The following is a 57,671-nucleotide window of genomic DNA, read 5'->3' as shown; positions in this document are numbered from 1 at the left end:
GTAGTACGTTACGAGTTAAATCAGGGCTTGGGACATATGCACCGTTTAACCGAGCACTGGAATAACGCTCACCTAAACCACGCACATAAATAAACTTACCATCTACGAGTGTTAGGCCAGTAACACGACGAAGTGCTGATGCGGCATCACTATCGCCCGTTCTTGAAAGTTGTTCAGCACCGAGTATATCCGCAACAAAAGCTTGATTTTTTCGTTCTTCAACGACCGCAGCAGCACTACCTTGAAGGCGTGTACCCACAGCAACAACTTCTTCAATTTCGTTATTTTCGAGTTGTTCTTCAGCTGCACTTACATAACTAGTGTGGACAAACAATCCCAGGCCAATTGCGAGTGAAAGTTTACTCAGCCTATGTTGTTTTGACATGATTTACATCCTAATCAGTTTGATAAAAAACAGGCGCCAGTTGCTTTGAAATAAGCATTATGGCGCCTACATTTCATAACTCTAAATGAGCAGGTATTAGTCTTGAGCGGCAGCTGCTAGTGCAGTTTCTACCCATTTGTACCAGCTTGAGCTAGTATCTTGATCAGATACTGCACCGATGTAATCAACCGTTTCGAAAAAGCTATCGTTAAGCATAGATAAGTCATTCGCAGAGATGGTTACATCTGTAGAGGCTGTATTAGTCGCAAACTCATTATCTGCAAATACTGCAACATCATCGGTTAAAATTTCATTGCTAGCACCGTTTTCAAACCATGATGCTTTTGTTTGACCTGCTAAAGGGCCGCCTGCAAATGTGTCTGTATCTGCGAAGTTAGATGAACACGCCATAACTGAACTATTAAATGCAATTTTATCAGCTTGCTTTTCACCATCAGAAGAAAATTCGATACAGCTTGAATCCACTGCATTTTTCTTAAATATCAATGCATTGTATATATTAGCATTAAATTCATCATCAAATTTAAAGGCTTGTGAAGGGTCATCATCACGTACTGATTTTCCATCAGTCGTAATAACCGTGATGTTCGCTAGCGTAGGGTTACTTGGTGCTACTTCAGCAGAAGACTCACCTTTAACACCATCTGACTCAAACCCATTGTTACCCATGTTTGCAACTGTGCCATCAGCAAGCGTTACAGTGCCATGTTTGATAAAGAGGAATTGACCCTTACCTTGCCAACCTGCATCAAAGTCAAATGAATCATCTTGTGTATCAGTCACAACAATATGTTTAATTGTCGCAGCACCACCGAAGAACTCGATACCATCATCAAAGCCTTGGTGAATATGTAAATAATCAAACGCAGAACCTGAACCTACCGCGTTAAGAGTTAGTGAGTTAAGGTCGTCACCTTCACCACCTACTTTAGGGCCTGAACCTGCGTACCAAATTTTAGCCCACTTGATGCTACCACTTGAATCTGCGTTATCATTACCACCAAAGTAACTTGTGATACCCTCAGAAGGTACATTACAGGTGCTTGCAGCGCGCTCTGCATCAGTACATTGGTCAGTAATACCATTACCGTTGATGATGATACCGCCCCAATCAGCGTAACGCGGGCCATTGCCTGTGCTATCGAAACGATCAAACGCATTGGCAGATGTGAAAGTAATAGGTTTAGATTCAGTACCGTTCGCTTGAATTTTAGCGCCACGGGCGATTCGGATTATTGCTTCTCCAGACTGAAAAGCAAGTGTGGCACCTGGCTCTACTGTTAAAGTAGGTCCATTTTGAGGCACTTCAAAACCACTTGTTGTGTCGCCATCTTGACCAATTAATAAAGCATCAGCAAATAAATGAACACCGCCATCAGGGATTTCTTGGAATGTGATATTACTTGTAATTTCTATTGATTTACTTGCGAAAGAATCATTGTAAGTACAATCTTTACCATCGAAAACACCTTGAACAGTACCAGCATCTGACTCATAGCTAGCACATTCAAAATCATCGTTTGAACCATTATCAGTATTGTTGTTTGAGTTATTAGTACTATTATCAGTGTTAGTGCTGTTGTCATTTACCGTTGGTGTGATTTCGATATCGCCGCCACACGCTGTCAGTGTTACTGCAGAAGCAAGCAGGCTGACCTTAAATAAGTCAGATAGTTTCATTATTGTACTCCGTTGAATTTCGATTATTGTTAAGCTTTAAAAAACTAAGACTTAAGATACTGACAGTTTGTGACAGGCGAGTTACATTTTCATAAACATAAAATGACAATGTAATTAACTTTAAAATTAGAGGGTTAAGTAAAATTGAGGAACCGAAAAAAGCCGCCCGAAGGCAGCTTTGGTGTTGCGATTATAAATGAGTTCTTTTGTACGCTTACCTGTTGAATTCGATTTAGAGTAAAGCGGTACGTAGTGTCTCGGCGTGCACTTTTTCACGCTTCACATACTTGATCCATTGCTCAGCTAAACGCTGTGATTTTTTGTGTTTTTCCGCTTGCTCGAACGCTAAAATCGAGGCATCAAAGTTTTGTAAGTTATATTGCGCCATACCTAGAGCTACATACACATTGGATTCAAACTCTAAGCCGCCTTTATCAAGTGCTTTACGCGCTGCATCCGCTGCTTCTTCGTATTTTTCAAGGTTAATGCTCACCTCTGCGATACGTTGTTCGTACTGACCATGCGTTACTAAATCAGCAGCCTTAGCAAAATAAGTAAGCGACTTTTCAGCCTCTTTTGCTTGTACCATAGCCTCGGCTACGAATGCGTAGTTTTTAGCTGACTGCTCGGCAATACCATCTTGCATCGCTTTGCTCATTACACTCGCCGCTTTATAAGCAAGGCCATTGTATAAATACACTTGCGATAATTGGCGTAAATCAGATTTAGATGTTAAAAAGCCTTGCTGATATGCCGCTTCTAAAACCGCTAACTGCTCTTTTTCTGCGCCTGTTTCACCGTACATACCACCTAATTGAACCCAATACTCTGGCTTGTTGTAAAGCTTCACTAAACGCTCAAGTACCTCGACCACTTTGTCAGATTGATTAAGTGAGTAGTACATAGCACGTTGTAAAATTAGCCAGTTTTCTTTTGGCATTTCTCCTTTGCTGTCAGCTTCTGCGATAGCAAGATTAATGTTTTCAATGCCTTTTTGGTAATCTTTAAGCTGATAATAGGCTTGTGATTTTAATACGTAATAAGCATCTGTTTTAGGCTTGTCGTTAATCACATCCCACTGCGCTAAATATTTGATTACCTTTTCGTAATCGCTATTAGCCATTGCAAGTTGCGCTAAGCTAAAGGTGGTGCTTACACGTAATGTTTCTGGAATTGCATCTTCGTTTACTACTTTTTCAAACGAGGCAATTGCTTTATCAAGGTCGTTTTCGTTGTAGTAAATAAAACCGTAGAAATTATGCATCATGGCAATTTCATACGAGTTCATGCTTGAAGAGCGCTCTTGAATACTATCAAGGGCTGCTAACCCTGCTTTTGCATCACCATCATCAGCTAGCTTTTGTGCACGCGCTAATTGGCTATACACTTTTTCGCGCAGTGCAGGTACGCGTTTGGTTTTTTGGTCCTCAGCGTAAGCTGTTGCCAGTGTAACACCGGGTAATAGGCTAACAACGCTTGGCACTACCAAGCTGCTTGTGAAAGCAGCCGCGCAAATCACGGCAACTTTTAAAGGTTTCATAATCGCATTCCTCTTTTTCTAACCGTTAATTTGGAAAGAAATTTTGTTCTGTACGCCCGCTACTTCAACAGCTTCACCGTTAACAACGCGCGGTTTATATTTAAATTTAAGTGCTGCATCCATCGCAGCGCGGTCAAACAGTGACTCAGGTTCAGCTTTCACTACTTTCGGGTCACGCACTGTGCCTTGTTTAGTTACTGTAAACTCAACAATCACATAGCCTTCGATACCACGCGATAAAGCTCGGCGCGGATAAACAGGCGCTACTTTTACAATCGGTAGGTATTCACCGTCACTTGATTCAAGGGCTAAGCCACCGGCTAAGTTTACGTCGGCTTCAACACTGGCACCAAAGTCAAAGTTGGCATTGCTCGCGTTAGGATCACTGTTTTGCATTTGCGGTGATTCCATTGGCGGAGGTGGCTCTTTTGGCGTTGGTGGCTTTTGCGGTTTACGTTCTTTCTTTTGCACCGTCTCTTCTTTTTTCAGACGAACAAAATCAAGTACGTTTCCTTTTACAGGCTCAGACATGGCCCCTTCACCACCGGTGATCAGTGCCTGCATGCCTAAAAACAGCATGACAGTCACGATACCAGCGATGATTAATGCAACTATATAACGCATCGCTCACATTCCTTATGATGCTTCTTGCGCAGCAATCGACACATCAAATGCGCCTGCAGCTCGCGATGCATCCATAACTTTGATAAGTACATCGGTTGTGGCTTTCTTATCTGCTTGAATAACCACGCTACCTTGTGGATTTTCAGCTTTTAAGCGCTCGATATTTGCTTGAACTGCACGAACATCGACTTGGCGCTTGTTAATCCAAATTTCACCCTTGTCAGAAATAGCAACTAAGATGTTGGCACGCTCTTTTTTAACTGCTGTTGCCGCTTCAGGACGGTTTACATCAATACCGGCTTCTTTGACGAATGATGCTGTTACGATAAAGAAGATAAGCATGATGAAAACAACGTCTAGCATTGGCGTCATGTTGATTTCTTCTGCGTCGTCTTCTTGAAATAAGTTACCTAGTGGCGCTCTCATTGTTAGTCTCCTAGTGGGTGATGCTCACATCACCCTAAAATTCGTTTAGTGGTCTAAAACCATGTTGTCTTCAAGTAATTGCACTTCGCGTTTTGCACGACGTTGTAAGAACGTTGATGCGAAAACCCCTGAAAGTGCACCCACCATACCGGCCATTGTTGGGATAGTGGCTTTAGACACCCCTGATGCCATCGAACGTGCACTGCCCGTGCCTGTGATTGCCATTACATCAAATACTTCGATCATGCCGGTTACGGTACCTAACAGACCTAAAAGTGGACATAACGCAACCATTACGTTGATAAGCGCAAGGTTATTATTTAATTGCATGCCAGCGCGTGAAATCATCGCTTGGCGAATTTGCTCTGCGTTCCAGCTGTTACGCTCTGCTCTATTGCTCCAAGTGCTTTTTACGTCTTTCTTGTAGCGTTTAAAGCCACCAAAAAAGTACATAAAACGCTCAAGTATCAATAACCACATCGCGAAGATGAGGACCCCGATGACCAAGAGAACTTGGCCACCTGTGTCGAGGAAATCACGTAGAGCATTGATTGCATCAATCAATAGCACCATGATTTATGCTCCTTTCTCGCTTCGCTCTGCGATGATACCTGCGCTTTGCTCTTGTAAAATCAACAGCATGTTTTTAGAACGCGTGTTAAGAAGTGTGTATAAGAATACTGTTGGGATAGCCACAACCAGACCAAGTACCGTTGTTACAAGTGCCTGAGATATACCACCCGCCATTAGTTTAGGGTCACCTGTACCGAACAAGGTAATTGCTTGGAAGGTGTTAATCATACCGGTTACCGTACCTAGTAGACCAAGTAATGGTGCTACCACAGAGATAATCTTAATTAGCGTCAGGTTACGAGTAATTTTTGGCATTTCACGAATAATTGCTTCGCTTAATTTAAGCTCAAGCGTGTCGTACGCGACATCTGGGTACTGGTCTTTCACTTTCATTACACGACCAAGCGGGTTGTCATCACGTGCCACTGTGTCTTTAAGCTGACGACGGATTTTGCTACCCATAATCATCAGAGATACAAAACGCTCAAGTGCAATTAGTAAAGCGATTAAGCCAACACCTAAGATGATATAACCTACAGTACCACCTTGGTGAACTTGCTCTTCAGTGTCAGGTGCTTGTACTAAAAGACCTAAGATTGAACCGCCAGTTGGGTCAAGTGCGAACGGTACAACACCCGAATTTGCATGTTGAAGATCCGATGCCGTTGCTGTGTAACGGCTGCTTGGCTGACGTGTAAGCTGGCTGATTGTATTTGTAGCAGGTGTGTACTCTAGGTATTTACCATCAGCGATTAAGTTAAATGCACCAACACGCACCACTTCTTTTTGTGCTTTGCTGCCACCTTCAACGATAACATCAGTTGTAAAGCGAGATACTTTACCTTGTTCAGTCATTTCGCGTTGTAATTCAAACCATACTTTTTCGATATCATCAATAGAAGCAAGCTTTGACGTTGAGCCCATTTTTTGTGCCAGCTCATCCATGAAGTTACTGCGACCAGGAAGCTCTGCAGAAACAACAGAGGTCATGAATTTGTTGCTAGAATCGCCCGCGACTTGTTGTAACACACCGAATAGCTCTTTAAGTGAGCCCATGCGGTTTGAAAGTGTTTCGGTTAAGTTAGCTAGTTTTACTTCGTTTTCTTCAAACTGCGTTTCTAAACGCTCCGACTCGTTAAGCATTGCAGTACGTTTTGCTTGTGTGTCTTTAAGCATTTGTACTTGTTCGTTTTGACGCGCCATGAACGCTTGTTCACGTTGTTTATTTTCAGCGCTTTGCTGTGCTTTACCCTGCTCTAATGTTTTTAGTAATGAATCTAAATCCATTGGCTCAGCCGCTAGGCTGCTACCAGCAAAACCAAGGCCAGCTGCAAACACGGCCATTTTTGTCATTTTCGTTAATAATTTCATCTCAAACCTCTTATTCAGCAGCGTGGACTGGCAGTGTTAACATATCTGGGGCAAGTTGCTTACGTGCAATGCGTAAACCTTTATTGATTTGGCTGATTGCAGAATCTGGTAATTCAACAAATGATTTAGTTTGTGTATCCCAGCTGCCTGCTTTTTTGCCGTCGCGTGTTAAATAAATAAGTTCTAAACGACCGATGCGTAAGAAATCTACTTCGCGCTCTTGGCCATCTACATTAAGTAATGATGTGTACGCTTCGATAGTGCGACCGTAATCGACTTCTACTTGATAAGCTTCAAGTAAGCGGCGGAATTTTTCACTTGAGGTGATGTCTGCGCGGTCCATCATTTCTTTTAATGATGCAATACGCTTGCTACGCTCTTCAGTTAAGAAAGGCACGTCGAGAGCAACAAATTGCTCAAGACCTGTGATCATGCGCATCATTAACGGCGTAATTTGACGCTCAATAACCGACACCTGATCCATTGACTCGTTTAACGAGTCCATTTCAGCAATTTGGTTATTTAATTGCTTAGTTAGCTGCGCGTTATAAACAGTTAAGCCATCAATTTCTTTATTAAGGGCTTTAAATTGTTGTAAACGACCTTGCATTGAATCTGCAATCTTGTCGATTTTAGTTTGTGATTGCGCTGCAGAGTTGTTTATTTCGCTGCTTTTATCAATTACTTTATCTAGATCGTTTGCATGTACTGTTGCAGATGCCGCTACAATACCTGCTAAAATCAGTGGTTTAACGCCTTTCATCGCATACACCTTTACTCGTTAAGTTAGCTTAATTTGCTAGTGGGTTTGTTTTAATGTGCGAAAGGATAACGATGAAAAATGACAAGCATGTTGCGCAAAAAATACAAAAATATGACAGCTGTAACAATTAGTTTATATTAGGCTGAAAAGAAAGCGATATTGGTATGAAGTTTAAGAGTTATTCTGTTTAGACTTTACCCCACTCTGAAAAGAAGTAGTGATCTTCAGCTATTAACTTTTATTGAAAAACCTCTTGGTAACTATGTTAAAGCCATTTTTACTACTAAAAAACAATGCTCAACTTCAAATTGAATGATAAGAAAACACAAGCTGAATTAATTTATCTAAGAAGGATTGCTTATGATCCCCAAAAAACTAGCTTATTATCTATCGAAAATTACCTTACTCGATGAGGTTTTAGGATTTATATACTGGGCCTTTGCTATTTACGGTATTTTTCTTATTGCTGGGTACATCAAAAACCAAATAGCTACGATATACGTTATTTTAATTTATATCGTGACAGTAACATTTTTTTATATTTTCTTTTTAAAAAGGTTAAAAAAATATTTTAGGAGGACGTCAGAATGAATATAACTAACTGCTACTTCTAGAAGAACGACCCCTGTGGTTCTTGTTGGCATAAAATACCCACTAAATCTTATTTACAATAGTCCAGCACCGTTTCTGCCTAATCAAGCTGAAGCATTTCTATCCTAAGCAGCTTACCGAAAATGCACTAGAAGTCTGCGAGGAAGATACACTAGGTTTTGCTTTCGAAGATAAACGCGTAATAGTCTTTGAACAATAGCGCCAACTTAAGGTGCAAGCAACACCAAAACCTTGCTTAGACTTCTAGCGTGTAGACGCACATTATTTGCTCTTTATTGGGCACATTCAGCGTGTTTCTAACTCTTCGATTCAACGTTGCCCCTGCACGTTTTACCACCTTTAAACTAGCGGAGTTACTTTCTAAACAATGGAATTCGATGATTTTAACCCCTTGTTCATATGAAAGAGATGGTACAACAATATCCAGTATTTGCCCAATAACACGTTTACCTCTGGCATTGTCAGCAAGCCAATAACCTAATTCACACACTTTAGATTCACGTTCAATTGACTTTACACCAAATACTCCAGAAAATTGACTTTTGAAACATACAGCAAACCATTCTGAACCCTCGATACCACTATTCAACCGGCTTTCAATATAAGAATGAGCACCATCAAGATCTACTACTGTTTTTTCCCAGGGCATGTATTTTGATAGGTTCACTCTGCTTAGCTCAACTGCATTGAGAAGTGCTGAAGCATCTGTAACTTCTAATTTCTTGAGAGTTATATCCGAAGATATGATTCGTTCCATAAATCCTCACTTTGATTTCAGGCATAACACCTTAATAGAGAAAAATTGTTAGCTATAATTTGTAAGGCACACGAACAAGGCTAACTATTTTATCCGCCCATTTAATTTGCCTATTATGTTTCAGTTTTTTGATGAGAAATTAGTATTTTTTCTATATCCTCAATAGCTTTATACTGCTTATCTAGAGCTCCATTAAGAGCGTTTCCCATACCAACTCTGGATAGGTTTTCTATCTCAATAGTACCATCACTTAAAGCTACTCTAATTGATTCAGCTTCAGATTTATATTCGGAAACTAGAACAGCAAGAGCAGACAACTTTGAATTTGTTTTTTCTAACGCTAATTGTTTTTCCGATAACTTGCGAGTTCGAACTATTGCTATAAAAGAAATACATATAGCAATTAGCGCAATAAAAGTATTTACTATTTCATAGTTACTCATAAAACTCCTCCTTGAAACATAACATGCTTATAGCGAGAAAACCTGTCGTTTATCTACTACATTTGAACTCGATTATCACAAAGATATATTAGTAACAAAGTTATTAATCAATTACTACGTATACTAAACACTGACAGAACCCCTTCTTCCTTCAGAAAAATACGCAATAGGGTTGTTTTCTTGACTATTCGAAAGCTTGAACAAAAACATTAATAAAAGCCGTGCTTTAGTATTGTTCAAGTGAAGAATTCAGAAAGTTTTTGAAACATATAATCTAGCAGCTCATGAAAAGTAATTTCGCTGATAGACTAAATTAACGAAAGGACTTTCTGGTAAGTGCTTTGCCAGTCTTGATAATTAACAGGCACTGCATGGTAAGCTCCTTTATCTTCAATAACTAAAGAAGGAAAACCTTGGATAGGCAAACTTCTAACCTCGTTTATTTCATTCACTAGTAAAGAATTTATTTTTTCACTTTGAATTTCTGTAATAAAAGTGTTTTTTGCTAAACCAATTTGCTCGGCAAGGTTGGCAAGCGTGCTTATATCAGATGGGTTTTGTGCATTTAGGTAATAGGCTTTTTGAATTGCATAGAGCATCTCAAGCTCTTTGTTGTATTGCCTTGCAACAAGCACAGCACGGCATGCAGGGTAAGTTGAGCGACGTGGTTGAGTATTCAACCAAAAATCATGATTAAACTTAGTGCCAAGCTGCTGTTCTATACGTTGCCATGTTTGCTGTAAAAATTGCTGCATACCTTCAGGCATTGGTTCATCAGAATCAGGCGCAAGGCCACCCACTTTATATTCAATAGCGAGTTTATCGCCAAGGGCTTCTCTAAGTTTTAACCAGCTTTCTCTATAACCCCAGCACCAACTGCACATAGGGTCATATACATAAATCAGCTTTGCCATTTAGCTCACCTCATGAAAATCAGACACGACCACATTACGCCCTTTTGCTTTGGCTCTATACAAATTATCATCAGCTTGCTTTATGGCTTTACTAAATTGATTACCATGTTCAAGGCTTGCAATACCAATACTGCAAGTAATAGAAATAGACTGGCCAACATCATAAGCTATTTGCTTATTCGATACGTATGCACGTAGCTTTTCAGCAACACCATGGGCTGTTTTCAAACTTGCTTTTGGTAATAGAATCATAAATTCTTCACCGCCATAGCGTGCTTTTATATCTGTGCCACGTAATTTATCGTGAAGCATGGAAGTAAAGGCAATTAAAACCTGGTCGCCAAAGTCATGACCATAGGTGTCATTGAGCACTTTAAAGTTGTCTAAGTCGATTAATAACACAGACATAGGTAAATAACTGTTAGCTTCTGTATCAAGCCTTGGCTGAATGTGTTCATAAATATAACGTCGATTGGCAAGGCCTGTAAGTGGGTCTGTTAATGCATCTCGCTTCTCTATCAATGTAATGTCTGCAATTTTTTGATGGCTCTTTTTTCTAAAGTATTCACTTATCGCAGAAAATAAAATAACCAGTGTAAATGAGGCCAAAAAACGAGAAACTTCAACATCGCCATACTGCACTTGCCCAAAGTTGGGGCCAAATAACATCAGTAAAGTACTGATATACATCACCGCCAATAATGCACTGCCAAACATCAGCCCCAATGTGACATAAGAAACCACAGGGTAAAACATAACCCAATAAAGGGCTGTATTCTCTTTACCTCCAGTGTAGATAAGAGAAATACACAAAAGTAAAACGATCGACATAATAATACTGGCAATTGTCATTAAGTTGCCTGTTTTAAAATAATACAGCAAACACAGTACGATTGTTATATCACTAACAATTAACATCACAGTTAGTGGCATTTCATAAATATGGAAATTAGAAATGACTAATGATGTAATCAATACAAGTGCAAAAAATGCCATTGTAAACAAGGTAAAGGCACGGCGTTGCTTATCCGCCGTGTCAACGGTTTTTGTGGTTACAGCTGCAAGCCAATTTTGATCCAATACAGTATAATTCCGTTGTTAATTAAACTTTAAAGGTTAAAACGAGCTTTTCTAGCTCATAAAACTGTGCTTTAAGTTTCGTGCACTCATTCAAGGTGTTATTTAAGTTATTTTCACCTTGGTTAGACAACTCACTAATTGAGTGAATATCGCTATCGAGGGTTTGTATAACATGATTTTGTTCAGTCGTAGCGTTAGCAACACTGTGATTTACTTCATCTATTGACTCTATAGCATGGGTGACTTCAGACATTTTTTCGCCCGCAACATTGGCTTGTGCCACACTTTTTTCACTGTCTTTTATACTCGCAGTCATTACTTCTACTGCCGAGGCTGAACCCTGCTGAAGCTGCGAAATCATCTCTTCAATTTCTTGCGTCGATTGTTGCGTACGATGTGCTAACTGACGCACTTCATCTGCTACAACGGCAAAGCCTCGCCCTGCTTCACCGGCTCTGGCAGCTTCAATCGCAGCATTAAGTGCCAGTAAATTAGTTTGCTCACTCACCCCTTTAATCACTTCAAGGATCTGACCAATACTTACGGTATGCGCATCTAGGCTGTTGATTGTTTTTTGTGCTTGTTCCATATTGCGTGAAAGTGCATTTATCGCAGCAAGGTTATCTGCCAGTGCAGCCTGACTTTGAAGCGATTGGTTATTAGCACGTGTAGCAAGTGCTGATGCATGACTTGCACTGTTGGATATTTCCACCGCACTTGAAGTAAGCTCGTTAATTGCGGTTGCCACGTTATCAGTACGTTTAGTTTGGTCTGCGTACATAGCTAATGTGCCTTGAGTCTGGTTAACCAAGCTTTCTACTAGGCGCTCTAACTCTACCGTGGTGTTTTTAACTTGCTCGATAGAGCCATGAATTTTTTCAATAAAAGCATTAAAGTAGTGACTTAGTTCACCAAACTCATCGTTGTTTTCAACTTCGAGGCGGCGGGTCAAGTCCCCTTCACCTTGAGCAATATCTTTAATGGCATCGTTTAAACGCTGCATTGGGCGCATTAAATAACGAAGTAAGAACTGCATCATTAGCACAATGGCGGCGATACCGATTAACATATAAATGGCCGCCATGTTTCTAAATGAGGCCACCGATGAGTAAGCAATTTCTTCGTTGATCACCACGCCTAAATACCAGTCAACGTTTTGAATTCCTTTAATTTTAGTGAACGACACGAGTTTTTCTAAACCACCAACTTGCACTTCAACAAACTCAGATTGTAAAGACAGACTTTTACCAAATAAATCGCGCATGTTCTTATCGTTAAATTTTGTGTCTGGGTGGCTTAATATGCGCCCTTCACTGTCGAGTAAAAATCCATAACCAAACCCTAAAAAGTCAATTTCGTTAACGATCTTTGTAATAGTTTTCATATCGATATCGGCACCTGCAACCCCACTAAAAACACCATTGGCTTGCATAGGGGCAACAGCAGAAATAGTTAGCTCGTTAGTGGTTACATCAATATAAGGGGCAGTAAACGCGGTGTTTGTTTTGTTTTCAACAAGCTTGTACCACGGACGAGTCGTAGCATCGTAATCAGGTGGTAATACAACTGATTGGTCATTCAAAACAAAGGTACCATCGGTAATACCAATGTAGGTGTTTTTAAAATCGCCTGCTTTATCCGCTGTGTTTAGCTGTGTCAGTGTTAGGCTTTTACTATCTCCTAACTGATAAGTTTCGGCAACAGATGAAACAATAGCCAGCTTCGCGTTTAGCCAATTTGCTATATTTTGCGATACCGATTGAGAAATCTCTTGAAGAACGAGCGAAAGCTGCTCCTGCGTTTGGCTACGCATAGAGATGAAATTGTTAATGGTAAATAAACCGAGCACTATCACTAAAACCAGTGATGCAGCCACAGTTACCTTGGTGGTAAATTTAAGAGTGCTTTGCATGACAAACCTGTTTGTTATTTTTTTCGTTGTTAGCTATTTATTTTTAACAAATTAAAACCACTTTGTCTTATAAATTTAGGCTAAAACAGTAAAAACGTCCCAATTTAAAGTAAACGCTTTCTATATAAATCAATTACTTTGTTAACGGCAGGCAGCTTTGCTACTAAAGTTAATAAATGAAATATGTTCAAATTAACAGTTGGAACGTTCCTACTGGCAACGCAACATTTGCATCTTGAATACGTATTCATTAAGCAGTTGTATCATGTAAATTTACTTATTAAGTATTCATTAGGCACAAAAAACCCCGCAACATTGCGCGGGGTATTCCATCATTAAAAGTGATTATGCAATACGCTTTTTCCAGCTATCAGCTAAGCGAACCACGTTTAGTCCATACCAAGCAATAAATGCGTAGCAGACTACAGGAACGAAGAAGCTCTGTTGAATACTCACAGTGTCGGCAACAACACCCTGTACTAATGGTACAAGTGCACCACCAACGATGGCTAAACATAACCAGCCCGAGCCTTTACTCGTCAGTGAACCCAAGCTTTCGATTGCAACTGAGAAGATTGTTGGGAACATAATTGAGTTAAATAAACCAATTGCCAGTACAGAATAAAGCGCCACATTACCTTCAGTGAAAATAGTCACGAGCAATAATACAATTACCATCATTGCATTAAAAAATAATGCTTTTGAAGGGGCCACTTTTTGTAGTGCCGCAGAGCCAATAAAGCGACCTACCATTGCACCGCCCCAGTAGTAAGCAATCAAGCTTGCCGCTGCATGCTCTTCAAGGCCTGCAATGTGTGCTTCACCAAAATAGTTAACTAAGAAGCTACCAATTGATACCTCAGCACCCACATAACAAAAAATCCCCACAACACCCATTATTAAATGTGGCGCTTCTTTAAGGCTGTGATTTTTTGCTTTGCAGTCTTGCTCTTCTGAATGCTCAGAAATCACTGGTAATTTAAAAAATGCAAATACTACTGCAATTGTTAAAAGCGCTGCAGCTAACATCAGATATGGGACTTTTACAGACTCAGCTGTTGCAGCATTCGCAGCTAATGTGCCCGCTGTACCGAAGAATAAAATCCCCCCTACATAAGGGCCAACAGTGGTACCTAATGAGTTAAGCGCTTGCGCTAAGTTTAGACGTGATGACGCGGTTTTTTCTGGACCTAGCGCAACAACATAAGGGTTAGCTGATACTTGTAATACCGTAATACCCGAGGCTAACACAAATAATGCACCTAAAAATAACCAGTACTCATGCACAACGACTGCTGGGTAAAATAACATACAGCCAATTGAGGCCACTACAAGGCCTGTTAGTACGCCATTTTTATAACCAAGCTTTTTCACCAACATACCCGCAGGTAATGACACAATAAAATAAGCACCAAAAAAGCAAAACTGAACCAGCATCGCTTCTGTATAAGTTAAGTCGAACACCCCTTTTAAGCGTGGGATCAACACATCATTTAGAACTGTGATAAAGCCCCATAAAAAGAACAGGGTTGTCATTGCCGTCAGTGGTAGCAGATAGTTTTTATTTTGCTGCGAGCCATCGGCGACAAACGATTGGTTTGTATTAATTTCACTCACGTGGTTTTCACTCCGTTAACAAGTTGCGTTCGATTCTACACATTGATGTAAAAATAGCACAAGGATTTAATAGGAACGTTCCAATTATTAAATTTCCTGCTATGATTGTATTATCTTAAATATTTAGCTGGAGAAGATGTGCAAACCGTCAACTTCAAATCGCTGCCTTTTTTACAACAGCACATAAAAGATACGCTTGCTTTTTATCATCCTCATTGTGTTGATCACGCTTCAAACGGTGCGGGTGGCTTTTACCAGTATTTTAAAAATGATGGTGAGGTTTATAACAAACACACTCGCCATTTAGTATCTAGTACTCGCTTTGTGTTCAACTATGCAATGGCTTATATCGAGTTTAAAAACCCAGACTACCTAACACTGACAAAACATGGTCTAGATCATCTTGAAAATGTTCATAAACAACTCTCGGGTGGCTACGCATGGCTGTTAGAACAAGACGATGCCGGTTGCATCACTATTTTAGATGATACTAACCACTGTTATGGACTTGCATTTGTGTTACTTGCTAATGCAGTTGCTCTAAAGGCAGGAATATCTGAATGTGAGCAAACAATATCGCGAGTTTGGGATTTACTCGAAAAACATTACTTTGAACAACATCACAACGCGTATTTAGACGAGCGAACAGGTGACTTGAGTCAAGCAGATAGCTACCGTGGTCAAAACGCCAATATGCATTTATGCGAAGCTTTTTTGATGTGTTTTGAAGCAACGAATAACGCCCGCTATTTAGCACGAGCCAAGCTACTTGCAGAAACCTTTACAGTTAAACTGGCTGGAAATAGCCGACAATTTATTTGGGAGCATTATTCTCACGACTGGCAACTCGATCTTGATTATAACAAGAATGATCCTAAACACTTATTTAGGCCGTGGGGATTTCAGCCAGGTCATCAAACTGAATGGGCTAAACTGTTACTGATTTTAAATCGCCACATTGATGAGCCTTGGCTCGTTGAACGTGCCAAAAGTTTGTTTGATAAAACACTTACTGTTGCATGGGATAATCAGTATGGTGGTATATTTTATGGTTTTTCTCCAGATAAACAAATATGTGATAGCGATAAATATTTTTGGGTTCAAGCCGAGTCGTTAGCCGCAGCAGCCCTACTCGCTGATGCCACAAATGATGAAACCTATTGGCAATGGTACGAAAAGATTTGGCAGTACAGCTGGCAACATATGGTCGACCATAAGTACGGTGCTTGGTATCGAATTTTATCTGTCGATAACCGACCTTATAGCGATGAAAAATCCCCCGCAGGTAAAACCGACTATCATACAATGGGTGCCTGTTACGAAGTTTTAAGAACGATTAGATTGAGGAATGCAAAATGAGTTTAGTGTGTTTTGGCGAAGCATTAATTGACTTTCTATCAGATGGCAAACAGCCTGAGTCATTTACCAAATACGCCGGTGGTGCCCCTGCAAACGTGTCGGTGGCTGCTGCTAAACTCGGTTTAAAAACAAGCTTTTGTGGTATGTTAGGCGATGACATGTTCGGCCATTTTATAAAAGATGAACTGACCCAACATGGCGTAAATACCCAGTATTGCCAATTTACCGATGCAGCAAAAACAGCCCTTGCATTTGTTTCATTAGATGAAAGCGGTGAACGCTCGTTTAGTTTCTACAGGCCCCCTGCCGCAGACTTGCTCTATCGGGTTGATGATTTTGAACATAGCATGTTTTCTGAACACGCCATCATGCATGTATGCAGCAATAGCTTAACGGAACATAACATCTATCAAACAACTATTTATGGCCTAACACAAGCCAAAAAAGCGGGTGCTATTTGTAGCTTTGATATGAACCTACGTGAGAATTTATGGCCAAGCATGCGTCATACACTTGATCGTATTTGGCATGTCATATCGCTCTCAGATATTGTGAAACTTTCACATGAAGAACTGGAATTTTTAAATAACCGCAGTCACAAAGACCAACCATTCGAGCACACTATTAAAACCATTTTAAAAGCTGGGGTTAGCTGTTTGTTGGTGACCAATGGTGGCGAAGCTATTCGATATTACCATGCTGATTTTACAGGTGAAGTCACTCCACCAGCCACCAAGGTTGTTGATACCACAGCCGCAGGCGATGCATTTATTGGTGGTATGCTGGCTAAAATTGGCCAGTATTGCCCCAATAAACAGAGTTTTAAAGAATACTGCCAAACCCAAAGCAATATCGAAGAGACGATTGCTTACGCAGCTAAAGCAGGTGCTTTTGCAGTCAGTCGCTATGGCGCATTTGCGTCATTGCCAAGTGCAAATGACTTATAATTATGAACACGGCTTTTAAAGCCGTGTTCTTTATCGCATCACTGCTCTTTTTTACATTTATCAATGATAGGTAGATAACGCAGTACTTTCATGTTTGGGTCAATAACGACATGATCAGCTTCTTTTAATGTGATACGCAGCTCTCCTTTATCCATTTGGTATATTTTCTCTATGCCATTTATCGAAATAGGAACTGGCATTGGGAAACGTTCAGCTGCAATTTGTGGATGTTGCCAGCTCAATATTAACGTATCGCCGTTATATGTTTCTTTTAATACAGGTAATTCAGCCTGCTTAAGATACATATTAAAAAACCATTGATAGTCTTTTTTGGTTAAACGATTAATTATGGCAATAAACTCGTTTGTATTACGATAACGAGGTGCAATTGGGTATGTTAATGACGCTGTGTTATTCACACCATAAAGAAGCTCTCGTGTTGCTTGCCAAAATACGTCTTCACCCACAAGCCAGCGAAGAGTGTGTAATGTCCAACCACCTTTGCCATATATATCGGAGTTAAACGCTTGGTCTGATGTAATTTGTCCATCAAGTACCACTGGTTCACAGTTTTTCAGCCCAAGGTAAGCTGAGTACATGCTGTGGTTATACGCTGCGTCACCAAATTTATATAAGCTGTAACTGGGTTGCATGTAAAAACCAAACCCCTCATGCAGCCATGCATCATTGAGCTTTTCATGGGTCATTAAGTTGCCAAACCATTCATGAGCCAGCTCATGTTGCAGTAACCAATCATAACCATTTGGATCACGCTTGTATTTTTTACCATACGCGTTGACTGTTTGGTGTTCCATGCCTAAGTGTGGCGTCTCAACAAAACCTAACTTTTCACCGCCCCATGGGTATGGACCAAGCATCTTTTCAAAAAACGTAACCTGCTGGCGTAAATCATTTTCGATAAGCTCTCGTGCTTTTTGCTCATTTTTTTTGAGAGACCAGAATTCGATAGGTACAGTCGCGCCATTCACACTGGTGTAATCCGTTTGAATACGCGTGTAAGGGCCAATATTAAGTGCAATGTTATAATCACTGGCAGGCACCGATAACAACCAATCAAACTGTTGTTTATTGCCCCCAACTGGCTTCACTTCTTGTAATACGCCATTAGTCACCGCACTCAGCCCTTGCGGTACTGTTAGACGAATGCGCATACTGTCTGCTTTGTCTGCAAAATGGTCTTTACATGGCCAGAATAAGTCGCAACCTTCTCCTTGCACAGCGGTTGCTATCCAAGGTTCACCTTGCTCTGTTTTTGAAAATACGAACCCGCCATCCCAAGGGGCATTTTTAGCTATATGAGGAAACCCTTGATAGGCTACAGCAACACTTACCATGCTACCTTTTGCTTGTTGCTCACCTAAGTCAACACGAATTACACCGCCATCTCGCTCATATTTGAGAACCTCGCCTTTTGAGCTCACCTCATTAATTGTAAAACGGCTATCCAATTTTAATTCTACAAATTGAGTGGCTGCCAGCAGTTTAAACTCTGTAGTAGCAATACCTTTAATACGTTTATTATCAGGAAATACCTCAAGTGCCAAATCGTAGTGCTTAACATCACTTTTAAGTGCAATCGCCGATAACGCTTGCCCTGTATCACCAATAACAGGATCTAACGCAATAGGTTTTGAACTACACGCGGCTAGCACAGCCGATGCTACGAGCGTAGTGGCTACTTTAAAAAATTGATTTACGTGCAAAATACTTTTTCCTTATCGTTATTTTTATTGATTTAAAATGACATGAGCAATTATTTATTACTAAGATTTGCGATGAAATTCAGACCTATATTCAAAACAGATAGAGGTGATGCTCTGGATATGTAGAGTATCTAAACCTAGGACTTTTAACGGTAATCGTGGTATGTTTTTCAGCGTATCTAATTATTAAAAAGGAATTTATGCTATGAATAGCAAACTTCTTGCAGGAGGCGCAGTCGCTATTGTCGCTGGCGCGTTCCTCTATTCACAAAGTAATACAAGCATTAATGTAGAGTTGTCGCAACTTCAGCATGTCCCTGCCGACACGCCAATTTTTTACGGTCAATTAAAACCATTTCCGTATGCTAAATACTTTGAGCTTATGCCGAGTGCAATGAAAGGCGGCAACGATTTAACGCCCGTTGTTGCTCAGCTAAGAACGAGTGGCGATCCAAATGCCCTCTTTATTGCAGCGCTTTTAGAAAAGTACCAAACATCGTTAACGTCATATGACACGTTCAAGTCTACATGGGGGTTCAGCGATGACTCTATGGGGCTGTTTTACAGCCAAGGATTAATGCCGATATTTCGTATTAAAGTGGGTGAGCAAACCGCACTCTTAAATAGTATTAAAGAGTCTGCTGATGAAGCGGGTATTGCCTACTCTGATGAATCTTCACAAGGTGTCACGTACACACAATTTGCACTCACTTTTGATGGTATCGATGATATTCATCTGATTGCATCTGCAACAGATAATTGGGTAACACTCACTTTGAGTAGTCCCTTAACAAACGAGCAAGACTTACGAATTGCTTTAGGGGTTGAAAAGCCTGTTAAATCATTAGCAGATACCGATAAACTGGCAACGCTTATCAATACTTTTTCATTGGATGGAAATTCTGTAGGCTATGTTGATCATCAACGGATTGCTAACGCCCTTACTGGTAAAGAAAACTCTCGCTTACATCAAATGCTAAAAGAGTTACTTAATAAAGCCCAGCAAGGCAATGCATTAGCGGCTATTTCAACCCCTGAATGTCAAGATGACATCGCCAGCATTGCCGCTAAATGGCCTGCAACTGTGTCGGGGACGACAAAAACACGTATCACTACTGATTACGCCAACTTTGATGTAAAAGCTGTACTGCAAAGCACAGATCAAGACTTACTAAATACTCTACAAGCAATACGTGGCTTCGTGCCAAAACACACTACACAACTTGACGGTCAAGTTTTAAGTGTTGCCTATGGTGTTGATGTCGCAAAAGTAATGCCGCTTGCCAATACACTAACGGGTGCAATTAAGTCAGCTGAGTTTAACTGTGGCCCAATTGTCGCACTACAAAATGAAATGCAAGATGTGAGCACCGCTGGGCTTGCCATGATGTCGGGCTTTGCAAATGGTGTGCAAGGCATGAGTGTGAGCGTTCAGGATGCTGCATTTACTATTGATGACTACCAAGGGCCACAAATTGATAAGCTTGATGCTATCGTTACCCTATCAGCTACCGATGCCCATGGTTTGTATTCGATTGCGCAAGGTTTTGTCCCACCACTTGCCAATATAAAACTGCCTGCCAATGGTGATGCGGTGCTGATCAACGAATACATTCCCTCACCAGTGCCACTTAACTTTGATATTAAAATGGCGCTAAAGGGCAATCATATCGTGATTTTCACTGGTGATAAATCAGCACAGATTGCCGGTACTCTAGAGTCGCAAAGTGTCACTAAAAATGGCTTTGTGAACATGGCATTTGACGTTCAAAAAATTCTTTTACCTTTGCTCGATAGCGTTGCAGCAACCGGTCAATTAAGTGATGAGGAAATGGCTGAACTTGATTCACTACGTCATCAACCTGTTAGTGTTTATTTTTCCACCGACATCACTGATAACGGTATTAACATGGAAAGTAATGTACAAATCACAAAAGAGTGATTAATTTAATTAAATACACAAAGAGCGCAATTTAGCGCTCTTTTTTTACACTCTCTTTCAGTACTATAAACCCCACTTCATTTAAAAGTGTATTCATGCAGCTCGCTAATGATGGTAAATCAGTTGTTTCTTGATTAACACTTCATGTTTAACTCACTGTATATGTAGATAACTAAAGACTATACTTGTTCCATTAAATGTACATGTTGAGGTTATTATGAGAATCGTATCTTTTACTGAAGCTAAAAATGATCTCAAAGCTGTTTTGGATGGTGTAGTTAATGATGCTGATACAACAGTTATTACCCGTCGTGATTCTGAAGATGCCGTGGTTATGTCTTTGGATTACTACAATAGCCTTATGGAAACAGTTCACTTATTACGTTCACCTAAAAACGCTGAATATCTAATCCGTTCGATTGCACAGTACCGTGCTGGTAAAACAACAGCACGAGAGTTAATTGATGAATGATAGTCAACGATTACTGTCGTGGACTGATGACGCATGGGATGACTACCTGTATTGGCAATACTCAAGACAAGAAAACACTCAAGCGCATCAACAAACTCATTAATGATGTTAAGCGCTCACCATTTGAGGGCATAGGAAAACCAGAGCCCTTAAAAGAGAACTTATCTGGTTTTTGGTCTCGTCGTATTGATGATACTAACAGACTTGTCTACATAGTCGATGAGCAAGCGATAACGATAATTTCTTGTCGCTACCACTATTAAATCTGGCGCTAACGAAGCTATTATGAGTGATTACTCAGTGTCGGCTTTCTCAGATTGATTTGGTTGCCATTTAAGTGAGTTGTTGGTGTCTCGACTATTACAAATGGTGTTGTTTGAGCTTTCGATGCCACCGAGTTTAGCAAGTCGGTCGTACAGCACAACATTACAGGTCGCGGCTAGGTTCATACAACCTATTGTTGGCACATACACCACTTCATCACACCATTTCAGCACGTCCTTACTGACCGAGCCATCTTCAGGGCCAAACACATAAAATGCGTTTTCAGGATGCTTAAATTCAGGTAGTGGCGTTGCACCCTCAACCAGCTCAATCACCACCGTTGTTGCACCTTCAGGCTTGGCTTGTTCTAGGCTTTCAACTTGGGTTAGTGGAATATGCTCAAGCACATTTTTGGTATCGGTATGGTACTTATTAGCGCGTAAATAACGGCTACCAGTAAAAAATACCTGCTTGGCATTATAACACCCAGCGGCGCGTAGCACCCCACCCACATTCGTTGGGCTTTTTGGGTTTAACAGGCCAATGCTGGCTTTAAAGGCGCTCATTAATCGATGTCTCTGGTTGGCCACTCGGCCACGTATAGGTCAAAGTCATCTAGGTCAACATCACAGTCTTTCACTGTTTTGTCACGCACAGAAATACCCAGCTGATGCATCATGTCTTTACTACCACCGTTCAGTAATGGGTGCCAAGACGCAAGGCCACGGCCTTCGTAAAGACGGCGGTAGCTACAGCTTTGCGGCATAAAAAAGATATCTTTGAGGTTTTCTTTAGTAAGCTTTACACATGAAGGCACCAAGGTTTGGCGGTTCGCATATTCGCTACAACCACAGGTGTCGTTGTCTAGGTATTGGCAAACGATATTAGTGAAAATAAGTTCTTCACCCTCGCGTAGTTGATCCGTTGCGGTAAATTCATCTTCGTCTTCACTGTCGATAAATGTGTTTAAACAACATTTACCACAGCCGTCACAAATGGCTTCCCATTCGGGTTGTGACATTTGCTCAAGCGAGCGCTTAAGCCAAAATTGATCTTCTAACATGGTATTACTCAAAGCCCCTAAACAGCGCGCATTCTAGCGTAAAGCCAGCATGCGCGCAAAGTTTAGCGAGTTTGGGCGATACCCAAGCCATCTCAAGATGCAGAATTCAGCGTTTCACAGGTGCCTTAATATCAAGGCGTTACTTTGCAAGAATGGCATTCCCTTTTAAGAAGTAACAACGATGAGAGTAAGTGCCTGTGAAGCGCCCAAAGGGTTGGTTTAAAAGCGATTTATACTGCGTTATTGATTTTAACAATAGAACCACTATTACTTGCAATCAATGCCTTGCCTAAATCGCTTTTAATTCCAACTGAAACTCGCCCCTTGAGGTGGTTTGGGTATTTTACTTTTGCTCGTTAACCCAACGCTTAATTTTTTCTTCAAGAATAGGCATTGGTAATGCGCCATCAATCAGCACTTGCGTATGGAAGGCTTTAATGTCGAACTTATCGCCTAGCTCTTTGCTCGCGTAGTCACGTAGTTCTTGGATTTTGAACTGACCTAACTTGTACGATAGCGCTTGACCTGGCCACGCAATATAACGCTCAACTTCGGCGATAATGTCACTTTCGGCCATTGATGAGTTAGCCAACATGTAATCAATACCTTGTTGACGTGTCCAACCTTTCGCATGGAAACCAGTATCAAGCACTAAGCGCATTGCACGTAATTGCTCATCCGATAAACGGCCGTACCACATGTAAGGGTCGGTAAATAAGCCAAGTTCTTTACCTAAGCTTTCTGCATACAATGCCCACCCTTCTGCAAATACCGTGTAGCCACCAAATTTACGAAACAGCGGTAATCCTTCTATTTCTTGTTGCAAGGCAATTTGAAAATGATGGCCTGGTGCCGCTTCGTGAATAGACAGGGTTTCAAGTAAAAACTTAGGCTGTGCTTTAAGGTTAAAGGTATTGATATAAAAAATACCTGGGCGCGAACCATCTGGTGCTGGCGATTGGTAAGATGCACCCGCAGCAGATTCTGCGCGGAAGTCTTCTACTGCTTTTACTATATAAGGCGCTTTTGGCGCAATATCGAACATTTGCGGCAGCTTAGCGTCGATTTTTTCTTTTACTGCTTCATACGCAGCAATTAGCTCTTCTGGCGTATCGTAGTAAAACTCATCTGAAGTTCTTAAGTGCTCAAAAAACGCTTTTAAATCGCCTTCGAAACCCACAGTCTCTTTGACTTTTTTCATTTCAGATAAAATACGCGATACTTCGCTTAAGCCAATGTCATGAATTTCATCGGCGTTTAGGCTCAGCGTTGTATGCTGCTTGATTTGATACTCATACCATGCTTTACCATTTGGTAGGTCGCTATAACCAATGCTTTCGCGAGCATTAGGTATGTATTCGTTGGCTAAAAAGTCAGTCATTTTTTGATACGCAGGCACTAAACGCTCGCTGATCATCACGGTGTACGCGCTTGTTAGCTGTGCTTTTTGTTCGTCGCTGAAAGACTCAGGTAACTGAGCAATTGGCCCCCAGAATAATGACTCTTCTGGTTTTTCTACAATATGAGTTTGAAATTGTGGTAATAGTTTTTCAGCAAGCGGTTTAGGAAGAACCACTTTATCTTTCATGCCTTGGCGCATTGATTGCTCAACACTGTCTAACCACGCAATAAAGCCATCGGCACGTTTTTCAAATGCTAGATAATCTTCAACCGTGTTAAAAGGCTGTGCGCTTTGCCCAGAGCCTAACGCAGCAAAGGTATTATGCGCCCCGCCCATTTGGTTAATTGGCATTAAATAACTTGGAAACTGCGCGCCTTCAATCGCAAGGTCTAAATCGCGGGCTAGAATTTCGTAGCTTAATAATGACTGACCTGTTAATTGCGCTTTGTCGATATTTGCTAGTTTGTTTTTGTATTCTTTAACAAAATTAAGCTGCTCGTCACGGTTTGCTTTATTGATAGGTGCAATAAATTGGTCGTTATATTCGCTACGACCAATGTAAGTGCCGCCGATAGGGTTAAACTGTAAACCATCTTCAAAGTAATCGGCTAATAGTGTGTCGAGTTGCGCTGCAGGTGCTTCTGCTTGCGTCGTAGTTTGTGCGTTTTCAGTCGTCGGCTTTTCATTTTTAGAAGCAGGTTCGTTACAACCAACTAATGCAAATAGAACTGCCGAACTGATTATTGCTAATTTTATATTTTTCATTCTTTCCTTGCCCTGATAGTGATTACAGATAAATTATGCGGCTTTAGCTTGCTAATAAGCAAGTATCCCTGCAATTTATCGCAGTTTATTTACACTATGCAAAGTGGTTGCTAGAGTTGCGATTCGACTATCTAACTTTGAATAAAAATGAAAAAGACTCTGCTATCAATAAGCCTTGGCTTAACGGGCTTTATATCAATGAATATAAATGCTGCAACCTATATATCTGCAAAAGAAATGGTTGATGTTCATTCAGGAAAACTGATTAAATCACCACTTATTAGTATAGAAAACGGTCAAATAACAAGTGTAGATAGTAATAAAGAACCACGCCTAAAAGAGGGTGATAAACATATACAGTTGCCTGAACTAACTTTAGTACCAGGTTTAATGGATATGCATGTGCATTTAACGAGCGATCCAACTGTGCCACGCAGCGAACGAATTGGCCAGTCTATTCCACGTAAAGCGATTAAAGCGGCACACTTTGCAGAAAAAACCTTATACGCTGGATTCACTTCTCTTCGTAACTTAGGTGCAGAAGGCTACAGTGTGATTGCTGTACGTGATGGTATTAATGCAGGCGACATTGTTGGCCCACGTATTTGGGCAGCAGGGCCGTCTTTAGGTGTTACTGGCGGTCACTGCGACAACAACCGTTTACCACCAGAAATGAAATACACCGCCGAAGGCGTTGCTGATGGCCCGTGGGCTGTGCGCGCTAAGGTACGCGAAAACATTAAATATGGTGCCAATGCGATTAAGTTTTGCGCAACAGGTGGGGTTTTCTCAAAAGGCACTAAGGTAGGTATTCAGCAGTATTCACAAGATGAAATGAACGCCATTGTGAACGAAGCACACCTACGCGGCCTAACTGCTGCGGCACATGCACATGGTACGAGTGGTATAAAAGCCGCAATCATTGCTGGTGTAGACAGTGTTGAACACGTTAGTTTTGTTGATGACGAAGCCATTAAACTTGCTAAAAAACATGGTACTTGGTTCTCAATGGATATTTATAACACTGAGTACACGCTTGCCTTCGGTGAACAAAACGGGGTTGCAGAAGAAAACCTCAACAAAGAGCGCCAAGTATCTAAAAAGCAGCGTGATAGTTTCAGCCGTGCCGTTAAAGCGGGTGTGAATATGGTATTTGGTACCGATGCCGCAATTTACCCACATGGCGATAACGCTAAACAGTTTTCGCGTATGGTTGAGTTTGGTATGACGCCACTGCAGGCATTACAATCAGCGACTATTAATAGCGCTAAACTGCTAAAAGTGGATGATCAACTTGGTCAAATCAAAAGCGGCTTCTTAGCCGACATCATTGCGGTTAAAGGCAACCCGCTTGAAAACATTGCCGTACTGGAAGATGTAAAATTTGTAATGAAAGACGGCAAAGTCTATAAATAAATTGATTTTCTGGCTTCTTATTTAGAAGCCAGCACTCCCCTTTTTTAACAATTCACCGCTCACAAGTTAAATAAATTTTAACGAAACATCTCTTTTTTGTATTAAAACGAAAAAATACCTAATTTAGATAAATAAAACTTGAAATGAAAATAGCTCGTATTATCATTGCCGAAAATTTTCGACAAATTCCCCATAATAATGACATATAAATACTCAATTTTAGCCCTTGCCTGCTTAAGCGCATTCAATGCAAACGCCAACGATTTAGACTCAGTTGAACGAATTACCGTTTACGACAAACAAAATCGTGTGGTACTTGAATCTGGCCTTGCCACTAAATCAAATATGACCTTAATGGAAACGCCAGCCCCAGTTGTGGTTGTTGATCAAGAGCTTATCAACTCGCAAGGCGCTACAAATCTACAAGACTTAGTACGTAACATCAGTGGTGTAACCCAAGCGGGTAACAACTACGGTATTGGCGATAACTTAGTGATCCGCGGTTTAGGTGCTAACTATACCTACGATGGCATGTACGGCGGTGCAGGCCTAGGCAACACCTTTAACCCTACACGCTCAATGACCAATGTTGAATCTGTAGAAGTACTTAAAGGCCCTGCAACAGGCTTATATGGTATGGGTAGCGCAGGTGGTGTTATCAACCTAATTGAAAAGAAACCACAATTTACTGAAAAGCACACGGTTAATGCAGAGCTTGGTCAATGGGATAGCTACTCACTAGGCTTTGATAGCACAGCGGCATTAACCGACAACCTTGCTTATCGCGTTAACGCAAAAACCGCTCGCAGCGAGGGCTACCGCGACTTAAAAGACGACCGTGACGAAATTTATGGCGCGTTAAAATATGTACTAAGCGACAAACAAGACATCATGATTTCTGCCGCTTATATCAAAGATGCCATTGCCGTTGATTCAATTGGCCACCCTATTCGTATTTTTAACAGCGACTCAGTAAATGGTAAAACCGCAGGTGAAGTAACCGCTGCCGATTTAATTAACGATGCAACGGCAAAAGGCCTGCAACTAACCGATCAGCAACGTCAACAATTAGCAGACTCACTGGCAGCAAATGATGGCCTAACACCTTATACCTTTGGCCATAATGGTATTATTTCGCCAATGGCAAATGATAACGAAGGCGAAGAGCTACGCTTTAAGTTAACCCATAACTACTTCATTACTGATAATTTATTTTTAAACCAGCAACTACAATACCGTAATTACGAATCGAGCTTTGCCCGCCAAACGGGTGCTTATAACTACGTTTATTGGAACCGCAAAGGCGTGATCAATGCCGACCCGCGCGCTCCATTAGTGGTTGATGACGTACTTTACCCATTTGCCGCTCGTCGCCAAGAATACCGCCAAGTAGAAGCTGACGAAAAATCATGGCAATACTTTGCTGACTTGCGTTATGACTTTAGTTTTGCCGGAATCGATAACGAACTACTTGTAAACGCCAATTACGAAGACCGCGATATTCGTTTTAAACAATACTCTATTTACGATGTCGACAAGATCATTAAAAACAAAGATGGTGAGGTTACTTACCAAGGTCAATTACCTTACATTTTTGATATTCGTAACCCGAACTGGGGCGAAGGCAGCTTTTATGACTACGATCCGCTAAAAACCAGCAATTACAACAAAAAAGTTCAAGCTTGGGGTGTGGGTATTCAACATGTTGCCTATATTCACGACACTTTCACAACACGTGTAGGCGTTGCGTTTAACCGTATTAAACAAAGCTACGAACACTTTGGTGTTGATGCGCGCTATCGTGCCAGTGCAGCCGAGCCAACACCAGAAGCAGATACATCAGACAGCGGTATGACCTACAACCTTGGTGCAACCTACAAACTTAGCGATGATATTTCGTTCTTTGTAAATCACTCTAAAGGTCGTACAGCATACAGCGTACTTGGTAGTGTATCGGGTAACGAAGCTGACCGCGATGACGCCGAATCAGTCAGTAACGACATCGGTATGCGTGTAAAAGCCTTTGACGATCAACTACTAGCATCACTAGTGGTATTTGATAGTGCACGTACAAACCTTGAGTATATTAACCCTAGTTACGAGGATGGTGTATCTGATGCCTCAGTGCCAAAGAACTTTTACGATGGTGAAGAGCAAACTAAAGGTGTTGAGCTTGATTTAAATGCCGATTTAAACGAGCAATGGAAACTTAACATCAACGCGGTATATCAAGACGCGCGCGATAAGAAAGATCCTAACTCATCAACCTTCGATGACCGTCAAAAAGGTGTGCCTTATGTAACAGCCAGCAGCTGGTTAAGCTATGACGCTAAATGGTTTGATTTAGCCGAGCCACTTACAATTAGCGCAGGCGTGCAATATGTTGATGACCGTAGTACAAACGCTGACTCTTTTGGTATTCCTGATGGCTACGTACCGAGCTACACAGTTTACGACGCCGCAATTCAATACCAAACAGATGATTGGAAGCTACAGTTAAACCTAAATAACTTGTTTAACAAAACTTATTACTCAAAAGCAATGTTCTTAGGCGGTATGCCAGGCGAAGAGCGTAATGCTAAACTAACCTTTAGCTACACACTTTAATTGTGAAATAAGAGCAAAAAGCGCGGCTTAAGTAAGCTGCGCTTTTTTGTTTAGTAAGTAGTTTGAGTAGTGGCTTGCTTTTGGACATAAATGAGTTAGCGACGAAGGAGCGCAAGCCAAGCGTTTTGCGTCCTTTTGAGTAACTTGTTATACGTTTTTATGCCACTTTAATGATTTAATTACTATTAACGCTTCATTACTAACTTTTAAATGTTTAAATGACTCTTCGTTTTCTTGAGCGTTGCCAACCATTTTGAAGCGTTCATTTAGCAGATATACAAGTTCCTCTGACATTTTTTTGATATTTTCATCTGAGGAATCTTCAATATTTAGCTTATTTTGTTGAATCAAAGCTTCTAGGAAAACGCTACAAGTTGCTCTTTTATTTTGAAACGAAGCTTTCTGCCACGCCATAGCATTTGCTGATTGCAAATTGCCACCAACTTGCCAGTATCCAGAATCAAATTTAACAGATTTCTCATGAGAGATTTCTACAGCTAATTTTTCAAACTCGGGAGTTGCTTCAGAGCAACCTGTAATTAATAGGGTAAGTATCAATATCCTTAAATTCATAGTCATTCCTTGATAAACGTATAACGCCAGCCGTAACCGGCGTATTTGTAGTGAGCGCAGCGAACGGAAAATGCGTCCGAGTTTACGGCCTTGTTAGCCATTTTTTTCCTTCTGCAAGTACACTGCGAAACAAACCACGATTAATGCGAAACCACACAATACCTCAAATACGGTAAGAAATTGAGGGAACCAATGAACCGGAGTGATATCTCCATAACCAAGTGTGGTTATCGTAACCCCACTAAAATATCCAGACTCCCAAATACCTTCGGGATTCTTGCAATCTTTCCAAAATGTTTCCGGTGTAAGCAAATACAAGATCGCGAAATTCACTATCAGTTCGAAATAGCTACGAAAGGATAATGCCAACCTATCGTGGTTTTGCAACGAACTCCCTTTAATATGACGAGATATCCACTGATGGACAAAAAGCTTATTTTTTATTCTTACTAATGATCGTGGCCACCACTTCCCTCTACTTTCGGACTTTTTTTCCGATACCTTGTCGAGTGCATCTCTAAGAAATGCCACATATATTTCACTGCACCTTGAGAGTAAAAAAATGCTCCAAATTGCAATTACCCAATTGGACGAAATGAAATCTTCCCAACCAGCGGTTAGTGATACCTCTATTATCAGAATAGCGAGTACCGACAATAGAGCAAAAAGAAAATAGACCCAGTTGAGCAGCCTTATTACTTTCGCCTTATTCACGTCTTGCTTGAGAAGAGATGCCATCCAATACGTTGGTGAAATAAGGCCGATTATCAAGATGCCTATTTGCAATGCTCAACTCCGTTTTTATGGCTAACAATTTTATAGTGCGCCCGTCGCGCATCTTTCTGCCGATGTTACGCGCAGGTATTAATAAATCTATTTTTAACAAATAACGTAATGCATTGCCAATTCTAATTTTTTATTGGCACTAAAGATATTCTGAAAAAGAAAATGCGCTCGTCGCTCATTTTCTTGAATATGGAAGCACAACAACAAAACTGTGTATTAATACAGTTATTTATGTCATCACCAACATAAAAGTTAGTGGAATATCAGATTGTGGAGTAGAGCCAATATCATTAGGTGAATCACTGTATCTGATAGCTCAAAGGTGATCTATAGAGTAATTACGTTAACTCATTTTGGGGCAATAACGAGTCACAGCTCCCTGCTTTTTAACAAACGAAAAACTGTCAGATTCAATTGAATCATTCAACCAAACCTGACAGTACTTGTTAAAAAGCTCAACTTAAAGCGTCATCACAATTCGGCCTGTGATATCGCCTTTTAGCATGTCGTCAAAAATATCGTTGATATCTTCGAGGCGTTTTTCTTCAATAATGGCCTTAACTTTACCTTTGGCTGCAAAGTCCAGGCATTCTTGTAAGTCTTTACGCGTGCCTACGATTGAGCCCACAACAGACACACCATTTAACACGGTATCGAAAATAGGCAGTGGCATCTCTTCTGGTGGTAAACCTACAAGCACGCATTTACCGCCACGGCGTACACTTTTGTAGGCTTGCTCAAAACCTGGTTTTGATACGGCTGTACACACAACACCATGCGCACCACCCACTTGCTCAAAAATGGTTTCTGATGGTACTTGCTTCATAAAATCAATAGTGATGTCTGCACCAAGCTCTTTAGCAAGGTTGAGTTTACTTTCACCAGTATCAACGGCAATTACGTTAAAGCCCATCGCTTTTGCGTACTGCACCGCTAAGTGACCAAGGCCACCCACACCGACTATAGCAACCCAATCACCTGCTTTTGCACCCGTTACTTTTAATGCTTTGTACGTCGTAACACCTGCACAAAATAATGGCGCAGCTTCTGCAAAGCCTAACCCGTCTGGTACTTTTACGACAAAGTCACCATGTGCAACACAATACTCAGCGTAACCACCGTCTATTGAATAACCTGTATTGTGCTGCTCAAGACACAAGGTTTCTTTACCTTCTAAGCAGTAGTCACAATGCCCGCATGCACTATACAGCCAAGGGATCCCTACTCTATCGCCCACAGATAAGTGCTTTATATTAGCCCCTACTTTTTCAATTGTACCGACCCCTTCGTGACCAGGTACTAATGGCATTTTAGGTTTTACAGGCCAATCTCCATGGCATGCATGTAAATCAGTGTGGCACACACCGCACGCCGCTATTTTAACTAACACGTCGTTTATCCCTACCTCAGGGCATGGAATATCTTCAATAGTCAGCTTACCTTTGTATTCTTTATTAACTGCAGCTTTCATAACGTTCCTCCTTTGTTTTTTTTAATTGAGCACTTTGAGCCTATACGATAACGCAAACTATTGTCACCAATATTGATACAGATCAAACTGTTTATTTTTTGTTCGATTTCAATTTTCCTGTTTAACGCTTAGTAAAATCAACGGACTAGCTCAAAATTTAGACTTTAGTCGCGTAACATCGAATAGTGGCTATTTCTTTTAGTTATACCAACACCGTGCTAGCATTAAATTTCTGAAGTTTTTGAATACAAAAAATTATGAGCCTATCTGAAAAAAATTTAGCTTTTGTAATGCACTGCGGTGAAATGGGTAGCCGTTGGGGCTTTAATCGCACTATTGGTCAAATGTGTGGTTTACTCACCATTACTAAAGAGCCCATGACCGCCAATGAAATTGCCGATACCTTGAGTATTTCACGTGGTAACGTGAGTATGGGCATTAAAGAACTTCAGTCTTGGCGTTTAATCAAGGTGCATCATATCCCTGGCGACCGTAAAGAATACTACGGCCCTGCTGGCAGTATTTGGGACATGGCCAACCGTGTATTCGAAGAGCGTAAAAAACGTGAGATAGACCCAACCCTTAGCTTACTTCGCGATAATATTTTAGAAGAAGCCCACAACGATGATGAGCGCTTTGCCCAGCAGCAAATGCAAGAAATTCACGACCTACTTGAAACCGTTACAAAATGGTCGGCAGAGCTACAACGTTTAAGCCCTGAACAACTCCAAAGCCTAATGAAACTCGGTTCAGGTATTGGCAAGGTACTCGATTTTAAAGACAAAATTTTGAAGAAGCCTGGAAAAGAATAAGTTGCGAGTTTGATATTGTAGGCGTGAAACTTGTTTCGCGCGTTTGCTTGAAGGCAGTGCTTTAGCGCGCAGTGGGTATGGATATTTATTGTAAAAAGTGACAACCTCACACCCAAAACCTTCTATTCCATTAACCACCAAGCTTTGATAAAACTTGGTGGTTAAAAATCAATTACTTAACCGCTGGGTAACCGATACGATCTGATAAGTAACCAACACTGGTTGCAAAGTAATACGAGCGATTCCAGTGCATCAGTGCTTTGTAGTTATCGTAGGCTAGATACATACGACCGTTTACATCATCTGGCATTACCATTGCGGCGGTCACATCAACGTTTGGTAAGTCGCTACCATCCATTTTACGAACACCGATTGCTTGCCAATCAGCAAGGCTGCGTTCTGAATCTTTCCAGTACTCTAGCCATTGGCTGCGCGTTTTAGTGCCACGTTTAAGAATGTTTGCGTTATCAAAGCCTTCAGGTAATTTAACTTGACGACCCCAAGTTAAATCATCGTTCCAACCTGCTTGCTTTAAGTAATTTGCGATTGAAGCAAATGCGTCTTCTTCTGTGGTCCAAATATCTTTGCGGCCATCACCGTTGTAATCAACAGCGTAGGCGTTAAATGAAGTTGGCATAAACTGCGTCTGACCCATTGCACCAGCCCAAGAGCCTTTGAACTTATCAAGGGTAATGTGGCCCTCTTTTAAGATATCAAGCGCTGCCCAAAGTTGGTTTTTATACATAGTTTCGCGGCGGCCATCAAAAGCAAGTGTGACTAATGATGCTATCACACTATGACCACCTTGGATTTTACCAAAGTTACTTTCAAGGCCCCAAAGTGCAACAATAAAGCGCGCTTGAACGCCGTATTCTTTAGCTACTTTTTCAAGAACCTCTTGGTTTTCTTTGTATAGTTTACGCGCGCGGTCAATTTTCCATTGCGGCACACGTTTTGGTAAATAGGTTTCGAGGGTTTCTTTTACTTCAGGCTGATTTTTGTCAGCTGAAATGACTTTCTTTTTAAATTTGGCCGTTGCGAATGCTTGCTCGATTAAGGCTTGATCATAGCCTTTTTCTATCGCTTCATTTTTTAATGCAGCAACGTATACGTCGAAGTCAGCTTGTGTTTTTTCCTCTGCCAATACAGATGTGCTTAATGAAGCACTTAGTAGAACTACGGCAAGTTTTTTAATCACTCTCAACTCCCTTGTCTTTTTTAAATTGGGTTAACAGGTTTTCTTCTGGCGGTGGTAATTGCAAGTAGAAACCTTGGTCAATTAACGCTTGCTTAACCGTTTCTAAGTCTGCCAAACCTAACTTTTCACGACTAGCAAGATTAATTATCATCACATACTGTGGTTGACCAAATGTGTCCATTAAAGGTTCAGGAACACGCGTAAAATCATCTCTTTTTTCTACAAAAAGGTAGGTATCCGCTTTTTTCTTACTTTTATACACCGCAGTTAGCATTATGGCCCTATAATATCTTGCTTAACGAGGGCGCACACTATAACATGACTCTTATAAGAAGATTAAAAATTTCGGTTAGATTTTTACTGTATACGCCTTGTTCAGCCTGCGTTTATTTAAAAAAGAGCTAACCAAGACAATTCAATTGAGCATGTATGTCGGAACAAATTTTTGAACTAAAAGGGAACCTTTTTACTTTATCTGTGTTGCATCTATTTTCAGCAGATACCTCTCTTTTAAGTAAGCAGTTAGATGAAAAAATAGCCCAAGCACCTAAGTTTTTTGCAGGCGCGCCCATCGTAATTAACTTAAGTGATGTACAAGGTGACTCGTTTGATTTTTCTTTCTTAAAATCAATGCTTACCAGTCTATCGTTTAACCCTGTTGGTGTGTGTAATGGCAGCCAAGAGCAAAACGAAAACGCCAAAGCGGCAGGCTTATCAGTCCTAAATTATTCACAGGACGTTAAGGGAGCAACCGCTAAACAACAAACAAATACATCTATCGTTGAGAAAACCGTTCACCTACCTGCACAAGTGATTCACGGCACAGTTCGCTCTGGTCAGCAGGTCTATGCAAAAGATCGTGACCTTATTGTTATTGGTGCGGTTAGTCATGGCGCAGAGGTGATTAGCGACGGTAATGTTCATATTTATGGCACATTGCGCGGACGTGCAATTGCAGGTGCTAAAGGCTACAACGAAGCACAAATATTTTGCCAAAAATTAGAAGCAGAACTTGTTTCAATTAATGGTAGTTATTGGATCAGCGATTCCCTACAAGGTGAACACTGGGGCAACGCAGTACAAATCCAACAAAAAAATGATTCATTAGAAATTTCAGCTTTGGTTAAAGGATAAATCTCATGGCAAAAGTAATTGTCGTTACTTCTGGTAAAGGTGGTGTTGGTAAAACCACATCGAGTGCTGCAATTGGCACAGGTTTAGCGCTTAAGGGCTTTAAAACCGTTATTATCGACTTTGATATTGGTCTACGTAATCTTGACCTTATTATGGGTTGTGAGCGCCGTGTTGTTTATGACTTTGTAAACGTAATCAATGGTGAAGCTAACTTAAATCAAGCCCTTATTAAAGATAAGCGAGTTGATAAGTTACACATTTTACCTGCGTCACAGACACGTGATAAAGATGCCTTAACCCGTGACGGTGTTGAACGTGTACTAAATGATTTGAAAAAAGACTTTGATTACATCGTATGTGATTCGCCAGCGGGTATTGAAGCGGGCGCAATGATGGCAATGTATTTTGCTGATGAAGCAATTATAACAACAAATCCTGAAGTATCATCAGTACGTGACTCCGACCGAATTTTAGGTATTTTGCACAGTAAATCTAAGCGTGCTGAAGAAGGCCTAGAAAGCGTTAAAGAACACTTATTATTAACACGTTATAACCCTGAGCGTGTTGAAAAAGGCGAAATGCTATCAGTTGAAGATGTGCAAGAAATTCTTGCGATTAAACTTTTAGGTGTTATCCCTGAATCACAAGCGGTATTGAGTGCATCAAACTCTGGTCAACCAGTGATTTTAGACGGTGAATCAGATGCAGGCCAAGCCTATACTGATGCAATTAATCGTCTACTAGGTGAAACTGTCGATTTCCGCTTTTTAGATGTAGAGAAAAAAGGCTTATTTAAACGGATTTTTGGAGGTTAATGTGTCTTTACTTGACTACTTCCGCTCAGAGAAGAAAAGCAGTGCGTCATTAGCAAAAGAGCGATTGCAGATCATTGTCGCACACGAACGCTCACAACGTGGTACACCTGATTATCTGCCACAGCTAAAGCAAGATATTCTTGATGTAATACGCAAATATGTGAATGTAAATACCGATGCTGTTCAAGTTCAGTTTGATCAAAATGAAGATGACTTAGCAGTACTTGAGTTGAACGTGACTCTGCCAGAAGAAGAAAAGAAATAGTCAAAATTGGGCGCTTTGTTAATGCTAACAGCGCCCTTTTTTATTTCTGCCACTGCATATGAAACTCATAGTCGTCTGCACCTAGCGTTTTGAATCCTGCCCGTTGATATAGCCCATACGCTGGGTTTGCTTTTAGCACCGTTAAGTTAATTTCTGATGTTTGTGCTTTTAGTGCATTTAACACCTGAGTGCCTAGCCCTTTGCCCTGCTGTTTGGGTGCTATTTGTAGCTGTAATAAACTGATTGTTTTGTCACTAACAATGAACTTAGCAGCGCCTACACATTGCCCATCATTTAACACTAAGTGTCTGTGTTCAAAGTGTTCTGCCACTCTTGCTTGGTGTTGTTCAAGTGATAAAAATAACCCTTGGTTCTCAAGGTGTCCAACCATGGTATTTAACCTTAAGTCGAGTAAATAGGCTTTGTCTTGCTCGGTAGCCGCTACAAATTCAATCATTCTTGTCTTAAAAAAGAAAAAGGTACTTTAGTAAAAGTACCTTTTTAGGTTGCAACAAACAACATGTCGGTTAGAAGTTATAATTTGCGCCTAAGTAAAAACGACGACCCGAATACTGGTTATAAGTAAAGCGATTACTTTGTTTCCAATAACCTTCTTCAAGCTCTTCTGTTAGGTTTACTACAGATGCAGTAAATGAGAGCTGCTCAGTTAGATTATATGATGCATTCACATCTAGCTGACCATAGTCTTTGGTATACAAGTTGTAGCCTTGGTGAATACCGTTGGCACGGTCATCTTTCCAGTTATAAGAGGCGCGAACGCTAAAGTCATCGTTCTCAAAATACACTGAAATATTATATTGATGCTTAGCTGTACCTGGGATCTCAGCATCTGTTTTTTGCCCGTCTGTTGAGACTTCGCTGGTGCTGGTATCTGTGTAGGTGTAGTTAGTTAAAATACCAAAACCATTATCAAACGAATGCTGGAAGAACAGTTCTAAACCCTCTGATTTTGCATCGCCGCCCCCTACTTTGGTGTTCATTTCAACTTCAATTGGGCCATTACAACAATCGTGTTCACGCTCTACTATTTCTACTGTCGAAATTGGTAAGTTAGAAATATCTTTAGAGAATAAAGTCGCACCCAGTGCAGAACCATCGCCGTAATACCATTCAATACCTAAATCGAATTGGTCAGATAACATAGGTTCAAGCCCTGTGTTTACTGAGGTACCATTACCACGGCCTGTCCATGAATCTGGCGAGTTAATGTTAACTGGAGGACCGTATGACTCTGCTTGGCTTAAGTCTGAATAACTCACTCTTGCCATGGTGCGTGCTGCTGCAAAACGAACAACAAGGTCTTCGGTTGCATCCCATGCAAGGTTAAAACTTGGTAATACTTCGCTGCCATCACTACTACGCTCATTCGGATCAGTATCGTCATCGTCTTGACCAATGACATCATCGTAGGTCAAGGTGCTAAGCTCTGTATTGACATAACGCACACCCACATTGCCGCGGAAATCTTGCCATTCAAAATCAGCTTGGGTGTAAACAGACCAAATTTTCTCTTCAAGGGCATAAGTACCCGAAAGCGTAGGCACAACTGTTTGGCTAAAGTTTTCTTTTAGGTAATCATCCAGTGCCCTGAAATCAAATGCTAAAAAGTTAAATGCGCCTGTATCCCCAGCGCTATTATCCACCACATGATCGCTCACCAGTGTTGGTGCATCTGGATGAAAATCAGGATTATGGAACCACTCTGTACCTGGTAAGTAACCACGGTAACCGCCATTGTCAGCTATGCCATCATCCCAACGAAAATCATTACGCATCCCTTTAATTTCGTGGTCGCGATATTTGCCCCCCACATACACACGGGTAAAAAAGCTGCCATCAAGGTCAAATTTTACGTCTGTTTGAATGTAATCTTCAGAGTCTTCATTTTCAGATGAGTAAGAGTCAAACCAATCATAGTATTGATACGCTTCTTTATCGGTGGCTAAATCAGTCGACACTTCATAGCTTGGTTTTCCGTTTTCAATTGACCATAACCAACTGTTCACTGAGCCTTGCCGTGCATCAATGTTGGCGTAGGTTTCTTTTGATGTACCGCCCTCTGCTTCTGTATGACCAAGTTTTAACGTAATGCTATATGCATCACCATAATAAGTGCCTTCAAAATCATAAGTATTTGATTTTGATTCACCAAAACGCTCACGCCCTGTTAGCTGCGGCGATAATAAACCACGGCGAACCGGCACGCCGCCGTTTACATCGGCATCACCCCAGTTATTATCATTGAGTAAACCGTTATCGGCATTACCGTAGGCAACTACGGTATCGCCATCAAGTACTATGCCGTAATACGGGTTGTGGTTATCGTTCCACTCTGCAAAGGTAATGCTTTGCCCTGTTTGGTCGTAGCCTAACTTGGCACCAAAATAGTTAAAGTTTAAATCAAGTCTGTCACTCGGTGCCCACTGAACAGCCACTTGATAACCATCTCGAGTGCGGTCTTGGTTTGAGTTGTTAACACTCATCGCACGCGGTGCCCACACATTGTTGTACACTTCCCCAGTGGCTTGGTCTACTAGAGCTGGACGCTCTGCCCCTTCAACAGTATCTGAATGAAAGCGCCAATGTGACGCATTGTTAGTGATAGTTGTTACGGTGCGGTCTTGGCGTGTGAAGCCTGCTAAAATACCGAAGTTTTCCTCATCGTTTTTCCATGAGTACAATACATTCACTTGTGGTTTTGTGTCTTCAGACACATCATCGTAAGTCACCTCAGCACTTAACGCCCCTGAATTTACTTCCATTTCAAGTGGTTTACGGGTGTGTAGTATAACTGTGCCGCCAATACCGCCTTCATCAATACGTGCCTCAGCACTTTTGTACACTTCTACACTTTTGATCATGCTTGATGGCAATAACGTGTAGTTAAAACTACGGGTAGGGGCACCTGAACCTGATGATGCAATATAGTTACCGTTTAATTGAGTAAGTGTCCAATCCGGTGACGTACCACGAATACTGACGCGGCTACCTTCACCGCCATCGCGATCAATGAGTACGCCTGATACACGTTGTAATGAATCAGCGACGTTTTTATCAGGAAATTTACCAATATCTTCTGCGGTAATTGCATCAACCGTGGCAGCTGAAAGTCGTTTTATTGCTAAGTTCTCTGCGGTTGATGAACGAATACCACGTACTTCAATCACTTCTACGTCTTCATTCGCTTGTTCAGCGGCGTAACCTGTGTTGATTGCCGAGAGTAACGAAATCACAATTGCATTACGTTTAAAATGCCGTCCTTGCTCTTTTATTTTTATTACACTTTGCTTGCCCATGCTCATCTCCAGTTGTGTGTTCTGCACGCTTTATGAGATCTATACATCTCATAAAACATTTTATTGTTATCGGTTTAAACTGATTATTGGGAGTTAATAGCTTGTTAAACTCAGTTTCAGAATAGGGGGAGCGGTCAAAAAGTGATAATAAAAATTCGGTGACCGATATAACAAAATCGGCGCAAGGAATATTTTATATTCATTTTTATATATTCTACTTTATAGTTAACCTTATGTTTTATGTGCGTAAACCAAAGTTTCAAAGAACACACCGTAAAATATAAGTAATTGATAAAAATAGATTAAAATACATAAAATACTTTCTGATAAAACAAGTGAAATAAGTGACTAGAAACTAGGTGTAATAGATATGGTAAAAACACAACTATGAACAATGGTAAAATCCTTGAAGTCTGTCTAAATGAAAGCGACTTAAAGCAACTTGCAAACAACGTTTTTACGGCTTGCAACTTAGGCGCAAAGCGCTTTGAGCTATGCAGCAATTTACACCTAGGAGGCTTAACACCCAGTATTTCAGCAATTGAATGCGCATTGAAAAGCCTGACCAGAAATACCGAGCTATTAGTAATGATACGACCAGAAGCTGGCAATTTTACTGTTCGTACTGAGTGTCATAAATTAATGGAAAAACAGATAAAACTCGCAGCTAATCTAGGGGCACATGGGGTAGTATTGGGTGCAGTCAAACAAGGAAAACTTGATTTAAACGTGACTCGCTCTTTAGTTGCCACAGCTAAACAGCATGGCTTAATGGTGACCTTTCACCGTGCATTCGATACCCTTACAAACCCGTTATGCGCACTTGATACACTCATTAGCTTAGGAGTTGACCGTATATTAACATCAGGCACGCCGTGGCAAAGCGGGCAAAGTGCCGTTGATGGTCTAAATCAGCTCAACACATATTTAGCGCAGAGCGCCAATCAAATAGAAATTGTTATGGGTGGCGGCGTTACCCTAGAAAACGCGGAAGCTTTTTGGCAATTAATACAAAATTATTCAGCAAATGCATCTGTGCATGTACACTCTTGCGTGCATAACGCACAAGGTGCAATTAACGCTGAGGCTATCTATAAGCTACTTTCAAAGGATTAAGCATGGCGAAAAAAGCAACGTATTTTTTAGGTATTGATGGCGGTGGCAGTAAGTGTAAAGTTCGTTTAGAAAACGAAAATGGCTCTTTGCTTAGCGAAGCCATAAGTGGCTCAGCAAACGTGGCCACCAGCTGTCAACAAAGCCAAGACTCAATACTGCACGCCACTGAGCTTGCTTTTCATGAGGCAGGGCTTGCCTTAAGCGAGCTCAAAAACACCTATGTGCATGCTGGGCTTGCCGGTGCCAATATCGACTCTGCCTATCAAGCCATGACCAAATGGCAGCACCCTTTTGCTAAGTTTACTCTTTCAACAGATATGCTGATTGCGTGTAAAGGCGCACACCAACACCATGATGGCGCGGTGATTATTATTGGCACCGGCTTTTGTGCAGGCTACCAACAGCAAAACCAATTTAGTGAATTGGGAGGCTATGGTTTATTGTTGAGCGATGGTGCCAGTGGTGGTTGGTTAGGCTTACAACTTTGCCGTAAAGCATTTGAAGTACTTGATGGTGTTGCGAAAAGTTCCGCTGCTGTAGATACCCTGCTCACCCAGCTTAACTGCAACTCAAGCCAAGCGTTAAGTCAGCGTTTAATATCAGCACGCCCTGTTGAGCTCGCCAAATTTGCACCGCTGGCTTTTAGCTATTCTGATGACGCTTTTTGTCAGCAATTAATAAATGAAGCGTGCGCATACATTACCCGCTATATCGCTTACTTTGAAAAACAAGGTATTGAAAACGTTACCTTGATGGGCGGCATTGCCAGTGCCATCACGCCTTATTTAACTGATGCCAGTAAAGCGCGTTTAACCCCCGCCCTTGCCAGTGCTGAGCAAGGGGCTATTTTAATGGCAAGAGCGGCAATTTAATCGCCGAGTTGTGAGCGCATTTGTGAGGGAATTTCACCAAACAAACGCCGAAATTGTTTGCTGAAGTAACTCGGTTCAGAAAACCCACACTGATAAGCCACTTGTGAAATAGGCAGTTGCGTTTCAATGAGTAGCTTGCGGGCATTTTCGAGGCGCACTTCGTTAATAAATTGATTGGGAGTTTTTGCTAAGTGCTTTTTAAAGCGGCGCTCTAAAGCACTTACCGACAAGTGCGCAAGCTCTGCTAATTCATCAATGCTGATCTGACGATGATAATGCTCGCGAATAAATTTTACCGGCTCTTCAATTGCCCTTACATGAGAAAGTGCTTTTGAGGTTTTTTGTAGATGTCGAGTCACTCCATAAGTACCAATCACATTGCCATCGTGATCTTTTAAAGCATGCTTTGACGTTGAAAACCAACCAAGCTCACCTTGTTGAGTTTGGTTGAGCTCTAAACGGTCAGTCACTATGAAGCCTTCCATCACTCGCTTATCATCATTGACGTATTGAAACGCCAAGTGTTTTGGGGAAAAATCGAAGTCTGTTTTTAACAATATTTGCTCAAGTGTTTTATAACCCTGATGCTCAATAAAATGTTGATTACAATGCAAGATTCTACTGTCTGTGTCTTTTACCCAAAAGAGAATATCTGGCAATAAGTCAAATGCAGCAATCAACTGATTTACACCAGCTTTTTTTATTATTTCTTGTATATCCATCGCTCAATTTTGTCTCTTTCCCGAATAATGCTATATATTTTAAACGCCGATTTTGTTGCATTGTCAACCGAATTTTTATTATCACTTATTGCTCAAGCTTTCCTATTATCAATAACATGAGATTAACAGTAGCTAACGCTATTTAAATTAGGAGCGCTTAAGATGAGCAAAGCTAAGATCCGCATGGCAATGGTAGGCGGTGGCGATGGTGCCTTCATTGGCGCTATTCATCGAATTGCAGCGCGGTTAGACGGGATGATAGAGCTTGTTGCAGGCGCATTCAGTTCAGATGCAAACAAATGTAAAGCAACTGGCGAACTACTCGGGCTTGATAGCAGTCGTTGCTACGACAGTTACCAAAGCTTATTTATCGAAGAAGCAAAATTACCCGCTGATGAGCGTATCGACTTTGTGGCTATTGTAACACCCAACCATTTGCATTTTCCGGTCGCAAAAATGGCGCTTGAACATGGTTTTCATGTGCTATCAGATAAACCCGCAACGCTCACTCTCGCAGAAGCAGAGCAATTACAAGCCATCATTGCAAAGCAGCAGGTTTTATATGGGTTAACCCACACTTACACAGGTTACCCTATGGTCAAAGAGGCCAAACATCGCATTAAAGCCGGTGAGCTTGGCACTATACGTAAAGTGATTGTTGAGTACACCCAAGGTTGGTTAGCACACAGTGAAGACGAAGGCTCAAAACAAGCTAGCTGGCGTTTAGACACCAGCAAGGCTGGCATTAGTTGTTGTATGGGCGACATTGGCGTGCATGCAGCTAACTTAGCCGAATATGTCTCTGATCTCGAAATCACCGAGCTTTGCGCCGATTTAAACCATGTGGTTGAAGGTCGCGCCCTTGATGACGATGGCACCGTGCTACTTAGATTCAATAATGGTTGTAAAGGCGTTTTACTGGCAAGCCAAATCGCTATTGGCGATGAAAACAACTTACGGCTACGTATTTACGGCGACAAGGCAAGCCTTGAATGGTCACAGCTTGAGCCTAATAGTTTATGGCTGCGTGGTCACAACCAACCCTCTATTTTACTGCGAGCGGGTGTGGGTGAATTACACCCTGACACACAAAACGCACTGCGCGCCCCTGCTGGTCACCCAGAGGGCTACCTTGAAGCATTTGCTAATATCTACAGCAATTTTGCAGCACAAATTCATGCATTTAAACAAGGCGATAGAGCAACAAACTCAGCATTTGATGTGCCTGGCATCAATGAAGCTGTGCGTGGTATGGCGTTTATTGAGCACGTAGTTGCTTCAGCAAAGCAAGACATTAAGTGGCACAAATTACAGATTGGATAATAAAGAATGAATAAAATCAAAGGGCCAGCAATTTTTTTGGCGCAGTTTATTTCTAAAGAAGCCCCCTTTAATAGCCTTCGTGGCTTATGTAAGTGGGCAAGCGGTTTAGGTTACAAAGCGATTCAAGTACCTACCTCAAACCCTGAGATTTTCGATTTAGAAAAAGCCGCCCAAAGTCAGCAATACTGCGATGAAGTCACTGGTATTGCCACAGAGTATGGACTTACAATTTCAGAGCTATCAACACATTTGCAAGGCCAGTTAATTGCTGTGCACCCTGCGTACGATGAAATGTTTGATAACTTTGCCGCAGAGCATGTAAAAGGTAACCCAGCTGCCCGTACTAAGTGGGCAACCCAGCAACTGATGCTAGCTGCTAAAGCCAGTAAGAACCTGGGGTTAACAACTCATGCGACTTTTTCGGGTTCTTTTTTATGGCATACCTTTTACCCGTGGCCACAGCGTCCGCAGGGACTTGTTGAACAAGGCTTTAGTGAACTTGCTAAGCGTTGGTTACCTATTTTAGATTGCTTTGACGAGCATGGCGTAGACGTGTGTTATGAATTGCATCCGGGTGAAGACCTACATGATGGTGTGACATTTGAGCGCTTTTTAGCAGCAACCAATAATCATCCGCGCGTTAATATTCTTTATGATCCGAGCCATTTTGTATTGCAACAGCTCGACTATTTAGCGTTTATCGATATCTATCATTCGCGCATTAAGGCGTTTCATGTCAAAGATGCCGAATTTATCGCAAATGGCCGCTCAGGTGTTTATGGCGGTTTTCAAAACTGGCAAGACCGACCAGGACGTTTTCGTTCTTTAGGAGATGGCCAAGTAGATTTTAAGCAAATCTTCAGCAAGTTAACTCAATATGGGTTTGATGGTTGGGCTGTACTTGAATGGGAATGCTGCTTAAAGCACCCAGAAGATGGGGCAAGAGAAGGCGCTGAGTTTATTAAAGCCCACTTAATAAATCCAACAGACAAAGCCTTTGACGATTTTGCCAGTGGCACAACAAACACTGAGCGAAATAATCGAATTTTAGGTTTATAAAACCGACAACAATAGAACACACAGGACACACAATATGGACAACAATAATTATAACCGCATTGTCTTTCGGCTTTGCTGTATAGCACTGATTGTGACCTCAATGACCTTTGCCATTCGTGCTGGTATTTTAGGTCAACTTGGCAGTGAGTTTGGCCTAACCGACACAGAATTAGGTTGGGTTAATGCCATGGCATTTTTAGGTTTTCCGGTTGCGACTATGATCGGCGGCATTATTTATAATGCCATTGGCGCGAAGAAATTAGTGGCGTTAGCCTTTATCTGCCATTTACTTGGTCTGGTTTTGACCATTACTGCCGATGGCTTTTGGGGCTTACTGGTTTCTACCTTTTTGATTGGTTTTGCTAACGGCTCTGTTGAAGCGGGCTGTAATCCGCTGATTGCAGAAATGTATCCTAAAAATACCACTACCATGCTAAACCGTTTTCATGTTTGGTTCCCAGGTGGCATTGTGATTGGCGCACTTGCCTCTAACTTTATGTCGGGAGCGGGTTTAAACTGGCAATGGCAAGTGGCGTTAATTTTAGTGCCTACGGTTATTTATGGCGCTATGCTGATTAGAGCGCAGTTTCCTAGCTTTGATACGCGTACTCACTCAACCAGCAGTAATATTCGCCACTTATTCACGCCGTTATACCTCTTTTTAATTGCCTGTATGACACTCACAGCAACCACTGAGTTTGGCACGCAACAATGGATTGAGCGTATTCTAGGTTCATCGGGTGCCTCTCCTATGGTGGTATTAGCCTTAATCACTGGCCTGATGGCTGTTGGTCGCTTCTTTGCTGGCCCCATTGTGCACAAGCTCAACCCTACCGGTGTATTACTTGGTTCAGCCATTTGTGCAAGCTTAGGTATATTTATGATGAGCCAAGCCGAGGGCAGCATGATTTATCTAGCAGCCATATTATTTGCACTTGGCGTTACCTACTTTTGGCCAACCATGCTTGGCTGCGTTGCTGAATACATTCCAAAGTCAGGGGCGCTGGGTATGTCGTTAATGGGCGGTGCAGGCATGTTTGCGATGAGCATTTGGAACCCTGTAATTGGTAGCTGGATAGATACGGCACGCTCATCGGCAGAAGCAAGTGGCGCTAGTGCTGAACAAATTGAAATTTTAGCCGGACAGGCTGTATTACAAAACCTGCTGATCTTCCCAATTATTTTAATCGTCGCATTCATTGGGTTGCATTTAGTAGTTAATAACAACAAACGCACCGAAAAATGTGCATCTTAAGCAAGTAAATCGTCGAGGAACACTATGTTTAAATCTCTTAAAGCACTGACTTTAATGCTTACCATTAGTAGCTGTGCACTCGCTAATGCGGCTGACAATCAGCTTACACAACAAGAAAAGCAAGCTGGCTGGCAGTTATTGTTTGATGGTAAAGATATGTCGCAATGGCGTAACTTTAAAAGCGAATCTTTAAACCCTGCATGGGTCGTTGAAGATGGCGCTATGACACTAACCAAAGGTGGTGGCGACCTGCTCACTAAGAAGCAGTACCAAAACTTTGAATTAAAGATTGATTGGAAAATCTCTACCAAAGGCAATAGCGGTATTTTTGTACTGGCTGATGAAACTGGGCAGATGATTTACTCTCATGCGCCTGAAATTCAAATTATTGATAACGAAGAACACCCAGATACTGAAATTGACTCACATTTAGCGGGGTCAATTTACGATTTATTTGCTGCGCCAGTTGCAGCGCACAAACCAGCAAATAGCTGGAACCATGTACGTATTAAGATGCAAGACAACCATTTACAAGTTTGGCAAAACGGTATTAGCACCACCAGCATTGTGATTGGTAGTACAACCTGGAATACCCTTGTTAAAGGCAGTAAGTTTGCAACCTGGAAAAACTTTGCAACTGCAGAGCAAGGTCACATTGGGCTTCAAGACCACGGCGACAAAGTGTGGTTTAAAAATATAAAAATCAAGGAGCTATAAGATGTCTGATTTTAAACACAAGGTATTAGTAGTTGGCTCTGGTGCTGGCGGTGCCATGGCTGCTTACACGCTGACCAAACTTGGCCACAAAGTGTTATTACTTGAAGCCGGTCGTAATTATGACCCGAAAACAGAAAGCCCGATGTTTCGTCGTAACAACGAAGCCCCACTTATGGGTGCAGGTAATAAAGACAAAAACTTTGGCTTTTACGACGCAACTGTTGATGGCGGCTGGCAAGTGCCTGATGAGCCATACACTAGCGCAAAAGGGAGCGACTTTTATTGGTGGCGCGCACGTATGCTAGGTGGTCGAACAAACCACTGGGGCCGCTATTCATTACGCTTTAGCGAGCACGATTTTAAAGGCAAAAGCCGTGATGGTCACGGTGCTGACTGGCCTTTTGAATACGCTGATTTAGCACCTTGGTACGATAAAACTGAAGAACTTGTTGGTGTATGTGGCACCAATACAGGCCATGAAGATATGCCAGATTCATCGCCAGGTATTTTACAGCCACCACCGAAGCCGCGTGTTCCTGAGCTTTTAATTGCCGCCTCTGCAAAGAAAATGGGCATCCAAGCAGTGCCTATGCACCGCGCGGTATTGACCCGCCCGAAAGATGACCGCATGGCCTGTTTTTATGCAACGCCTTGTGGCTCGGGTTGCTCGATTGGCGCCGCTTTTCAAACGACGACATCATTACTGCCAATGGCAAAAGCTACCGGTAACTTAAAAGTCATTACCGATGCCATGGTTAAATCAGTCAAGGTTGATGAGCAAGGTAAAGTAACTGGCGTAACCTATGTTGATAAACATACGGTCACTGAGCATGCCATTGATGCTGATGTGGTTATCTTAGCAGCCAGTGCCTGTGAATCAGCGCGTATCTTATTAAACTCAAAAAATAAAAAGCACCCTAAAGGCCTTGCTAATTCAAGTGGCCAAGTAGGTAGAAACTTAATGGATTCGACGGGTGCATGGTTAGGTGCACAAATTCCAGCACTTAAAGGCCGCCCACGCTATAACGAAGATGGCCATACCGCTAATCACTTATTTATTCCTTGGTGGGGTCATCAAGCACAAGCTAACAATGAATTAGATTTCCCACGTGGTTATCACTTTGAAATTGGCGGTGGCTTTAGGCAACCAGGCTCGGGTGTATCGGGTGATAAACAAGGCTATGGCCCTGCCCTCAAACAGCAAATTCGTGATGCATATGGCTCTTACGTTGGTTTTGCTCTACGTGGCGAAATGTTACCGAACAAAGATACCTACATGGAAATCGACGAAAAGGTTAAAGACAAATGGGGTATTCCGGTATCAAAGTTCCACTTTAAGTGGTCAGATAGAGAGTTAAAGCAAATAGAACATGGTTTAAAAACCGCGAAGCAAATCTTAGAAAACATGGGGGCGACCGTTGGCGAGCTCCCGCCTGCAGAAAAAGCCATTTCTAAAGGTGGCGAAATCATTCACGAAGTGGGCACCACACGAATGGGCAGCTCAAAGAAAGATTCGGTCACCAATCAATGGGGTCAAACATGGGATTGTAATAACCTATTTGTAATGGATGCCGGTGTATTTGCTTCTAACCCCCATAAAAACTGTACGCTCACCATCATGACACTGGCAATGCGTAATTCAACTTGGCTTGCTCAACAAATTGATAACGGGGTACTTTAATTATGCATCATCGTAACGAACATGACTCATATAACTATGTTTCTAACATGAGCCGCCGTGAGTCTTTAAAATGGCTTGGCCTATTAGCTGCGGGCTCGGCGGTTGGTTTAACTGCTGGCTGCACAAAAGCACTTGAAGATGACGGTGCTGTCTCTGCAAAAGAGCATTGGCCTGATTTAGATATTAAGCCTGTCACCGCTAAAGGCTATGGCCAAGATCCTAATTTGGTGATGCCACCAGAATCACCTTGGCCGCTGACCTTAACAGCGGACGAGCTTACGTTAGTAGCGCTTTTATCTGATTACATTGTACCGCGCGAAGGAGAAATTCCTTCAGCCAGTGAGCTACAAGTACCGGCAGTTATTAATGAGTGGGTAAGCGCGCCTTATGAAGGCCAACAACGCGATAGAATTAAAATTTTAAATTCACTCGCGTGGCTTAACGATGAAGCACAGCTTCGTTTTAAAAAGCAATTTGTTGCGCTTAACGAAAAGCAACATCGCGCGATTTTAGACGATATTGCGTTTTTAAACGAGCAGACACCTCTGCAATTTCAGCGTATTGGTAAAGCCTTTTTACGCTTTAAAGAGTTAGTGCTTGCTGCCTTTTTCTGTACACCTGAAGGCTGTAAAGACATAGGTTACCTTGGTAATGTACCAATTGCTGGTGATTACCCTGGCCCTTCTGATGAAGCAAAAGCTCATTTAGATCAGGTTTTAGCTGAGCTTGGTTTAAGCGAGTACGCCTATACCGATTAACTTTCCCCCCTTGTGTTGTTTTATAACACAGTTTAATGCAGGGGAGCTCTCCCCTGCTTTTTTAGGATTTAAGTATGTTTAAAACCCGCATTTTATTGCTCATTTTTAGCCTTGTATTTAGTGGTCAATTATTCGCAAAACTGCCAGTGAGTGTGCAGTTATGGTCAGTCAAAGACACCTTAAAAAATGACTTTCATGGTACGCTTAAGTCTCTTGCCGAAATGGGCTTTGACGGTGTTGAGTTTGCCGGAGATTTTGGCCCCTACTCTAATAACCCAGCAGCCTTAAGAGCAAAGCTCAGTGAATTAGGCTTAGTTGCCAGTAGTGCCCATATAGGCTTTGATGCGCTCAGTGAAAACACAATTGATAGCACCCTGCTGTTTTACAAGACTCTTGGCGTTACGACACTTTATGTACCTTGGGATGAGCGAGCATGGCACCCAGAAGGGGTTAGAACACTGGTTAAAGAGCTCACTAAAGTCAGTGATTATGCAACCCGCCTTGATATGAAGATCGGTTTTCACAATCATAATAAAGAGTTTAATGCTTTTAATAACGCAACGTTTTGGGATTATATTGCCAGTAATACACCCAAAACTATGCCATTGCAGTTAGATATTGGCTGGGTCAATTACGCAGATAAAGATCCAATCTACTTTATTAAAAAGTACCCTAACCGTACACTTGCAACGCACATTAAAGTACGCACGATTGAGGGCAGCAACATGAGCCCGATAATAGGTGAAAACAACATTGATTGGTCTGCCATCATCGATACGTTAGAATCGCACGGCGACACCGAGTGGCTAGTGATGGAACAGGAAGAATACCCAAACGGACTAACCCCACTACAAAGCGTTGCTAAATCAAAACAGAACTTGGATAAGATTTTACATAATCGCTAAAGAGTTCAGCATTATAGGTCCACAATTTTTGTAAAAATAAGTATGACCTTGCTAATTCAACTCCAAGTGTTTTTGCTCTGTCGGCTAACTCTAATAAAAAAGCCAGCACAAAAGTGCTGGCTTTTAAATAATTAAAATTGATAGCTCATTGAAAGAGCAATTTCATTTATATCATTCTCAGAGACAAAATATCGCGTATAGTCAACACCTATACTAACTGAGTCAAGTAGTTGATAATTTATACCTGCGCCAAGAAAAAGGTCAGTTCCTTCATCCCGTTTGACAATAGTATTTGAATTATCTCTGCGACTGTTTATTTTATATTTCCAATGATACGCACCTAGAAACAGCTCCCCTTTGAGCGATGAGGCTAAATCAACTAAATAGTTAGCTTGAATTGCCAAGCCAGTAGGTAAAGCAGGTGCTTTGTCTGAAAGTTCTGAGTGCGCTTGCTCAGGGTTACTCGTTTCTTTAGAAAAATTAACACTCGCTTCGCCTAAATCAATATATCTAATACCCAACTTCCAATTAGGTTTTAAATTATAAAAAGCACCAACGGACCAACTAACGCTTTCATCATCAATCGCCGTTTGTACCCATTGCTCAGATGAATATGAACTTTGAGCTGTCGCTTGACCTAGGGTTGCAGACACTTGCCAATCTTCCGCGGCTGCTGAACTTGCTAACACACAACTAGTGGATAGGAGAGCAAAACTCGGTAACCGAGACACTCTACGTCTTACTACAAAAGCAGAAACGACGAGTAAGGTGATCATGCCAAGGCCACCACCTGATGATTTATTGCTCACATTAACAGTTTGTTTTAACTCAACGGTTACTGAAACGCTTCCCTGTGATTGCGCACCTTGTGCATCTTTCACAATATAGTTGATTGTATCCATCCCTTCAAAACCAGCCGCGGGTGTGTAGCTCAACGTACCATCGCTGTTAACAACGGAAGTGCCAAATTCTGTGGTAGCCGAAACTAAGAACAGTTCACCTTGTTCTGGGTCGCTGTCATTAGCTAAAACATCAATCGTGATGGTTTCTCCATTGCTAGATGCGCTATCATTTTGTGTCACGGGAGCTTGATTAACTTTAATAGTCACAATTGCAGTACTATTAGCCGTTCCTCCCATCCCATCAGTGATACTGTATTGAATAGTCGCATCCCCGATATACCCGACTATAGGCGTGTAAACAAGCCGATTATTCTCGATAACAACAGTACCGAAATCAACCGTTGCACCGGTAATGGTAAGGGTATCATTATCGATGTCTTCATCATTGGCTATCACATCAATAACGACAGATTCCTCAGCCATAATTGTCACAGCATCGGCATTCGCAATTGGGGCGTTATTTCCTGTGGTTGGCACAGCAACACCACCTGGGTCTACAATACTACCATTGGCAACACCATCATCATCATTTGGACCACCGTCAACAATACGTAGTTGTACACACCAGTCCCCTTCAGATAGCCCTGTTGTCCACTCATTACTACCTGGCGGAGGACAGAAACCAGGTTCACCTTGTGTTGACAGTACTTCATTGCCGTCAACAATTACAAAGTTCTGCCAATCTCCATTAATTAATTTCCGATAAACAGCATTTACAGGAATAGGTTGTCTCTGCGGTAAAACAATACTGTAGGTATCACCAACTTCTGGTAAACCCGTTGCTATAAAGTCGAATAGCCCTCCAGTATTGCTTGCAGTTGGATCTTCCGGTAATTCTGTTTCTAGCAACTGCAAACCGCCCGTATTATTTTGCGGCACTGTAGCCCCTTTGCGCAGACATACTCCAGGGTCACCTTCTACTAAAAATTGTGACGACTCTAATGCTTGCTCTTGCATTACGTTACAATCAGAGATTGCATCCATAAAATCAGGAATACCGTCACTGTCAGAGTCTACATACCCTTCTTGATCATCAGGTATTAAATCGCCATCTCTATCAACCGCAGTCAGTTCAGGTAGTGACGGTATTACTTCAATATAAACATCTTTCATAGTCGACAAACTTGGTACTGCATTATCTTTTGCAGTAACACGTACCTTGTAAATGCCAGAAGCTACAGCGGCTGGATTAAACTCAAAAATGAACGGATCATTTGAGGTGTTCACAAACTCTGGCGCAGCATCCCACTCAACAGTTACTTCATCCGTTGGATTTGGATCTGATACGTTTGCGGTAATTGTCACCAATTCACCTGAAGCAGTAATAGTGCTGCGTTGTTGATTATTCTGTAAAACTAAGGTCTCAATATTCGGCGCGACATTGTCTTCGACAATTGTCACCGTTGAAGTAGATTTTGCGCCCTTATTTACAGAGTCACCAAGGGTTATAACAATAGTTTCGTTACCTTCATCACTACTGTCGGCAAAAATCATTAGTGGAATACTCGCCGACACGCCAGCGCTTATAACCAATTCGCCAGATTGTAAATCATGATCAGCGCTGTCCGCTGTACCAGATACAGTGTAAGGAATTACCACAGGATAACTTGGAGCAGGTCCGTTTAAATACACTTTAACGGCATGCTCTTTATCTTCAGCAACTCGACTATCTTTTTGTAATGATACAAGAGGATTGACGTTTAATTGCTGAGTTGTCGTTACTTGTTGACCTTCATTATCCTCGGTTTGCCAGTACACTAAGTGTTTACCCGGTGCAAAAATGGGGGCTCCACGCACGAGCGAAACAGGTAGAGGATTACCTAAGTTATCAAACGCCATTGCTATCCCCAAATCAACTTTGGTGAACAAACCTGTTGCATTGACAGTTAAATCTGCAGGTGCCGTGATGACTGGCACTTTTGAAGAATCATCACTATTAATAGCAATCGTTGCAGTCGCTTTAGCTCGAGCTTTATTCTCGTCTTCGATAATATAATTAACAAGAATTGGGCCTTGAGTATTCTCAATTGCTTGATAACTCAACGTGTTATTGTTGATAGATACTGTCCCTATCGACGCTTTTGCACCAATGATACGCAATGCATCGCCATCAGCATCGGTGTCATTTTCAAGTACTGATAATGTATATTGATTATCAGATACGGCTGCAAAATTAAAGTTATCGTCATTCGCCACAGGGACATCATTTACCGCACTTACATTTATCACCACTGAAGCGTCATTAGATGATAATTGTCCATCAGAAACACGATAAGTAAATGTATCATTGCCATTAAAATTTGGGCTCGGTGTATAAGTAAAAATCGTCCCTTGTACTTGTACGTTACCATTTTCAGGTTGCGAGATAAGTTCGATAACTAATGAATCATCATTGGCGTCTTGAACATCTGCCACAAAGCTCGTTGTCCCATCTTCTTGGACATTTCTCTGCATGTCATTGGCTACTGGCGCTGCGTTAGTCGCAGTAACAAGGATAGAGAACCCTTCTAAACTTGCTTGTAATGAACCATCACTGACACTAATGACAATATTTTCATAATTACCTACGTCAGTAATATCAGGCGTGCCTGAAAGTCTGCCCGTAGAAGTATCAAAACTCAGCCATGCAGGTAGATTAGAGACAAAAAAGCTGAATGTATCTGAATCCACATCTTCAACGGTAGGCGTGAAACTATAGTTTTCACCTTGCTTCACCTCGATAGGCGGTACACCGAAAATAACAGGTGCATCATTCACTGGATTCACAATAATGTTAAATGCTGGTAGAGCTGATTCAAGTTCACCGTCAGAGACAGTAATAACAATATTATCGTAACTACCACTTTGTCCCTCAATTGGTGTACCTGAGATTGTTCCCGTCGTATTATCAAAACGAGCCCATAATGGTAAGTTCGTAATACTGAACTCCAAGCTATCGCCGTCTGAATCTGTCGCAGAAGGAGTAAAGCTATAAAGCGTGTCTTCATCTATTGAAGTAATAGGTTGACCTGAAATAACCGGTGCATTATTCGACGGAACACTTGGAGGGACAATTGTTACAATAGCCTGATTGGTGCCCGTACTATCTATCAGCCCATCATTAAAAGTATAGTTAAGCGTGACTGTTGAGGCAGGGTTATTAGCATTATTAATGTAGCCAATTGCTTGCAACACACTATCAACGAGAACTGAAGTCGCATTACTGTTGAAAGTAAGTTGTAATGTTCCTGCTGAATTAGTGGTTACCGTTCCCACCACATTGCTATTATAGCTTAGCGCACCGCCTTGAGTTAACACTCCCAGCAACCCTGTGTTAGTAAAGAGATCGTTACCGTTGGCTCCACCCGCTCGCGCGATAGTTACAGATGCGCCATCATAATTACCATTGCCGCTATTAAGTGCGTCTAGTTCACTATCTGCGACTGTGACATTGGCATCAATTACGATCGCTGAACCGCCCTCAGTAAACGTGCTTCCTCCATTTAAGCCACTAAAAACAGGGCCACTATTTGAAGATCCAAAAGTAATCACAGTATCACTGCCCGAGTCAGCGACTGTATACACAAGATCACTCGCTGGAGCATTTGTAAGTGAGAGTGATATTTCAGGACTTGAGAAGTCAGTAGCATTGGTATCAATCTCTAGGATACTGCTGCCATTAAAACGCACATTACTGGTTGATAACCCAGTCATACCAGTAATCGTTATTACGTCACCAATACTCAGATCTGTTAGTGTATCGCCATTCAAATCACTTGATTCACCAATGAAGTTATCACTTCCACCATTACCTGTGATGGTATCTGCTCCCTCACCTGGGCGGATAGTATCTGCACCACTACCACCAATCATCGTGTCTGATCCATCTAAGTCAGCAGCGGTAATTTCAAGAACATCGCCAACAAACGCTGAAGCATCAATTACTAGATCAGCAGTTATTGCACTGCCAGTGGTATTAGTAACAGACACTGTTTGTGTATCTGCATTGAAGTTATCAGTTAAATTAATCGTTGCTACATTATTAGTGCCAATTGAGATCCCTTCGATTCCCGTAACATTAGTTGTAGCAAAGTCAAAGGTTCCCCCATCCATAAGGTTTAGTGTTTCAATGCCTGTACTGCCAGTAATGCCAGTTGTAAAATCATTTAAATTTTCAGCATCAACAGCAACACTTGCACCACTCGCTAAGCTGAGCGTTCCTATACTATTAAATACACCACCACTGACGTCTGCACCATCAGTTACTAATAGATTATCAGCAACACTACTATCGCCAGTTAATATGCCACTGTAAGCACTTCCGCCGATAGCAAACGTGATGGCATCTGAAGTTGAATTAGCTGTGACAGATGTCGTACCGCTTAAAATTGTGATGGTTCGAGTATTAGAACTATCATCACCAATCAGATAGTTTTCGATACCTGTTAGTGCTGTTATATCCCCGTCACCACTTAGCGTAATAGTTTCCGACCCACTGGCAGTCAATGTACCGTTAAAGTTTTGGTGCTGGCTGACTGTCATTGCAACATTGGCACCCGATTCTATCGTTAAATTACTTACTCCATTGATAGTTGCAGCAGTAATATCAGCACCAGAACCCAAAGATAATGTGTCCGCAGTCGTATTGTCACCCGTGATTGTGCCTGTGTAAGTAAGCGAACCTAAATCGAAGGTCACTGCATCTGAAGTTGAAGTAGCTGTAACAGAGTGGTTAGTGTTGCTTACTGTCACTGTTCGTGCGTTTGTAGAATCATCAGACAGTGTATAACTTTCAATTGCAGAAATAGTGGTAATATCACCGTCACCTGACAGTGTTAAAGACTCACTTCCACTACCAGAAACTGTTCCGGTAAACGACGATAATTGCGCTACCGAAATTGTAGCTGAACCATTTTCTGCTACTGATAAATTTTCAAAACCACTAACCGTTGCGCCAGCAATATTCCCACTATTGCTGAGTATGAGTGTATCTGTTCCACTTCCTCCAGCCAGCGTTCCCGTTGCATTCAATGTGCCTACATTTACTGTATCGTCACCACTGCTCCCTGTTAGGTTCTGCGCTGCATGACCCAAAGTAAAAGTGTTAACTGCAGACAATATGTATGTTTCAACTGCACTATTACCCGTTAAACCATCACTTGAATCACTGATAGTGATACTCTCAGTGCCAGCAGCAGTGATTGTTGTGAAGTTATCATGCTGTGCTTCGGTCATCGTCACTGATGCATTATCACTCAAGGTCAATGACTCAAAGCTGCTAAGCGTTGCACCACTGATGTTTGCGCCAGTATCCGCTCGTAACGTATCTGTACCCGCACCACCTGCAAGCGTACCTGTTGTCGTAAAACCTGCAACATCTATAGTATCAACTCCAGTGCTTCCCGTAACACTCTGCGCAGAACTAGCCAGTGTAAAGCTCATTGCCGCACCCAGCACATAAGACTCGATATCGCTATCACCGATAAGGGTTTGATCTCCATCAGCACTCGATATTGTAAATTGGTTAGTACCTGAGCCATTGATCGTGGTAAACGCATCATGCTGCGTTTCTGTAAGTGTCAAAGATCCATCAGTTTCTGGCGTTAATGTTTCGAAATTAGTTAATGTCGTAAAATTAGCTAGATTAGAGCCTGTTGCTACAGACAAGGTATCTGTCCCCGCGCCCCCATCTGCAATTGAACCGACAATATGGCTGGGATCAGCAATAGTCAGTGTTTCATCGTCACTGGTGAAGGTAATTGCTGGAGATAAATTCGTGCCGTTTGTTGTATTAAAACTGGCTGCAGTACTGCTCGCCGCTGTGAGATTACTCACAGAAATAGTCGCTGTGCGAGAAGTACTATTATTTGTACCGTCATTTATGACAACGGTTACAGTTCTAGAAGTTTGATTCGGTGAACTGGAAGTATTGTTGTAAGTGATGGCTTGTAGAAATGTTTGTACTTCTGCTGCAGAAGCAGTTGCACCCGTTATAGATATTGTATCTTGTAGCGTAATATCAGACGATCCTGAAACTCCCGTCAATGCATCTTGGGCTGATGCACTAATATTTAACCCTTCAGATACACCATCTTGATCGTTTGTAAGACTTACGGTAATGGTTGTTATCGTGTCGCCATCTGTTTCTGTCACAGCCGCATTCGCTGCAATATTGACCGCACCAGCCCCTTCAGAGAATGATACACTGCTATCGTCACTGCCGCTCGTTGAATCTAAGTCAACTGCAGGTGCAGTGTTACCTGTCGAGAAATTAAAGCTTGTATCATCATTAATACCTGGAAAGCTGTTTCCCGCAGAATCATCAACAGCAGTTGCGTCAATACGAATAGCGTAGTTACGATTACCCGTTAAATTATTGCTAGGGTTTATATAAATTTTATCATTTGTAATGCCTATACGACCGGCACTTGGGCTTGTCGTTGTACCATCGCTCTCGGTTGCTACATTAAAAACTTCAAAGTCACTATTACTACTGACATCACGAATAGTAATGTTCCCCGTTCCAAGGGATATATTTTCATTAAAATCAACAACGATATTGGCATTTCCTGCAACACCTGTGGCATCATCATTTGGCGTCGAATTTGCCCCATCAAACGCAGGCCCTATACTGTCAATTGTAAAAGCAGTTATCGACAGTGGCGTATTAGCATTACCCGCAGCATCCGTTATTGTAATCGTACAATTACTGTATGTACCATCGACGAGCGCTGTGCTGTTATCGGTTTGCGTCAGAGTAATGGTTTGGTTACCTGTTGAACTAATCGTTGTTGAGCTTGAGGTGCCACAACTCCCTCCTACTGATAGTGTGCCCGTTTCAGTGGTACTAAATGTGTAGCTCGGAGTACTGTCACTCCCTGGAGTGGTCACTGCGGTCACTTCTGCAACCGCTGGCGCTGTAGTATCCACTGTGAAACTGGTAATATTCAAAACTGAACTAGGATTATTCGCAGCATCGGTCACAGTGATAGTACAGTTGCTGTAGGTGCCATCAGCCAAAGCTGTTGAATTATCAGTTTGAGTTAAAGTTATAGTTTGATTACCTGTACCACCGATAGTTGTAGATGTCGACGTACCACAGCTACCTCCTACAGACAAGGTACCAGCCTCATCGGTAGTAAAGGTGTAGTTAGGCGTGTTATCGTTCGTTGGGGTTGTAACGGGTGTCACTTCACTGATTATTGGTGGGGTTGAATCGGAGGCTACAGGGTTAGTCACCACCATACTCAGAACAGCTATCTCCTCAAAGTCTGTAGTGCCAACCACACCGCCAGAACCATCTGAGGTTGTAGCCCAAGTAACTACTAATGT

At 41.7% G+C, this 57,671-nt stretch carries 45 protein-coding genes and 1 pseudogene (2 of these 46 cut by a window edge); 20 read left to right on the top strand and 26 right to left on the bottom strand.

What is annotated here, in order from left to right:
• From L3V41_RS06995 to L3V41_RS06930, 14 genes are all read right to left on the bottom strand, one after another.
• A protein-coding gene (locus tag L3V41_RS06995; RefSeq protein ID WP_062568028.1) for a TonB-dependent receptor crosses the window boundary here: on the bottom strand, nt 1–385 show its beginning. Its footprint begins 2,318 nt before the window's first position; only the first 385 of its 2,703 coding nucleotides appear in the window; it begins with the start codon at nt 383–385; its stop codon lies off the left edge, out of view.
• Nucleotides 386–481: 96 nt separating this feature from the next.
• Complete coding sequence (locus L3V41_RS06990) at nt 482–2,086, bottom strand: hypothetical protein (protein ID WP_237127422.1); 1,605 nt, start codon at nt 2,084–2,086, stop codon at nt 482–484.
• 232 nt (nt 2,087–2,318) lie between these two features.
• On the bottom strand, nt 2,319–3,626 hold the full coding sequence (locus L3V41_RS06985) for a tetratricopeptide repeat protein (protein ID WP_237127421.1): 1,308 nt from the start codon (nt 3,624–3,626) through the stop codon (nt 2,319–2,321).
• An 18-nt stretch (nt 3,627–3,644) separates the two neighbouring features.
• Nucleotides 3,645–4,250 carry an energy transducer TonB gene (locus L3V41_RS06980; protein ID WP_062568031.1) on the bottom strand — a complete coding sequence of 202 codons (606 nt, stop codon included), beginning with the start codon at nt 4,248–4,250 and terminating at the stop codon, nt 3,645–3,647.
• 12 nt (nt 4,251–4,262) lie between these two features.
• Nucleotides 4,263–4,676, bottom strand: coding sequence for a biopolymer transporter ExbD (locus tag L3V41_RS06975; protein ID WP_036971869.1), 414 nt, complete (start codon nt 4,674–4,676; stop codon nt 4,263–4,265).
• Nucleotides 4,677–4,721: 45 nt separating this feature from the next.
• On the bottom strand, nt 4,722–5,249 hold the full coding sequence (locus L3V41_RS06970; protein WP_054552070.1) for a MotA/TolQ/ExbB proton channel family protein: 528 nt from the start codon (nt 5,247–5,249) through the stop codon (nt 4,722–4,724).
• Between the two features lie 3 nt (nt 5,250–5,252).
• Entirely contained in the window at nt 5,253–6,620 is a 1,368-nt protein-coding gene (locus tag L3V41_RS06965; RefSeq protein WP_237127420.1) for a MotA/TolQ/ExbB proton channel family protein, read from the bottom strand.
• A 10-nt stretch (nt 6,621–6,630) separates the two neighbouring features.
• Nucleotides 6,631–7,383 carry a DUF3450 domain-containing protein gene (locus L3V41_RS06960; RefSeq protein WP_237127419.1) on the bottom strand — a complete coding sequence of 251 codons (753 nt, stop codon included), beginning with the start codon at nt 7,381–7,383 and terminating at the stop codon, nt 6,631–6,633.
• An 847-nt stretch (nt 7,384–8,230) separates the two neighbouring features.
• The gene (locus L3V41_RS06955; RefSeq protein ID WP_237127418.1) at nt 8,231–8,752 is read right to left on the bottom strand and encodes a GNAT family N-acetyltransferase; all 522 of its coding nucleotides are present in this window, start codon (nt 8,750–8,752) and stop codon (nt 8,231–8,233) included.
• Between the two features lie 113 nt (nt 8,753–8,865).
• The gene (locus L3V41_RS06950) at nt 8,866–9,195 is read right to left on the bottom strand and encodes a hypothetical protein (RefSeq protein ID WP_237127417.1); all 330 of its coding nucleotides are present in this window, start codon (nt 9,193–9,195) and stop codon (nt 8,866–8,868) included.
• 308 nt (nt 9,196–9,503) lie between these two features.
• On the bottom strand, nt 9,504–10,109 hold the full coding sequence (locus L3V41_RS06945) for a DsbA family protein (protein WP_237127416.1): 606 nt from the start codon (nt 10,107–10,109) through the stop codon (nt 9,504–9,506).
• Nucleotides 10,110–11,189, bottom strand: coding sequence for a GGDEF domain-containing protein (locus L3V41_RS06940; RefSeq protein WP_237115657.1), 1,080 nt, complete (start codon nt 11,187–11,189; stop codon nt 10,110–10,112).
• A gap of 22 nt (nt 11,190–11,211) precedes the next feature.
• Complete coding sequence (locus L3V41_RS06935) at nt 11,212–13,101, bottom strand: methyl-accepting chemotaxis protein (protein ID WP_237127415.1); 1,890 nt, start codon at nt 13,099–13,101, stop codon at nt 11,212–11,214.
• Between the two features lie 345 nt (nt 13,102–13,446).
• Nucleotides 13,447–14,718 (bottom strand): sugar MFS transporter, encoded by a 1,272-nt coding sequence (locus L3V41_RS06930; RefSeq protein ID WP_237115658.1) that lies wholly within the window; start codon nt 14,716–14,718, stop codon nt 13,447–13,449.
• A 138-nt stretch (nt 14,719–14,856) separates the two neighbouring features.
• Between L3V41_RS06930 and L3V41_RS06925 the strand changes: the two genes are divergently transcribed.
• Together L3V41_RS06925 and L3V41_RS06920 are read left to right on the top strand one after the other, a co-directional pair.
• A complete protein-coding gene (locus tag L3V41_RS06925; protein ID WP_237127414.1) occupies nt 14,857–16,077 on the top strand; it encodes an AGE family epimerase/isomerase in 1,221 nt (406 codons plus the stop codon).
• A complete protein-coding gene (locus L3V41_RS06920) occupies nt 16,074–17,024 on the top strand; it encodes a carbohydrate kinase (RefSeq protein WP_237127413.1) in 951 nt (316 codons plus the stop codon). Before L3V41_RS06925 ends, L3V41_RS06920 begins: the two co-directional genes overlap by 4 nt.
• A 38-nt stretch (nt 17,025–17,062) precedes the next feature.
• On the opposite strand, the gene L3V41_RS06915 is transcribed toward L3V41_RS06920, so the two are convergent.
• Nucleotides 17,063–18,748: a M1 family metallopeptidase gene (locus tag L3V41_RS06915; RefSeq protein WP_237127412.1), complete on the bottom strand. Its 1,686-nt coding sequence runs from the start codon at nt 18,746–18,748 to the stop codon at nt 17,063–17,065.
• 205 nt (nt 18,749–18,953) lie between these two features.
• Here L3V41_RS06915 and L3V41_RS06910 point away from each other — a divergent pair, with 205 nt between their 5' ends.
• The 3 genes and pseudogenes from L3V41_RS06910 (at nt 18,954) to L3V41_RS06900 (ending at nt 21,425) form a co-directional block, all read left to right on the top strand.
• A complete protein-coding gene (locus L3V41_RS06910; RefSeq protein ID WP_237127411.1) occupies nt 18,954–20,690 on the top strand; it encodes a hypothetical protein in 1,737 nt (578 codons plus the stop codon).
• Nucleotides 20,691–20,907: 217 nt separating this feature from the next.
• Nucleotides 20,908–21,162, top strand: coding sequence for a type II toxin-antitoxin system prevent-host-death family antitoxin (locus L3V41_RS06905; RefSeq protein ID WP_237118944.1), 255 nt, complete (start codon nt 20,908–20,910; stop codon nt 21,160–21,162).
• A pseudogene (locus L3V41_RS06900) lies at nt 21,155–21,425 on the top strand (Txe/YoeB family addiction module toxin). The gene L3V41_RS06905 and the pseudogene L3V41_RS06900 overlap by 8 nt, the downstream one beginning before the upstream one ends.
• A 30-nt stretch (nt 21,426–21,455) precedes the next feature.
• Here the strand turns inward: L3V41_RS06900 and L3V41_RS06895 are convergent.
• The 3 genes from L3V41_RS06895 to L3V41_RS06885 form a co-directional block, all read right to left on the bottom strand.
• The gene (locus tag L3V41_RS06895; RefSeq protein WP_237127410.1) at nt 21,456–21,992 is read right to left on the bottom strand and encodes an RNA methyltransferase; all 537 of its coding nucleotides are present in this window, start codon (nt 21,990–21,992) and stop codon (nt 21,456–21,458) included.
• Nucleotides 21,992–22,489 carry a YcgN family cysteine cluster protein gene (locus L3V41_RS06890; protein WP_138616689.1) on the bottom strand — a complete coding sequence of 166 codons (498 nt, stop codon included), beginning with the start codon at nt 22,487–22,489 and terminating at the stop codon, nt 21,992–21,994. The genes L3V41_RS06895 and L3V41_RS06890 overlap by 1 nt, the downstream gene beginning before the upstream one ends.
• A gap of 343 nt (nt 22,490–22,832) precedes the next feature.
• The gene (locus tag L3V41_RS06885) at nt 22,833–24,656 is read right to left on the bottom strand and encodes a DUF885 domain-containing protein (protein ID WP_237127409.1); all 1,824 of its coding nucleotides are present in this window, start codon (nt 24,654–24,656) and stop codon (nt 22,833–22,835) included.
• Nucleotides 24,657–24,803: 147 nt separating this feature from the next.
• Here L3V41_RS06885 and L3V41_RS06880 point away from each other — a divergent pair, with 147 nt between their 5' ends.
• Together L3V41_RS06880 and L3V41_RS06875 are read left to right on the top strand one after the other, a co-directional pair.
• Nucleotides 24,804–26,072: an amidohydrolase family protein gene (locus tag L3V41_RS06880; RefSeq protein WP_062568049.1), complete on the top strand. Its 1,269-nt coding sequence runs from the start codon at nt 24,804–24,806 to the stop codon at nt 26,070–26,072.
• Between the two features lie 195 nt (nt 26,073–26,267).
• Nucleotides 26,268–28,679 (top strand): TonB-dependent receptor, encoded by a 2,412-nt coding sequence (locus tag L3V41_RS06875; RefSeq protein ID WP_237127596.1) that lies wholly within the window; start codon nt 26,268–26,270, stop codon nt 28,677–28,679.
• A 147-nt stretch (nt 28,680–28,826) separates the two neighbouring features.
• On the opposite strand, the gene L3V41_RS06870 is transcribed toward L3V41_RS06875, so the two are convergent.
• Nucleotides 28,827–29,252 (bottom strand): hypothetical protein, encoded by a 426-nt coding sequence (locus L3V41_RS06870; RefSeq protein ID WP_237115667.1) that lies wholly within the window; start codon nt 29,250–29,252, stop codon nt 28,827–28,829.
• A 1,246-nt stretch (nt 29,253–30,498) separates the two neighbouring features.
• Complete coding sequence (adhP, locus tag L3V41_RS06865; protein ID WP_062568053.1) at nt 30,499–31,509, bottom strand: alcohol dehydrogenase AdhP; 1,011 nt, start codon at nt 31,507–31,509, stop codon at nt 30,499–30,501.
• 257 nt (nt 31,510–31,766) lie between these two features.
• Here adhP and L3V41_RS06860 point away from each other — a divergent pair, with 257 nt between their 5' ends.
• Nucleotides 31,767–32,321: a MarR family transcriptional regulator gene (locus tag L3V41_RS06860; protein ID WP_062568054.1), complete on the top strand. Its 555-nt coding sequence runs from the start codon at nt 31,767–31,769 to the stop codon at nt 32,319–32,321.
• Between the two features lie 172 nt (nt 32,322–32,493).
• On the opposite strand, the gene L3V41_RS06855 is transcribed toward L3V41_RS06860, so the two are convergent.
• Nucleotides 32,494–33,519 carry a lytic murein transglycosylase gene (locus tag L3V41_RS06855; protein WP_237127408.1) on the bottom strand — a complete coding sequence of 342 codons (1,026 nt, stop codon included), beginning with the start codon at nt 33,517–33,519 and terminating at the stop codon, nt 32,494–32,496.
• Nucleotides 33,512–33,793: a YcgL domain-containing protein gene (locus L3V41_RS06850; RefSeq protein ID WP_062568056.1), complete on the bottom strand. Its 282-nt coding sequence runs from the start codon at nt 33,791–33,793 to the stop codon at nt 33,512–33,514. The genes L3V41_RS06855 and L3V41_RS06850 overlap by 8 nt, the downstream gene beginning before the upstream one ends.
• 155 nt (nt 33,794–33,948) lie before the next feature.
• Between L3V41_RS06850 and minC the strand changes: the two genes are divergently transcribed.
• Genes minC through minE form a run of 3 tightly spaced genes read left to right on the top strand, consistent with a single transcriptional unit; the run spans nt 33,949 to nt 35,733 of the window.
• Nucleotides 33,949–34,653 (top strand): septum site-determining protein MinC, encoded by a 705-nt coding sequence (gene minC, locus L3V41_RS06845; protein ID WP_062568057.1) that lies wholly within the window; start codon nt 33,949–33,951, stop codon nt 34,651–34,653.
• Nucleotides 34,654–34,658: 5 nt separating this feature from the next.
• Nucleotides 34,659–35,468 (top strand): septum site-determining protein MinD, encoded by an 810-nt coding sequence (gene minD, locus L3V41_RS06840; RefSeq protein WP_062568058.1) that lies wholly within the window; start codon nt 34,659–34,661, stop codon nt 35,466–35,468.
• A gap of 1 nt (nt 35,469) precedes the next feature.
• The gene (minE, locus tag L3V41_RS06835; RefSeq protein ID WP_062568059.1) at nt 35,470–35,733 is read left to right on the top strand and encodes a cell division topological specificity factor MinE; all 264 of its coding nucleotides are present in this window, start codon (nt 35,470–35,472) and stop codon (nt 35,731–35,733) included.
• A 40-nt stretch (nt 35,734–35,773) separates the two neighbouring features.
• Here minE and L3V41_RS06830 read toward each other — a convergent pair whose 3' ends face one another.
• Both L3V41_RS06830 and L3V41_RS06825 read right to left on the bottom strand, forming a co-directional pair.
• Nucleotides 35,774–36,190, bottom strand: coding sequence for a GNAT family N-acetyltransferase (locus L3V41_RS06830; protein WP_237127407.1), 417 nt, complete (start codon nt 36,188–36,190; stop codon nt 35,774–35,776).
• 70 nt (nt 36,191–36,260) lie between these two features.
• Nucleotides 36,261–39,050, bottom strand: coding sequence for a TonB-dependent receptor (locus L3V41_RS06825; protein WP_062568061.1), 2,790 nt, complete (start codon nt 39,048–39,050; stop codon nt 36,261–36,263).
• Between the two features lie 387 nt (nt 39,051–39,437).
• On the opposite strand from L3V41_RS06825, the gene L3V41_RS06820 reads away from it, so the two are divergent.
• Both L3V41_RS06820 and L3V41_RS06815 read left to right on the top strand, forming a co-directional pair.
• On the top strand, nt 39,438–40,166 hold the full coding sequence (locus L3V41_RS06820; protein ID WP_062568062.1) for a copper homeostasis protein CutC: 729 nt from the start codon (nt 39,438–39,440) through the stop codon (nt 40,164–40,166).
• 2 nt (nt 40,167–40,168) lie between these two features.
• Nucleotides 40,169–41,038, top strand: coding sequence for a BadF/BadG/BcrA/BcrD ATPase family protein (locus L3V41_RS06815; RefSeq protein ID WP_062568063.1), 870 nt, complete (start codon nt 40,169–40,171; stop codon nt 41,036–41,038).
• Here L3V41_RS06815 and L3V41_RS06810 read toward each other — a convergent pair.
• Nucleotides 41,035–41,760 (bottom strand): AraC family transcriptional regulator, encoded by a 726-nt coding sequence (locus L3V41_RS06810; protein ID WP_062568064.1) that lies wholly within the window; start codon nt 41,758–41,760, stop codon nt 41,035–41,037. The genes L3V41_RS06815 and L3V41_RS06810 overlap by 4 nt on opposite strands.
• Nucleotides 41,761–41,922: 162 nt before the next feature.
• On the opposite strand from L3V41_RS06810, the gene L3V41_RS06805 reads away from it, so the two are divergent.
• The 7 genes from L3V41_RS06805 to L3V41_RS06775 all read left to right on the top strand — a co-directional run bounded on the left by L3V41_RS06805 (nt 41,923) and on the right by L3V41_RS06775 (nt 49,458).
• On the top strand, nt 41,923–43,083 hold the full coding sequence (locus L3V41_RS06805; protein ID WP_237127406.1) for a Gfo/Idh/MocA family oxidoreductase: 1,161 nt from the start codon (nt 41,923–41,925) through the stop codon (nt 43,081–43,083).
• A 6-nt stretch (nt 43,084–43,089) separates the two neighbouring features.
• Nucleotides 43,090–44,142, top strand: coding sequence for a sugar phosphate isomerase/epimerase (locus L3V41_RS06800; RefSeq protein WP_237127405.1), 1,053 nt, complete (start codon nt 43,090–43,092; stop codon nt 44,140–44,142).
• A 34-nt stretch (nt 44,143–44,176) separates the two neighbouring features.
• Complete coding sequence (locus L3V41_RS06795) at nt 44,177–45,397, top strand: MFS transporter (RefSeq protein WP_237127404.1); 1,221 nt, start codon at nt 44,177–44,179, stop codon at nt 45,395–45,397.
• Between the two features lie 24 nt (nt 45,398–45,421).
• Nucleotides 45,422–46,114: a DUF1080 domain-containing protein gene (locus tag L3V41_RS06790; protein WP_237127403.1), complete on the top strand. Its 693-nt coding sequence runs from the start codon at nt 45,422–45,424 to the stop codon at nt 46,112–46,114.
• Between the two features lies 1 nt (nt 46,115).
• Complete coding sequence (locus L3V41_RS06785; protein ID WP_062568069.1) at nt 46,116–47,795, top strand: GMC family oxidoreductase; 1,680 nt, start codon at nt 46,116–46,118, stop codon at nt 47,793–47,795.
• A 2-nt stretch (nt 47,796–47,797) separates the two neighbouring features.
• Nucleotides 47,798–48,553: a gluconate 2-dehydrogenase subunit 3 family protein gene (locus L3V41_RS06780; RefSeq protein WP_062568070.1), complete on the top strand. Its 756-nt coding sequence runs from the start codon at nt 47,798–47,800 to the stop codon at nt 48,551–48,553.
• 74 nt (nt 48,554–48,627) lie between these two features.
• A complete protein-coding gene (locus L3V41_RS06775) occupies nt 48,628–49,458 on the top strand; it encodes a sugar phosphate isomerase/epimerase (protein WP_237127402.1) in 831 nt (276 codons plus the stop codon).
• Nucleotides 49,459–49,589: 131 nt separating this feature from the next.
• Here L3V41_RS06775 and L3V41_RS06770 read toward each other — a convergent pair whose 3' ends face one another.
• Nucleotides 49,590–57,671, bottom strand: the 3' portion of a protein-coding gene (locus tag L3V41_RS06770; RefSeq protein WP_237127401.1) for an Ig-like domain-containing protein. Its footprint extends 522 nt past the window's final position; 8,082 of the gene's 8,604 nt are visible here — the last part of the coding sequence; its start codon lies beyond the right edge, outside the window; its stop codon occupies nt 49,590–49,592.

This window comes from Pseudoalteromonas sp. L21 (assembly GCF_021728035.1).
In the GTDB taxonomy this organism is placed as follows: domain Bacteria; phylum Pseudomonadota; class Gammaproteobacteria; order Enterobacterales; family Alteromonadaceae; genus Pseudoalteromonas; species Pseudoalteromonas arabiensis.
This window is presented reverse-complemented; position numbering and strand designations above follow the sequence as displayed.

What these genes read in the sequence shown, in the direction of transcription:
- L3V41_RS06990 (WP_237127422.1), bottom strand. Translation starts at nt 2,086, where the DNA reads ATGAAACTATCTGACTTATTTAAGGTCAGCCTGCTTGCTTCTGCAGTA.
- L3V41_RS06985 (WP_237127421.1), bottom strand. Translation starts at nt 3,626, where the DNA reads ATGAAACCTTTAAAAGTTGCCGTGATTTGCGCGGCTGCTTTCACAAGC.
- L3V41_RS06980 (WP_062568031.1), bottom strand. Translation starts at nt 4,250, where the DNA reads ATGCGTTATATAGTTGCATTAATCATCGCTGGTATCGTGACTGTCATG.
- L3V41_RS06975 (WP_036971869.1), bottom strand. Translation starts at nt 4,676, where the DNA reads ATGAGAGCGCCACTAGGTAACTTATTTCAAGAAGACGACGCAGAAGAA.
- L3V41_RS06970 (WP_054552070.1), bottom strand. Translation starts at nt 5,249, where the DNA reads ATGGTGCTATTGATTGATGCAATCAATGCTCTACGTGATTTCCTCGAC.
- L3V41_RS06965 (WP_237127420.1), bottom strand. Translation starts at nt 6,620, where the DNA reads ATGAAATTATTAACGAAAATGACAAAAATGGCCGTGTTTGCAGCTGGC.
- L3V41_RS06960 (WP_237127419.1), bottom strand. Translation starts at nt 7,383, where the DNA reads ATGAAAGGCGTTAAACCACTGATTTTAGCAGGTATTGTAGCGGCATCT.
- L3V41_RS06955 (WP_237127418.1), bottom strand. Translation starts at nt 8,752, where the DNA reads ATGGAACGAATCATATCTTCGGATATAACTCTCAAGAAATTAGAAGTT.
- L3V41_RS06950 (WP_237127417.1), bottom strand. Translation starts at nt 9,195, where the DNA reads ATGAGTAACTATGAAATAGTAAATACTTTTATTGCGCTAATTGCTATA.
- L3V41_RS06945 (WP_237127416.1), bottom strand. Translation starts at nt 10,109, where the DNA reads ATGGCAAAGCTGATTTATGTATATGACCCTATGTGCAGTTGGTGCTGG.
- L3V41_RS06935 (WP_237127415.1), bottom strand. Translation starts at nt 13,101, where the DNA reads ATGCAAAGCACTCTTAAATTTACCACCAAGGTAACTGTGGCTGCATCA.
- L3V41_RS06920 (WP_237127413.1), top strand. Translation starts at nt 16,074, where the DNA reads ATGAGTTTAGTGTGTTTTGGCGAAGCATTAATTGACTTTCTATCAGAT.
- L3V41_RS06910 (WP_237127411.1), top strand. Translation starts at nt 18,954, where the DNA reads ATGAATAGCAAACTTCTTGCAGGAGGCGCAGTCGCTATTGTCGCTGGC.
- L3V41_RS06905 (WP_237118944.1), top strand. Translation starts at nt 20,908, where the DNA reads ATGAGAATCGTATCTTTTACTGAAGCTAAAAATGATCTCAAAGCTGTT.
- L3V41_RS06895 (WP_237127410.1), bottom strand. Translation starts at nt 21,992, where the DNA reads ATGAGCGCCTTTAAAGCCAGCATTGGCCTGTTAAACCCAAAAAGCCCA.
- L3V41_RS06890 (WP_138616689.1), bottom strand. Translation starts at nt 22,489, where the DNA reads ATGTTAGAAGATCAATTTTGGCTTAAGCGCTCGCTTGAGCAAATGTCA.
- L3V41_RS06885 (WP_237127409.1), bottom strand. Translation starts at nt 24,656, where the DNA reads ATGAAAAATATAAAATTAGCAATAATCAGTTCGGCAGTTCTATTTGCA.
- L3V41_RS06880 (WP_062568049.1), top strand. Translation starts at nt 24,804, where the DNA reads ATGAAAAAGACTCTGCTATCAATAAGCCTTGGCTTAACGGGCTTTATA.
- L3V41_RS06870 (WP_237115667.1), bottom strand. Translation starts at nt 29,252, where the DNA reads ATGAATTTAAGGATATTGATACTTACCCTATTAATTACAGGTTGCTCT.
- adhP (WP_062568053.1), bottom strand. Translation starts at nt 31,509, where the DNA reads ATGAAAGCTGCAGTTAATAAAGAATACAAAGGTAAGCTGACTATTGAA.
- L3V41_RS06860 (WP_062568054.1), top strand. Translation starts at nt 31,767, where the DNA reads ATGAGCCTATCTGAAAAAAATTTAGCTTTTGTAATGCACTGCGGTGAA.
- L3V41_RS06850 (WP_062568056.1), bottom strand. Translation starts at nt 33,793, where the DNA reads ATGCTAACTGCGGTGTATAAAAGTAAGAAAAAAGCGGATACCTACCTT.
- minC (WP_062568057.1), top strand. Translation starts at nt 33,949, where the DNA reads ATGTCGGAACAAATTTTTGAACTAAAAGGGAACCTTTTTACTTTATCT.
- minD (WP_062568058.1), top strand. Translation starts at nt 34,659, where the DNA reads ATGGCAAAAGTAATTGTCGTTACTTCTGGTAAAGGTGGTGTTGGTAAA.
- L3V41_RS06830 (WP_237127407.1), bottom strand. Translation starts at nt 36,190, where the DNA reads ATGATTGAATTTGTAGCGGCTACCGAGCAAGACAAAGCCTATTTACTC.
- L3V41_RS06825 (WP_062568061.1), bottom strand. Translation starts at nt 39,050, where the DNA reads ATGGGCAAGCAAAGTGTAATAAAAATAAAAGAGCAAGGACGGCATTTT.
- L3V41_RS06820 (WP_062568062.1), top strand. Translation starts at nt 39,438, where the DNA reads ATGAACAATGGTAAAATCCTTGAAGTCTGTCTAAATGAAAGCGACTTA.
- L3V41_RS06815 (WP_062568063.1), top strand. Translation starts at nt 40,169, where the DNA reads ATGGCGAAAAAAGCAACGTATTTTTTAGGTATTGATGGCGGTGGCAGT.
- L3V41_RS06810 (WP_062568064.1), bottom strand. Translation starts at nt 41,760, where the DNA reads ATGGATATACAAGAAATAATAAAAAAAGCTGGTGTAAATCAGTTGATT.
- L3V41_RS06805 (WP_237127406.1), top strand. Translation starts at nt 41,923, where the DNA reads ATGAGCAAAGCTAAGATCCGCATGGCAATGGTAGGCGGTGGCGATGGT.
- L3V41_RS06800 (WP_237127405.1), top strand. Translation starts at nt 43,090, where the DNA reads ATGAATAAAATCAAAGGGCCAGCAATTTTTTTGGCGCAGTTTATTTCT.
- L3V41_RS06795 (WP_237127404.1), top strand. Translation starts at nt 44,177, where the DNA reads ATGGACAACAATAATTATAACCGCATTGTCTTTCGGCTTTGCTGTATA.
- L3V41_RS06790 (WP_237127403.1), top strand. Translation starts at nt 45,422, where the DNA reads ATGTTTAAATCTCTTAAAGCACTGACTTTAATGCTTACCATTAGTAGC.
- L3V41_RS06785 (WP_062568069.1), top strand. Translation starts at nt 46,116, where the DNA reads ATGTCTGATTTTAAACACAAGGTATTAGTAGTTGGCTCTGGTGCTGGC.
- L3V41_RS06780 (WP_062568070.1), top strand. Translation starts at nt 47,798, where the DNA reads ATGCATCATCGTAACGAACATGACTCATATAACTATGTTTCTAACATG.
- L3V41_RS06775 (WP_237127402.1), top strand. Translation starts at nt 48,628, where the DNA reads ATGTTTAAAACCCGCATTTTATTGCTCATTTTTAGCCTTGTATTTAGT.